The sequence below is a fragment of the Streptomyces sp. NPDC043896 genome, assembly GCF_056435605.1.
Genome location: NZ_JBWKEE010000018.1, coordinates 1 through 56992, shown reverse-complemented (window position 1 = coordinate 56992; position 56992 = coordinate 1). Strand labels below are relative to the sequence as shown.

At 72.6% G+C, this 56992-nt stretch carries 48 protein-coding genes and 3 tRNA genes (1 of these 51 cut by a window edge); 24 read left to right on the top strand and 27 right to left on the bottom strand.

Features of this window, described 5'->3' with window-relative positions; all coding sequences use genetic code 11:
- From leuA to AC069X_RS24770, 6 genes are all read left to right on the top strand, one after another.
- A protein-coding gene (leuA, locus tag AC069X_RS24795; RefSeq protein ID WP_478731522.1) for a 2-isopropylmalate synthase crosses the window boundary here: on the top strand, positions 1-189 show its 3' portion. Its footprint begins 1575 nt before the window's first position; only the last 189 of its 1764 coding nucleotides appear in the window; its start codon lies beyond the left edge, outside the window; its stop codon occupies positions 187-189.
- Between the two features lie 242 nt (positions 190-431).
- On the top strand, positions 432-1127 hold the full coding sequence (locus AC069X_RS24790; RefSeq protein ID WP_478731521.1) for a TerB family tellurite resistance protein: 696 nt from the start codon (positions 432-434) through the stop codon (positions 1125-1127).
- Between the two features lie 561 nt (positions 1128-1688).
- Positions 1689-3299, top strand: a complete 1611-nt coding sequence (locus AC069X_RS24785; RefSeq protein ID WP_478731519.1) for a nucleobase:cation symporter-2 family protein — start codon at positions 1689-1691, stop codon at positions 3297-3299.
- Between the two features lie 83 nt (positions 3300-3382).
- Positions 3383-4129, top strand: coding sequence for a DNA repair protein RecO (gene recO, locus AC069X_RS24780; protein ID WP_470972259.1), 747 nt, complete (start codon positions 3383-3385; stop codon positions 4127-4129).
- Positions 4130-4140: 11 nt separating this feature from the next.
- Positions 4141-4962, top strand: a complete 822-nt coding sequence (locus tag AC069X_RS24775) for an isoprenyl transferase (protein WP_478731516.1) — start codon at positions 4141-4143, stop codon at positions 4960-4962.
- A gap of 23 nt (positions 4963-4985) precedes the next feature.
- On the top strand, positions 4986-5525 hold the full coding sequence (locus AC069X_RS24770) for a YcxB family protein (RefSeq protein WP_478731514.1): 540 nt from the start codon (positions 4986-4988) through the stop codon (positions 5523-5525).
- Here the strand turns inward: AC069X_RS24770 and AC069X_RS24765 are convergent.
- Genes AC069X_RS24765 through AC069X_RS24750 form a run of 4 tightly spaced genes read right to left on the bottom strand, consistent with a single transcriptional unit; the run spans position 5522 to position 8705 of the window.
- Positions 5522-5950, bottom strand: coding sequence for a Fur family transcriptional regulator (locus AC069X_RS24765; RefSeq protein WP_478731513.1), 429 nt, complete (start codon positions 5948-5950; stop codon positions 5522-5524). The two genes, AC069X_RS24770 and AC069X_RS24765, sit on opposite strands and share 4 nt — an antisense overlap.
- 51 nt (positions 5951-6001) lie before the next feature.
- Positions 6002-6865 (bottom strand): metal ABC transporter permease, encoded by an 864-nt coding sequence (locus tag AC069X_RS24760; protein WP_478731512.1) that lies wholly within the window; start codon positions 6863-6865, stop codon positions 6002-6004.
- Positions 6865-7656: a metal ABC transporter ATP-binding protein gene (locus tag AC069X_RS24755; protein WP_478731696.1), complete on the bottom strand. Its 792-nt coding sequence runs from the start codon at positions 7654-7656 to the stop codon at positions 6865-6867. The genes AC069X_RS24760 and AC069X_RS24755 overlap by 1 nt, the downstream gene beginning before the upstream one ends.
- A gap of 26 nt (positions 7657-7682) precedes the next feature.
- Complete coding sequence (locus AC069X_RS24750) at positions 7683-8705, bottom strand: metal ABC transporter substrate-binding protein (RefSeq protein WP_478731511.1); 1023 nt, start codon at positions 8703-8705, stop codon at positions 7683-7685.
- A gap of 154 nt (positions 8706-8859) precedes the next feature.
- On the opposite strand from AC069X_RS24750, the gene AC069X_RS24745 reads away from it, so the two are divergent.
- Positions 8860-10242 carry a glycine--tRNA ligase gene (locus AC069X_RS24745; RefSeq protein ID WP_478731510.1) on the top strand — a complete coding sequence of 461 codons (1383 nt, stop codon included), beginning with the start codon at positions 8860-8862 and terminating at the stop codon, positions 10240-10242.
- Positions 10243-10353: 111 nt separating this feature from the next.
- On the opposite strand, the gene AC069X_RS24740 is transcribed toward AC069X_RS24745, so the two are convergent.
- From AC069X_RS24740 to AC069X_RS24730, 3 genes are all read right to left on the bottom strand, one after another.
- Positions 10354-10947 carry a TetR/AcrR family transcriptional regulator gene (locus AC069X_RS24740; protein WP_478731508.1) on the bottom strand — a complete coding sequence of 198 codons (594 nt, stop codon included), beginning with the start codon at positions 10945-10947 and terminating at the stop codon, positions 10354-10356.
- A 21-nt stretch (positions 10948-10968) separates the two neighbouring features.
- Positions 10969-12045 (bottom strand): aldo/keto reductase, encoded by a 1077-nt coding sequence (locus AC069X_RS24735; RefSeq protein ID WP_478731506.1) that lies wholly within the window; start codon positions 12043-12045, stop codon positions 10969-10971.
- 155 nt (positions 12046-12200) lie between these two features.
- Positions 12201-13733 (bottom strand): MFS transporter, encoded by a 1533-nt coding sequence (locus AC069X_RS24730; RefSeq protein WP_478731694.1) that lies wholly within the window; start codon positions 13731-13733, stop codon positions 12201-12203.
- A gap of 61 nt (positions 13734-13794) precedes the next feature.
- Between AC069X_RS24730 and dusB the strand changes: the two genes are divergently transcribed.
- From dusB to AC069X_RS24715, 3 genes are all read left to right on the top strand, one after another.
- Positions 13795-14937: a tRNA dihydrouridine synthase DusB gene (gene dusB / locus AC069X_RS24725; protein ID WP_478731504.1), complete on the top strand. Its 1143-nt coding sequence runs from the start codon at positions 13795-13797 to the stop codon at positions 14935-14937.
- A 366-nt stretch (positions 14938-15303) separates the two neighbouring features.
- The gene (gene ppdK / locus AC069X_RS24720; protein WP_478731502.1) at positions 15304-18012 is read left to right on the top strand and encodes a pyruvate, phosphate dikinase; all 2709 of its coding nucleotides are present in this window, start codon (positions 15304-15306) and stop codon (positions 18010-18012) included.
- A 472-nt stretch (positions 18013-18484) separates the two neighbouring features.
- Complete coding sequence (locus AC069X_RS24715) at positions 18485-19513, top strand: ArsR/SmtB family transcription factor (RefSeq protein ID WP_478731500.1); 1029 nt, start codon at positions 18485-18487, stop codon at positions 19511-19513.
- An 81-nt stretch (positions 19514-19594) separates the two neighbouring features.
- Here AC069X_RS24715 and AC069X_RS24710 read toward each other — a convergent pair whose 3' ends face one another.
- Complete coding sequence (locus tag AC069X_RS24710) at positions 19595-20755, bottom strand: alkaline phosphatase PhoX (protein WP_478731498.1); 1161 nt, start codon at positions 20753-20755, stop codon at positions 19595-19597.
- A 336-nt stretch (positions 20756-21091) separates the two neighbouring features.
- On the opposite strand from AC069X_RS24710, the gene AC069X_RS24705 reads away from it, so the two are divergent.
- Complete coding sequence (locus AC069X_RS24705) at positions 21092-21496, top strand: VOC family protein (protein ID WP_478731496.1); 405 nt, start codon at positions 21092-21094, stop codon at positions 21494-21496.
- 4 nt (positions 21497-21500) lie between these two features.
- Here AC069X_RS24705 and nirD read toward each other — a convergent pair whose 3' ends face one another.
- The 3 genes from nirD to AC069X_RS24690 are packed head-to-tail and all read right to left on the bottom strand — an operon-like array spanning position 21501 to position 25632.
- Entirely contained in the window at positions 21501-21833 is a 333-nt protein-coding gene (gene nirD / locus AC069X_RS24700; RefSeq protein ID WP_478731494.1) for a nitrite reductase small subunit NirD, read from the bottom strand.
- Entirely contained in the window at positions 21830-24361 is a 2532-nt protein-coding gene (gene nirB / locus AC069X_RS24695) for a nitrite reductase large subunit NirB (protein ID WP_478731493.1), read from the bottom strand. Before nirB ends, nirD begins: the two co-directional genes overlap by 4 nt.
- Entirely contained in the window at positions 24361-25632 is a 1272-nt protein-coding gene (locus AC069X_RS24690; protein ID WP_478731491.1) for an NAD(P)/FAD-dependent oxidoreductase, read from the bottom strand. Before AC069X_RS24690 ends, nirB begins: the two co-directional genes overlap by 1 nt.
- A 348-nt stretch (positions 25633-25980) precedes the next feature.
- Here AC069X_RS24690 and AC069X_RS24685 point away from each other — a divergent pair, with 348 nt between their 5' ends.
- A complete protein-coding gene (locus tag AC069X_RS24685; protein WP_478731489.1) occupies positions 25981-26757 on the top strand; it encodes a sulfite exporter TauE/SafE family protein in 777 nt (258 codons plus the stop codon).
- 21 nt (positions 26758-26778) lie between these two features.
- On the opposite strand, the gene AC069X_RS24680 is transcribed toward AC069X_RS24685, so the two are convergent.
- The 4 genes from AC069X_RS24680 to AC069X_RS24665 form a co-directional block, all read right to left on the bottom strand.
- A complete protein-coding gene (locus tag AC069X_RS24680; protein WP_478731487.1) occupies positions 26779-27444 on the bottom strand; it encodes a class F sortase in 666 nt (221 codons plus the stop codon).
- 139 nt (positions 27445-27583) lie between these two features.
- On the bottom strand, positions 27584-28126 hold the full coding sequence (locus AC069X_RS24675) for a hypothetical protein (RefSeq protein WP_478731485.1): 543 nt from the start codon (positions 28124-28126) through the stop codon (positions 27584-27586).
- Between the two features lie 168 nt (positions 28127-28294).
- A complete protein-coding gene (locus AC069X_RS24670) occupies positions 28295-29602 on the bottom strand; it encodes an ATP-binding protein (RefSeq protein ID WP_478731483.1) in 1308 nt (435 codons plus the stop codon).
- Positions 29599-30252, bottom strand: a complete 654-nt coding sequence (locus AC069X_RS24665) for a hypothetical protein (RefSeq protein ID WP_478731481.1) — start codon at positions 30250-30252, stop codon at positions 29599-29601. The genes AC069X_RS24670 and AC069X_RS24665 overlap by 4 nt, the downstream gene beginning before the upstream one ends.
- 168 nt (positions 30253-30420) lie before the next feature.
- Here AC069X_RS24665 and AC069X_RS24660 point away from each other — a divergent pair, with 168 nt between their 5' ends.
- Positions 30421-30882: a gamma-glutamylcyclotransferase family protein gene (locus tag AC069X_RS24660; protein ID WP_478731479.1), complete on the top strand. Its 462-nt coding sequence runs from the start codon at positions 30421-30423 to the stop codon at positions 30880-30882.
- 25 nt (positions 30883-30907) lie between these two features.
- On the opposite strand, the gene dnaG is transcribed toward AC069X_RS24660, so the two are convergent.
- From dnaG to AC069X_RS24640, 4 genes are all read right to left on the bottom strand, one after another.
- Positions 30908-32806 (bottom strand): DNA primase, encoded by a 1899-nt coding sequence (dnaG, locus tag AC069X_RS24655; RefSeq protein WP_478731477.1) that lies wholly within the window; start codon positions 32804-32806, stop codon positions 30908-30910.
- Positions 32807-32840: 34 nt separating this feature from the next.
- Positions 32841-34115 (bottom strand): NAD(P)/FAD-dependent oxidoreductase, encoded by a 1275-nt coding sequence (locus AC069X_RS24650; RefSeq protein ID WP_478731475.1) that lies wholly within the window; start codon positions 34113-34115, stop codon positions 32841-32843.
- Positions 34116-34209: 94 nt separating this feature from the next.
- The gene (locus tag AC069X_RS24645; RefSeq protein ID WP_478731474.1) at positions 34210-35523 is read right to left on the bottom strand and encodes a deoxyguanosinetriphosphate triphosphohydrolase; all 1314 of its coding nucleotides are present in this window, start codon (positions 35521-35523) and stop codon (positions 34210-34212) included.
- A gap of 56 nt (positions 35524-35579) precedes the next feature.
- Entirely contained in the window at positions 35580-36293 is a 714-nt protein-coding gene (locus AC069X_RS24640; protein ID WP_478731472.1) for a sirohydrochlorin chelatase, read from the bottom strand.
- Between the two features lie 312 nt (positions 36294-36605).
- Here AC069X_RS24640 and AC069X_RS24635 point away from each other — a divergent pair, with 312 nt between their 5' ends.
- Both AC069X_RS24635 and AC069X_RS24630 read left to right on the top strand, forming a co-directional pair.
- Positions 36606-37406, top strand: coding sequence for a SanA/YdcF family protein (locus AC069X_RS24635; RefSeq protein ID WP_478731470.1), 801 nt, complete (start codon positions 36606-36608; stop codon positions 37404-37406).
- A 68-nt stretch (positions 37407-37474) separates the two neighbouring features.
- Positions 37475-38239, top strand: a complete 765-nt coding sequence (locus AC069X_RS24630; RefSeq protein ID WP_478731692.1) for a glucose 1-dehydrogenase — start codon at positions 37475-37477, stop codon at positions 38237-38239.
- Positions 38240-38245: 6 nt separating this feature from the next.
- Here AC069X_RS24630 and AC069X_RS24625 read toward each other — a convergent pair whose 3' ends face one another.
- Positions 38246-38818 (bottom strand): Uma2 family endonuclease, encoded by a 573-nt coding sequence (locus AC069X_RS24625; protein WP_478731468.1) that lies wholly within the window; start codon positions 38816-38818, stop codon positions 38246-38248.
- Between the two features lie 164 nt (positions 38819-38982).
- Between AC069X_RS24625 and AC069X_RS24620 the strand changes: the two genes are divergently transcribed.
- Both AC069X_RS24620 and AC069X_RS24615 read left to right on the top strand, forming a co-directional pair.
- Positions 38983-41061: a molybdopterin oxidoreductase family protein gene (locus tag AC069X_RS24620; RefSeq protein WP_478731466.1), complete on the top strand. Its 2079-nt coding sequence runs from the start codon at positions 38983-38985 to the stop codon at positions 41059-41061.
- A gap of 106 nt (positions 41062-41167) precedes the next feature.
- A complete protein-coding gene (locus tag AC069X_RS24615; RefSeq protein ID WP_478731464.1) occupies positions 41168-42319 on the top strand; it encodes an RNA polymerase sigma factor in 1152 nt (383 codons plus the stop codon).
- 67 nt (positions 42320-42386) lie between these two features.
- Here the strand turns inward: AC069X_RS24615 and AC069X_RS24610 are convergent, their stop codons facing one another.
- From AC069X_RS24610 to AC069X_RS24595, 4 genes are all read right to left on the bottom strand, one after another.
- Positions 42387-44309 carry an ABC transporter ATP-binding protein gene (locus AC069X_RS24610; protein WP_478731462.1) on the bottom strand — a complete coding sequence of 641 codons (1923 nt, stop codon included), beginning with the start codon at positions 44307-44309 and terminating at the stop codon, positions 42387-42389.
- Complete coding sequence (locus tag AC069X_RS24605; RefSeq protein WP_478731460.1) at positions 44306-46039, bottom strand: ABC transporter ATP-binding protein; 1734 nt, start codon at positions 46037-46039, stop codon at positions 44306-44308. Before AC069X_RS24605 ends, AC069X_RS24610 begins: the two co-directional genes overlap by 4 nt.
- A 150-nt stretch (positions 46040-46189) precedes the next feature.
- The gene (locus tag AC069X_RS24600) at positions 46190-47635 is read right to left on the bottom strand and encodes an FGGY family carbohydrate kinase (RefSeq protein ID WP_478731458.1); all 1446 of its coding nucleotides are present in this window, start codon (positions 47633-47635) and stop codon (positions 46190-46192) included.
- Positions 47636-47675: 40 nt separating this feature from the next.
- Positions 47676-47975, bottom strand: coding sequence for a YtxH domain-containing protein (locus tag AC069X_RS24595; RefSeq protein WP_478731456.1), 300 nt, complete (start codon positions 47973-47975; stop codon positions 47676-47678).
- Positions 47976-48120: 145 nt separating this feature from the next.
- Here AC069X_RS24595 and AC069X_RS24590 point away from each other — a divergent pair.
- From AC069X_RS24590 to AC069X_RS24575, 4 genes are all read left to right on the top strand, one after another.
- A tRNA-Asn gene (locus AC069X_RS24590) sits at positions 48121-48193 on the top strand.
- A gap of 5 nt (positions 48194-48198) precedes the next feature.
- Positions 48199-48271 (top strand) — tRNA-Asn (locus AC069X_RS24585).
- Positions 48272-48455: 184 nt separating this feature from the next.
- Positions 48456-48529: transfer RNA gene (locus tag AC069X_RS24580), tRNA-Ile, on the top strand.
- Positions 48530-49117: 588 nt separating this feature from the next.
- Entirely contained in the window at positions 49118-50104 is a 987-nt protein-coding gene (locus AC069X_RS24575) for a helix-turn-helix transcriptional regulator (protein WP_478731454.1), read from the top strand.
- A gap of 140 nt (positions 50105-50244) precedes the next feature.
- Here AC069X_RS24575 and AC069X_RS24570 read toward each other — a convergent pair whose 3' ends face one another.
- Entirely contained in the window at positions 50245-51354 is a 1110-nt protein-coding gene (locus AC069X_RS24570; RefSeq protein ID WP_478731452.1) for a carboxylate-amine ligase, read from the bottom strand.
- A 249-nt stretch (positions 51355-51603) separates the two neighbouring features.
- On the opposite strand from AC069X_RS24570, the gene AC069X_RS24565 reads away from it, so the two are divergent.
- Positions 51604-52860 carry an MFS transporter gene (locus AC069X_RS24565; RefSeq protein ID WP_478731450.1) on the top strand — a complete coding sequence of 419 codons (1257 nt, stop codon included), beginning with the start codon at positions 51604-51606 and terminating at the stop codon, positions 52858-52860.
- 137 nt (positions 52861-52997) lie between these two features.
- On the opposite strand, the gene AC069X_RS24560 is transcribed toward AC069X_RS24565, so the two are convergent.
- Positions 52998-53384: a cupin domain-containing protein gene (locus AC069X_RS24560; protein ID WP_478731448.1), complete on the bottom strand. Its 387-nt coding sequence runs from the start codon at positions 53382-53384 to the stop codon at positions 52998-53000.
- A gap of 49 nt (positions 53385-53433) precedes the next feature.
- Between AC069X_RS24560 and AC069X_RS24555 the strand changes: the two genes are divergently transcribed.
- Both AC069X_RS24555 and AC069X_RS24550 read left to right on the top strand, forming a co-directional pair.
- Positions 53434-54258: a helix-turn-helix domain-containing protein gene (locus AC069X_RS24555; RefSeq protein WP_478731446.1), complete on the top strand. Its 825-nt coding sequence runs from the start codon at positions 53434-53436 to the stop codon at positions 54256-54258.
- A 165-nt stretch (positions 54259-54423) separates the two neighbouring features.
- On the top strand, positions 54424-55515 hold the full coding sequence (locus AC069X_RS24550) for an esterase-like activity of phytase family protein (protein WP_478731444.1): 1092 nt from the start codon (positions 54424-54426) through the stop codon (positions 55513-55515).
- Positions 55516-55546: 31 nt separating this feature from the next.
- On the opposite strand, the gene AC069X_RS24545 is transcribed toward AC069X_RS24550, so the two are convergent.
- The gene (locus tag AC069X_RS24545; protein WP_478731442.1) at positions 55547-56890 is read right to left on the bottom strand and encodes a carboxyl transferase domain-containing protein; all 1344 of its coding nucleotides are present in this window, start codon (positions 56888-56890) and stop codon (positions 55547-55549) included.
- Between the last annotated feature and the right edge of the window lie 102 nt (positions 56891-56992).

The following is a 56992-nucleotide window of genomic DNA, read 5'->3' as shown; positions in this document are numbered from 1 at the left end:
ATCGGCGTCGACGCCCGCCTGCTGGACTACACCGAGCACACCATGAGCGAGGGCGCCTCCGCGGTCGCCGCCTCGTACATCGAGTGCGCGATCGACGGCCGGGTCCTGTGGGGCATCGGCATCGACGCCAACACCACCCGCGCCTCCCTGAAGGCGGTCATCTCCGCCGTCAACCGCGCGGGCCGCTAGTCACCCGGACGGAGCCCCCGTCCCTCCGTACGGGAGGACGGGGGCTCCGTCGCACCCAGGGCCGCCCGGCGGGCCGGGCGGCCGCCGTCCAGCGGCAGGACCGCCCCGGTGACCGGGGGCGCACTTCGGCCAACTCCCGCCCCCGCCCGATGTTGTCTTGTCGCACGACTGACGCATCCTCACCGATGTGGCTAACATCACGCCAACCCGGCGGTGCCGCCGGAAGGTTATGGAGGTGCGACGTGCTGCCAGTTCGGGGTGGGGACGGCCGGAAGCTGACCGTCTGGGGCATCCGCACCACCTGGAGCACCGTGGGAGACGGGGAGTTCTTCTGCCCCGGCTGCGGCGGTGACCGCAACTACCGCCGGCGCACCGGGCGCAGGCGCTTCACCGTGCTCGGCGTGCCGCTGCTGCCGCGCGGCCAGGCCGGACCCGTCGTCGAGTGCCAGGGCTGCCGGCACCGCTTCGACACCGACGTGCTGGACCACCTGACCACCACCCGCTTCTCGGCACTGCTGCGCGACGCGGTGCACACCGTGGCGCTGGCCGTGCTCGCGGCGGGCGGGACGGCCTCGCGCAGCGCGCTGGAGGCCGCCGTGTCGGCCGTACGGGCGGCCGGGTTCCAGGACTGCACCGCGGAGCAGCTGGAGTCCCTCGTGGACGCGCTGGCCACCGACGAGGGCCGGCTGGGCCTGTACGACGGGCCGGAGTGCTGCGGGGCCGCGCTGTCGATAGAGCTGCACGAGGCGCTGGAGCCGCTCGCCCCGCACCTGGCGGGGCCGGGGCGGGAGTCGATCCTGCTCCAGGGCGCCCGGATCGCCCTCGCGGACGGGCCCTACATCCCGGCCGAGCGGGAGGTGCTGGCCACCGTCGGCGCGGCGCTGCGGATGGGCACGGACGAGGTGTCCGGACTGCTGTCGGCGGTGCGCGCGCCCTGAGCGGTACGCGTACGAAGGCCCGGGCCCGGCGGATTTCCGCCGGGCCCGGCCGCGTTCCGGGCCGGAATTCCACCATGCGGATGCCCGGGAGGTAACGATCCGGCCTCACGGACATGAACCGGACGGTAGTTTGGTGCGCACATGGGATGGAGTCCCTACTTCCGTACAGGAATTCCGCATTTCGGACGGCCGGAATTGGCCCCTCTGATTTGCGTGGCCGAATACTTGCGAACCCGGTATCGGCCTGTCAGGGCAGGGAACTTCGCAGGTGCGCAGCGGGAACGACGCCTTCGGCGCCGGGTCTCCCATACTCCTGTGCGGGGCCGCCCGCCACTGGAGAAACCTCTCAATCGAACGTCCCGGAACGTCAACACTTTGTCGAAGTCGACGATATCTGTGAGCACTTCCACAGGCGTTCAATTCCGGTCATCGCGACGAGTTCCGTGTGTTCCCACTGACAACCCCGGCGGACCAACGGGTTAACGACCCACTCCGGCCAGGGATAACCAGATTCCTCCCAGATTCCTCTCAGTTACCTACCTTCTGAAGGGCAAGGCAGAGATGGCACGTGTCGCCGCCCGGCTTTCCGCCAACGGAGAGCAGAGCACGCACCCGGTCGACGAGGTGCTCCCCCTCCCCAAGCTCGCGCTGTACGGCTTCCAGCACGTACTCGCCTTCTACGCCGGCGCGGTGATCGTCCCGATCATCGTGGGCAGCGCACTCAAGCTGAGCCCTGAACAGCTCGTCTACCTGATCAACGCGGACCTCTTCACCTGCGGTATCGCCTCGATCATCCAGGCCTGGGGCATCGGCCGGATCGGCGCCAGGCTGCCGCTGATCCAGGGTGTGACCTTCACCGCGGTGTCCCCGATGATCGCCATCGGCCTGGGCGCCGGCGGCGGTACCGCCGCGCTGCTGGTCATCTACGGCGCGGTGATCACCGCCGGTATCGCCACCTTCGCCTTCGCCTGGCTGCCCGCCAAGGCGTTCCGGGCGGTCATGCGGCTCTTCCCGCCGGTGGTCACCGGCACGGTCATCACGGTGCTGGGCGTCGTCCTGATCCCGGTCGGCCTCAACGACGCGGCCGGCGGACTCGGCAGCCCCGACTTCGGCGACCCGAAGAACTTCGCCTACGCCGGCGGCACGATGCTCTTCATCCTGATCCTGATGAAGCTCGGCAAGCCGTTCCTCTCCAGCATCGCGATCCTCCTCGGCCTGGTCGTCGGCACCGGCGTCGCGTTCGCCCTCGGGGACGCCAAGTTCGGTGACGTCGGCAACGCGGACTGGATCGGTGTCACCACGCCCTTCCACTTCGGCGTCCCGAAGTTCGAGTGGTTCCCGATCGTCCTGATGCTGATCGTCATGCTGATCACCATGGTCGAGACGACCGGCGACACCTACGCGGTCGGCGACATCGTCGGCAAGGAGGTCGACAGCGAGACCGTCGCCCGCGCCCTGCGCGCCGACGGCGCCGCGACCGCCCTCGGCGGCGCCCTCAACTCCTTCCCGTACGTCGCGTTCGCCGAGAACGTCGGCCTGGTGCGGATGACCAAGGTCAAGAGCCGCTTCGTGGTCGTCGCCGCCGGTGTCTTCATGATCATCCTGGGTCTGCTGCCCAAGGCCGCCGCGATCGTGGCCGCCGTCCCGCACGGGGTCCTCGGCGGCGCCGCCACCGTCATGTTCGCCATGGTCGCCCTGGCCGGCATCCAGACCCTGGCCAAGGTGGACCTCAAGGAGGAGAAGAACGCGCTGATCGTCGGCGTCTCCCTCGCCTTCGCCCTGCTCCCGGCCACGGTCCCGGTCCTCTTCTCCAAGTACATGGACCCGGACCTGTCCTCGCTCCTCAACAGCGGTGTGACCCTCGGTGCCACCGCCGCCATCGTCCTCAACCTGATCTTCAACGGCCTGGCCAAGGACGACGCCCGGACCGCCGCCGCCAAGGCCGAGGCCCCGGTCGAGGCCCTGGCCGAGGCCCTGGTGCCCGCCCAGCCGGTGGCCGCCCCGGCCGGCGCCGAGAAGGCCGCCTCCGTGACGTCCGCCCCGGAGGAGACGGCTCCCGAGAAGACGGCTCCCGAGAAGGCGGCCTCGGACAAGGCGGCCGTGGAGAAGGCGGCCTCGGAGAAGGCGGCCTCGGACAAGGCCGCCGACGACGCGGGTGCGCCCGCCTCCTGATCCTCCCAAGGGGTGCCGACCCCCGTCCGGACTCCGGTCCGGACGGGGGTCGGCGCTGTCCGCGCCCGGGGGACAATGGGGCCATGAGTCTCTTCCGCGACGACGGCATCGTGCTGCGCACCCAGAAGCTGGGGGAGGCGGACCGCATCATCACGCTCCTCACCCGCGGCCACGGCCGCGTACGCGCCGTCGCGCGCGGGGTGCGGCGCACCAAGTCCAAGTTCGGCGCCCGGCTGGAACCTTTCTCCCACGCCGACGTGCAGTTCTTCGCGCGCGGCAGCGAGCTCGTCGGCCGCAGCCTGCCGCTGTGCACCCAGACCGAGATCATCGCCCCCTACGGCAACGGCATCGCCACCGACTACGCCCGCTACACCGCCGGCACCGCCATGCTGGAGACCGCCGAGCGCTTCACCGAGAACGAGGGCGAGCCCGCCGTACAGCAGTACCTGCTGCTGGTCGGCGCCCTGCGCACGCTCTCCCGCGGCGAGCACGAGCCGCACCTGATCCTCGACGCCTTCCTGCTGCGCTCCCTCGCCGTCAACGGCTACGCCCCCAGCTTCGAGGACTGCGCGAAGTGCGGGATCCACGGACCCAACCGGCACTTCTCCGTCGCCGCGGGCGGGGTCATATGCGGTGACTGCCGGGTGCCGGGCTCCGTCGTACCCTCGTCGGAGGCCATCGCCCTGCTCAGTGCCCTGCTGACGGGCGACTGGAAGCACGCGGACGCCTGCGAGGCGCGCCACGCGCGGGAGGGCAGCGGGCTGGTCTCGGCCTATTTGCACTGGCATCTGGAGCGCGGGCTACGCTCCCTCCGATACGTCGAGAAATAGGAGCTGGGCACATGGCACGACGCGGGATTCTGGGACGCTCTCGCCGCGAGTACAAGGTTCCCGAGCCGCACCCGTCCGGTGCGCGCCCGCCGAAGATCCCCGGTGAGCTGGTCCCGAACCACGTCGCCGTCGTCATGGACGGCAACGGCCGCTGGGCCAAGGAGCGCGGCCTGCCGCGCACCGAGGGGCACAAGGTCGGCGAGGGCGTCGTCCTCGACGTGCTCAAGGGCTGTCTGGAGATGGGCGTCAAGAACCTCTCCCTCTACGCCTTCTCGACGGAGAACTGGAAGCGCACGCCCGACGAGGTCCGCTTCCTCATGAACTTCAACCGCGACGTCATCCGCCGCCGCCGCGACGAGATGAACGAGCTGGGCATCCGGATCCGCTGGGTCGGGCGCATGCCGAAGATGTGGAAGTCGGTCGTCCAGGAGCTCCAGATCGCCCAGGAGCAGACCGTCGACAACGACGCCATGACCCTCTACTTCTGCGTCAACTACGGCGGGCGCGCGGAGATCGCGGACGCGGCGCAGGCCATCGCCCGCGACGTGGCGGCCGGCAAGCTGGACCCGTCGAAGGTCAACGAGAAGACCTTCGCCAAGTACATCTACTACCCCGACATGCCGGACGTGGACCTGTTCCTGCGCCCCAGCGGCGAGCAGCGCACCTCCAACTACCTGATCTGGCAGAGCGCGTACGCCGAGATGGTCTTCCAGGACGTGCTGTGGCCGGACTTCGACCGCCGCAACCTCTGGGACGCCTGCCTGGAGTACGCGCAGCGCGACCGCCGCTTCGGCGGCGCCGTCCCGAACCAGCCCGAGGGCTCCGGCAGCTGAGGCCTCCGCTAGGCTCCGCCGTCATGGACACGACTGACCAGGCGGTGGAGCTGCGCTACGGCGCGGCCCGCCGTGACGCGTGGGAGGTACTGCGGTGGCGCGCCCTGCGGACGGCCGCGGGCCGCCGGGAGCTGCTGCTGTGGCTGGTCGCCCTCCCCGCGGTGCCGGTCGCGCTGATCGCGGCCCAGCACGGCCGTGCCGTGGACCCGGCCGGCCTGGCCCTGGCGGGCGGGGCGGGACTCGTCCCGGCCGCCGTCTGGCTCTGGCTGGACCTGACGCGGCGGGCGCGCCGGATGCACCGCTGGGCCGCGGAACACCCCGAGTACAGGTTCGTCGTCACCGAGCGGGGTACGCAGAACCACCGTCCCGACGGGACGGCGGTGGCCTACAAGTGGGACAAGTACGAGGGCTGGGCCGAGACCCGGGGCCTCTTCGTCCTCGTGTTCTTCAACGGGGACCTGGGCTGGCTGCCGAAGCGCGCGGCCGCGGCCCCCGGGGATGTCGACCGGATCCGATCGTTCTTCGACCGGAACCTGACCCGGCTCGGCCAGGCCGTGGACTAGCCGGCGGCCGCGCAGTCCGCGCAGGTGCCGAAGATCTCCACGGTGTGCGCCACGTTCACGTAGCCGTGCTCGGCCGCGATCGACTCCGCCCACTTCTCCACGGCCGGACCCTCCACCTCGACCGCCTTGCCGCACTTGCGGCAGACCAGGTGGTGGTGGTGCTCCCCGGTGGAGCAGCGCCGGTACACGGACTCGCCGTCGCTGGTGCGCAGCACGTCCACCTCACCGGCGTCCGCGAGGGACTGGAGGGTGCGGTACACGGTGGTCAGGCCCACGGAGTCACCGCGGTGCCTGAGCATGTCGTGCAGCTCCTGGGCACTGCGGAACTCGTCCACCTCGTCCAGCGCCGCCGCCACGGCAGCCCGCTGCCGGGTGGATCGCCCTCGTACTGGCGCGGTACCCGTCTCGCCAGGCGCAGTCGCCACCGGTTCCTCCTCGTTTCGGCCTGCCGCCATTGTGCCAGGCGGCTGCCGGCCCTAGACCTTCACGTCGTCCCGGAGGCAGACCTCCGCCGAGTCCCGGGAGGCCTTGGCGCGGCGCCTGGCCAGCGGAGCGGACAGACCCGTCAGCGCCATGAAGACGCCGATCGCGAGCAGCACGATCGTGGCGCCGGACGGCGCGTCGATGTAGTACGTGGCCGCCGTGCCGGTCAGGGAGACGGTGAGGCTGATCGCGACGGCCAGGCCCAGGGTCGCGGCGAAGCCGCGGGTGAGCCGCTGGGCGGCGGCCACCGGGATCACCATCATGGCGCTGACCAGCAGCAGGCCGACGATCCGCATCGCGACGGTGACGGTGACGGCGGCGGTGACGGCGAGCAGCAGGTTCAGCGCGCGCACCGGCAGTCCGGTGACGCGGGCGAACTCCTCGTCCTGGCACACGGCGAAGAGCTGGCGGCGCATGCCGACGGTGACGGCGAGGACGAACGCGGCGAGGACCGCCATCGCGGTGACGTCCTCGGGCGCGACGGTGGTGATCGAGCCGAACATGGCACTGATCAGGCTCGTCGTGGAGCCGCCCCCGACGTTGATGATCATCACGCCGCCGGCCAGGCCGCCGTAGAAGAGCATCGACAGGGCCACGTCCCCGCTGGTCTTTCCGCGCGAGCGGATCAGCTCCATGCCGACGGCGCCGACGACCGCGACCAGGGTGGCCATCCACACGGGGCTGGTCTGGAGGACGAAGCCGAGCGCGACGCCGGTCATGGCGACGTGGCCGAGTCCGTCGCCCATGACGGCCTGGCGGCGCTGGACGAGGTACGTGCCGATCGCGGGCGCGGTGATGCCGACCAGCGCGGCGGCGATCAGCGCGCGCTGCATGAAGGCGTAGTTCAGGAGGTCCATCAGCTCAGCAGTCCCGTCCGCAGGGGCTCGGCGTCGTGCGCCGCGTGGGGGTGTACGTGGTCGTGGCCGGGCAGGGCGTGCTGGCCCACGGCCTCCGGGGGCGGGCCGTCGTGGGTGACGCAGCCGTCGCGCAGGACGACGGCCCGGTCGATCAGCGGCTCCAGCGGGCCCAGCTCGTGCAGGACGAGCAGCACGGTGGTGCCGGCGGCCACCTGCTGCCGTACGGCGGTCGCCAGGACCTCCTGGTTGCCCAGGTCCACGCCCGCCATGGGCTCGTCCATGATCAGCAGCTCGGGTTCGACGGCGAGCGCCCGGGCGATCAGCACGCGCTGGTGCTGGCCGCCCGAGAGGGCGTTGACCGAGACGTCGGCGTGGCCCTCCATGTCGACGAGGGCCAGGGCGGCCTCCACGGCGGCCTTGTCGGCCTTGCGCAGGACGCCGAAGCGGGTGCGGGCCAGGCGTCCGGAGGAGACGACCTCGCGGACGGTGGCCGGGACGCCGCTGGCGGCGGTGGTGCGCTGGGGGACGTACCCGATGCGCGACCACGCGCGGAAGCGCTTGAACTCGGTGCCGAAGAGCGAGAGCTCCCCGCCGGTGAGCGGGACCTGGCCGACGACGGCGCGGACGGCGGTGGACTTGCCGGAGCCGTTGGCGCCGAGCAGGGCGACGACCTCACCGCGGTGGACGGTGAGGTCGATGCCGCGCAGCACGGGGCGCGAGCCGAGCGAGGCCGTGGCCCCGCGCAGGGATATGACGGGCTGGTCCTCGGCCCCTCGTGGAGTGGACTGCATGGCGCGCGCCTCCGTTGCTGCTGTCATCACTTGGCTCCGAGTGCCTTCTGGAGGTTCTTCAGGTTGGACCGCATGACCTCGAAGTAGTCGGCGCCCTGCGACTTGTCGCTGATCCCCTCGAGGGGGTCGAGGACGTCGGTGGTCAGGCCCGTGTCGCGGGCGAGGCTCTTGGCGGTCTTGTCACTGGCGAGGGTCTCGAAGAAGACGGTGGTGACATTGTCCTTCTTCGCGACGGCCTGGAGCTCCTTCATGCGGGCCGGGCTGGGCTCGGCCTCGGGGTCGACGCCGGAGATGCCCTCCTGGTCGAGGCCGTAGCGCTCCGCGAGGTAGCCGAAGGCGGAGTGGGTGGTGATGAAGGTCTTGGAGGCCGTGTTCTTCAGGCCGTCCTTGAACTCCGTGTCCAGCGAGCCCAGTTTGGCGACCAGCTCGTCGGTGTTCTTCTTGTAGTCCGCCGCGTGGCCGGGGTCGGCCTTCTCCAGGGCGGCGCCGAAGCCCTTGGCGATCTCGGCGTACTTGGTGGGGTCGAGCCAGACGTGCGGGTCCTCGCCGGCCTCGCCGTGCGCGTGGTCGTGCTCGTCGGCTCCGCCCTCGGCCGCGTGGTCGTGACCCTCGTGGTCCCCGTGGCCCTCGGCCTCCTGGTGACCCTCGGCCTCCTTGTGGCCCTCGGCGCTGTGGACCTCCATCTTGGTGAGGGTGGCGGCGTCGACGACGTTCTTCACGCCGGACTGGGCGACGGCCTTGTCGACGGCGGGCTGGAGGTTCTTGAGGTAGAGGACCACGTCCGACTCGGAGAGCTGCCCGGTCTGCTTCGGGGTGATCTCCAGGTCGTGCGGCTCGACGCCCGGCTTGGTGAGGGTGTCGACCGTGACGTGGTCCCCGCCTATCTGCTCGGCGAGGAACTGGAGGGGGTAGAACGACGCCGTCACGTGCAGCTTTCCGCCCTTCGCACCCGCGGCGCCGGCGGTGGCGGAGCAGGCGGTGAGGGCCGTCGCGCCGAGGGCGACGGCGGCGGCGAGGGCGGTCGTGGGTATGAGGCGTCGTACGTTCATGACATCCATTTTCATCAAAGATGGAAACCGTTGTCAAAAACCCTGGTGGGAGGGGTACCGGAGGCCGCGGAAGGGCATACCCGATTTGAAAGGGGGGGTGCGGGCGCCGGTAACCTGAGGCATTCGCGTTCGTCCTCGTAATGAAGAGAGCACCGTGGCCGCCGACAAGATCGAAACCATCGTCAGCCTGAGCAAGCGCCGTGGCTTCGTTTACCCGTGCAGTGACATCTACGGCGGCTCCAGGGCTGCCTGGGACTACGGCCCGCTCGGTGTCGAGCTCAAGGAGAACATCAAGCGCCAGTGGTGGAAGGCCATGGTCACCGGGCGTGAGGACGTCGTCGGTCTCGACTCCTCCGTGATCCTGGCCCCCGAGGTCTGGGTGGCCTCGGGCCACGTCGCGACGTTCTCCGACCCGCTGACCGAGTGCACCTCCTGTCACAAGCGCCAGCGCGCCGACCACCTGGAAGAGGCGTACGAGGCCAAGCACGGCCGCCTCCCCGAGAACGGCCTGGCCGACATCAACTGCCCGCACTGCGGTGTGAAGGGCCAGTTCACCGAGCCGAAGCAGTTCTCCGGCATGCTGGAGACCCACCTCGGCCCGACCCAGGACACCGGCTCCAAGGCGTACCTGCGCCCCGAGACCGCCCAGGGCATCTTCACCAACTTCGCCATGGTGCAGACCTCCTCGCGCAAGAAGCCCCCGTTCGGCATCGCGCAGATGGGCAAGTCCTTCCGCAACGAGATCACGCCCGGCAACTTCATCTTCCGCACCCGCGAGTTCGAGCAGATGGAGATGGAGTTCTTCGTCAAGCCGGGCGAGGACGAGCAGTGGCAGGAGTACTGGATGCAGGAGCGGTGGAACTGGTACCGCGGCCTCGGCATGCGCGAGGAGAACATGCGCTGGTACGAGCACCCCGCCGAGAAGCTGTCCCACTACTCGAAGCGGACCGCCGACATCGAGTACCGCTTCAACTTCGGCGGCAGCGAGTTCTCCGAGCTGGAGGGCGTGGCCAACCGCACCGACTACGACCTGAAGGCGCACTCCGCCGCCTCCGGCACGGACCTGGTCTACTACGACCAGGAAGCCCAGGAGAAGTACACCCCGTACGTCATCGAGCCGGCGGCCGGCGTCAACCGCGCCATGCTCGCCTTCATGCTCGACGCGTACGTCGAGGACGAGGCCCCCAACGCCAAGGGCGCCATGGAGAAGCGCACGGTCATGCGCTTCGACCCGCGCCTCGCGCCGGTCAAGGTCGCCGTCCTCCCGCTGTCGCGCAACGCGAACCTGTCGCCGAAGGCCAAGGGTCTCGCCGCCGACCTGCGCAAGAACTGGAACATCGAGTTCGACGACGCGGGCGCCATCGGCCGCCGCTACCGCCGCCAGGACGAGATCGGCACGCCGTTCTGCGTCACCGTCGACTTCGACACCCTGGACGACAACGCGGTGACCGTGCGCGAGCGCGACACCATGAAGCAGGAGCGCGTCTCCCTGGACCAGATCCAGAGCTACCTCGGCAGCCGTCTGCTCGGCTGCTAGTTCCCGCTCGACGGCCGGTGGCCCGGTGCGCGATCCGCGCACCGGGCCACCGGTCTTTTCACGGGTGCCGCCGGGCGGCCGCCCGGTCCGCGATCCGGACCGCCGGGGTGTTCAGGGCCGCAGGCCCCGGACGAGGAGCGCGGTCACGGCCTCGAACTCCGTGAGGATGGTGGGGGAGAACCAGTCCGCCACGTACTGCGGATCGTGGAACCGGCCGGTGGCGTCGAAGACGGCGCGGGCGGCCGCGGGGACGTCGGGCGCGGCCAGGGTGCCGGCCTCGACGCCCTCGGCGATGATCCGGGTCAGCTGGTCGATCAGCTCGCCGAGGTGCGCGTCGACCACCCCGCTGTTCTCGCCGAGCAGCACCGTGTACGTCGCGAACAGCTCGGGATCGTCGCCCGCCTTGTGGCGCTTGGCCGCGAAGAGGGCCTCCAGCCAGGTCTCCAGCTTGGAGGGGGCGGGCTCCCCGGGAGCCGAGGCGATCTCCTCCAGCATGACCACGCTCTTCGCGAGCCAGCGGTCCGTGACCGCCTCGCGCAGCGCCGACTTCGAGGGGAAGTGCCGGTACACGCTGCCGTGGCTGACGCCCAGGGCGCGCGCGACGTCCACCACGGTCGCCTTGGTGGGGCCGAAGCGGCGCAGCACCTCCTCGGTGGTTTCGAGGATGCGCTCGGGGGTCAGGGGTTCGGCGGCAGCGGAGGGCATGGGTACGACCGTACCGCCAGCTCAGTGCTCACTGTCGAGGTGGGCCATCTGCGCCGCCGGGTAACGGTCGCCGGCCGCGGCCCCCGCGGGGACGGCCTCCTCGATGGCGGCCAGGTCCGCCGCGGTCAGCTCGACCCGCATGGCACCCAGTGCCTCGGCCAGCCGGTCCCGGCGCCGGGCGCCGACCAGCGGCACGACGTCCTCGCCCCGGGAGAGCACCCAGGCGATCGCGGTCTGGGCCACGGTGACCCCCTTGTCCCCGGCGACCTTGCGCAGGGCCTCGACCAGGTCGAGGTTGCGGTGCAGGTTGTCGCCCTGGAAGCGGGGGCTCATGCCGCGGAAGTCGCCCGGGGCCAGCGCCCGGTCCCGGGTGAAGTGCCCGCTGATCAGGCCGCGGGAGAGCACCCCGTACGCCGTGATGCCGATGCCGAGCTCGCGGGCGGTCGGCAGGATCTCCTCCTCGATGCCGCGCGAGATCAGCGAGTACTCGATCTGGAGGTCCGAGATCGGGGCGACGGCGGCGGCCCTGCGCAGGGTGTCCGCGCCGACCTCGGAGAGTCCGATGTGCCGTACGTGTCCGGCCTGGACGGCCTCGGCGATCGCGCCGACCGTCTCCTCGATCGGGACGTCGGGGTCCACGCGGGCGATCCGGTAGACGTCGATGTGGTCCCGGCCGAGCCGCTGGAGCGAGTAGGCCAGGAAGTTCTTCACGGCCTCGGGGCGGCCGTCGTACCCGGTGAAGCCGCCCTCGACCGTACGCAGGGCGCCGAACTTGACGCTGGTCAGCGCCCGCTCGCGGGCCGCCGCCGGGGCGGTGCGCAGGGCCTCGTTGATCAGCAGTTCGTTGTGGCCCATGCCGTAGAAGTCGCCGGTGTCGAGCAGCGTGTGCATGCCCTCCGGGGCGGCCTCCAGGTAGGCGTGAACGGTCGCGAGGGACTCCGCCCGGTCCGCCTCTCCGTAGAGCGCGGACATGCCCATGCAGCCCAGCCCCAGCGGGAAGACGGCGGGCCCGGTGGTGCCGAGCCGGCGGGCGGCGGCAGGGGTGGCGGCGGTGGTGATGGCGGTGGCGGTGGCGGTGGCGTTTTCGTTCTTCGTCATGGAACGAGAATGGCATGACGGCTGACAGATTTCAATATCTGTCAGCCGTTCGTGTCGGGTGGGGCTGAGCGAAGGGGGGCGCGGGTGCGGGAACGCGTGTGCGGCCGGGCCCGTCGGGGCCCGGCCGCACAGGGAGCGGTCGTCGGTGGTGGCGCTCAGCCCGCCGGGGCGGGGCCCGGCGCCGGCGGGAGTCCGCCGTCCATGCGGGGGCCCGGGCCGGAGGCCGGCCCCGGCGGGGGAGCGGAGGGCGGGCCGGACGGAGCCGACGCGGACGGCTGGAGGGACTGCGCCGTGCGCAGCGCCGTGGCGTGGGCCCACGGCCCGGTGGTCACGGCCCCCACCACGAGGACCAGCAGCGCACAGCCGGTGATGATCCACCAGGCGGGCCGGGTCGCCGTCGCGAAGTCCGCGCCGCCCGCCGTCCCCGCCGCGAGCACCGCTCCTATGACGGCCACGCCCAGCGCCCCGCCGGTCTGCCGGCTGGTCGAGGCCACCGCGGCCGCCACCCCCGCCTGGGCGCGCGGCATCCCGGACACCGCCGTATTGGTGATCGGGGCGTTCACCAGCCCGAAGCCGATGCCGAAGAGCACGTACCCGGTGAACATCAGCGGGGTGGAGGTCTCCGCCGAGAACGCCGCGAACAGCAGCCCGCTCGCTCCCATGGCCGCCCCCGAGATCAGCAGCGACGGCCGCGGCCCGTGGCTGGCGACCAGCCGCCCCGACACCGGCGCGCACAGGAAGGCGAAGACGGCCATCGGCAGCATGTGCAGCCCGGCGTCCAGGGCGTCCAGCCCCCGTACCTCCTGGAGGTAGAGGGTGGTGAGGAAGAGGAAGCCGGACAGCGAGGCGAAGGTGCTCACCGCGATCACGGTCGCCCCGCTGAAAGGGGCGCTGCGGAAGAACCGGGGGTCGATCAGCGGGTCCGCCCGCCGGGACTCGTAGAACACCAGCCCGGCCAGCGCGGCCGCGGCGCCCAGCGCGCACGCGAGGATCGGCGGGGAGTCCCAGCCCTGGGCCGGGGCCTCGATGATCGCGTACGTCACGCCGCCCAGCAGCGCCATCACCAGCAGCTGCCCCACCGGGTCCGGCCGGCGCGGGCGCTCGGACCGGGACTCCGGGACGTGCCGCAGGGTCAGGACGAGGGCCAGCAGTCCGACGGGCAGGTTGACCCAGAAGATGGACCGCCAGCCCACCGAGTCCACCAGCAGCCCGCCGACCAGGGGGCCGGCGGCCATGGAGATGCCGACGACCGCGCCCCAGACGCCGATGGCGCGGGCGCGCTCCTTCGGGTCGGTGAAGGTGTTGGTGATGATCGACATGGCGACGGGGTTGAGCATCGCCCCGCCGACGGCCTGGAGCATCCGGAAGACGATCAGCCATTCGAGGCTCGGCGCCAGCGAGCACAGCACCGATCCCGCCGTGAAGAGGACCAGACCCCAGACGAACACCCTGCGGCGGCCGATCCGGTCCGCCGTGGACCCGGCCAGTATCAGCAGCGAGGCGATGACCAGGGTGTAGGCGTCGATGGTCCACTGCATCCCCGAGACCGAGGCGTGGAACTCGCGGCGCATCGCCGGGAGGGCCACGTTCAGCACGGTGTTGTCCAGGCTGACGATCAGCAGGCTCATGCAGCAGATCCCCAGGATGAGCAAGCGACGCCTGCGGCTCATGTGATCCACGTCACTCATGTGATGCATACCGCCGATAGTACGGCTAACTAACGAACGCCGCGTGCGCGAGAATGGGGGGATGACCACGCTCCCTCCGCCCCTCGCGATCGGCCCGCACACCGTGCAGCCCCCGGTGGTGCTCGCGCCCATGGCCGGCATCACGAATGCCCCGTTCCGCACGCTCTGCCGCGAGTTCTCAGGCGGCAAGGGGCTGTTCGTGAGCGAGATGATCACGACCCGCGCCCTGGTCGAGCGCAACGACAAGACCATGCAGCTGATCCACTTCGACGCGACCGAGAAGCCGCGCTCGATTCAGCTGTACGGGGTGGACCCCGTGACCGTCGGCAAGGCCGTCCGCATGATCGTCGAAGAGGACCGCGCCGACCACATCGACCTCAACTTCGGCTGCCCGGTCCCCAAGGTCACCCGCAAGGGCGGCGGCTCGGCCCTCCCGTACAAGCGCAACCTGCTGCGCGCCATCCTGCGCGAGGCCGTCGCGGGCGCCGGCGACCTGCCGGTGACGATGAAGATGCGCAAGGGCATCGACGACGACCACCTCACCTACCTCGACGCCGGCCGGATCGCCGTCGAGGAGGGCGTCACCGCCATCGCCCTGCACGGCCGCACCACCGCCCAGCACTACGGCGGCACCGCCGACTGGGAGGCCATCGCCCGGCTCAAGGAGCACGTGCCGGAGATCCCCGTGCTCGGCAACGGCGACATCTGGTGCGCCGAGGACGCGCTGCGCATGGTCCGCGAGACCGGCTGCGACGGCGTGGTGGTCGGGCGCGGCTGCCTGGGCCGGCCGTGGCTGTTCAACGACCTCGTGGCCGCCTTCGAGGGGCGCCCGGAGGACTTCCACAAGCCGGCGCTGCGGGAGGTCGCGGCCACGATGCTGCGGCACGCGCAGCTGCTGGGTGAGTGGATCGGGGACGAGGCGCGCGGTGTGATCGATTTCCGTAAGCACGTCGCCTGGTACCTCAAGGGCTTCGCCGTCGGTTCCGAGATGCGGGGCAAGCTCGCGGTGACCTCCTCCCTGGCCGAACTGGACGCTCATCTGAGCGAGCTCGACCTGGACCAGCCCTGGCCCGACGGAGCGGACGGCCCGCGCGGCAGGACGTCCGGAAACAACCGGGTTGTCCTGCCGGATGGCTGGTTGAAGGATCCCTACGACTGCGCCGGTGTGAGCGAGGACGCCGAGCTGGACACGTCCGGAGGCTGAGAAATCGCCCTCCGTGCCGCGTGATATACGCCACGCATGGGAGGGGTTTCGCTCAGATGAGCGCGTAAGTCACGGGTAAGACTTTCAAAGGGTGGCACTGGGTGCCACCCTTTGTTCGTTCAAGAATTGAACGCAAATGTATCGATGATCGCTCATCCGAGCGCGATCAAGCCTCAGGAGGCCTCTCACGCTTCGGCTTCTGAATGCTCTTCGTACGTTCGCATTACTCATCGGTTACTTTCGATCCCCTGGCGCACGGGTGGTTACGCCCTCATGACGGCCAAGTGGACATACCCAGAAGCCTTCGATCTGGGTATGTTCCTGGCCGTCAGGGCAGCCACCCGAGTCCTCGAGGAGTCGAGACCCGTGTCGGAAAACAAAGATCAGAAGTTCGTCTACGACTTCACCGAGGGCAACCGGGACCTCAAGGACCTTCTCGGCGGCAAGGGGGCCAACCTCGCCGAGATGACCAACCTGGGTCTCCCCGTCCCTCCCGGCTTCACCATCACCACCGAGGCCTGCAAGGTCTACCTCGAGAGCGGCACGGCCCCGGCCGCGCTCCGCGACGAGGTCAGCGCGCACCTCACCGCCCTTGAGGCGAAGATGGGCAAGAAGCTCGGCCAGTCGGACGACCCGCTGCTGGTCTCCGTCCGCTCCGGCGCCAAGTTCTCCATGCCGGGCATGATGGACACGGTCCTCAACATCGGCCTTTCCGACGAGTCCGTCGTCGGCCTCGCCGCCCAGGCCGACAACGAGCGCTTCGCCTGGGACTCGTACCGCCGCCTCATCCAGATGTTCGGCAAGACCGTCCTCGGTGTGGAGGGCGAGCTCTTCGAGGACGCCCTCGACGACGCCAAGGCCGCCAAGAAGGTCGCCGTCGACACCGACCTCGACGCCGCCGACCTCAAGAAGCTGGTCAAGGTCTTCAAGAAGATCGTCGCCAAGGAGGCCGGCCGGGAGTTCCCGCAGGACGCCCGCGAGCAGCTCGACCTCGCCGTCGAGGCCGTCTTCAACTCCTGGAACACCGACCGCGCCAAGCTCTACCGCCGCCAGGAGCGCATCCCGAGCGACCTGGGCACCGCGGTCAACATCTGCTCCATGGTCTTCGGCAACCTCGGCCCCGACTCGGGCACCGGTGTCGCCTTCACCCGCGACCCCGCCAGCGGCCACGCCGGCGTCTACGGCGACTACCTGCAGAACGCGCAGGGCGAGGACGTCGTCGCGGGCATCCGCAACACGGTCCCGCTCGCGGACCTGGAGGCCATCGACAAGGCCTCGTACGACCAGCTCATGACGATCATGACGACGCTGGAGACCCACTACAAGGATCTCTGCGACATCGAGTTCACCATCGAGCGCGGCCAGCTGTGGATGCTCCAGACCCGCGTCGGCAAGCGCACCGCCGGTGCCGCCTTCCGCATCGCCACGCAGCTCGTCGACCAGGGCCTGATCTCCGAGGCCGAGGCCCTCCAGCGCGTCACGGGCCACCAGCTGGCGCAGCTGATGTTCCCGCGCTTCGACGAGGACGCGAAGACCACGCTGCTCGGCCGCGGTATCGCCGCCTCCCCGGGCGCGGCGGTCGGCAAGGCCGTCTTCGACTCGTACACGGCCGTCAAGTGGTCCCGCTCCGGCGAGAAGGTCATCCTGATCCGCCGCGAGACCAACCCGGACGACCTCGACGGCATGATCGCCTCCGAGGGCATCCTGACCTCGCGCGGCGGCAAGACCTCGCACGCCGCCGTCGTCGCCCGCGGCATGGGCAAGACCTGCGTCTGCGGCGCCGAGGAGCTCGACGTCGACACCAAGCGCCGCCGGATGACGGTCGGCGAGACGGTCATCGAAGAGGGCGACGTCGTCTCCATCGACGGCTCCACCGGCAAGGTCTACCTCGGTGAGGTACCCGTCGTACCGTCCCCGGTCGTCGAGTACTTCGAGGGCCGCATGCACGCCGGCGCCGACGACGCCGACGAACTCGTCGGCGCCGTGCACCGGATCATGGCGTACGCGGACCGGGTCCGCCGCCTGCGGGTGCGCGCCAACGCCGACAACGCCGAGGACGCGCTGCGCGCCCGCCGCTTCGGCGCCCAGGGCATCGGCCTGTGCCGCACCGAGCACATGTTCCTCGGCGAGCGCCGCGAGATGGTCGAGCGCCTGATCCTCGCGGACACCGACGGCGAGCGCGAGGAGGCACTCAGTGCCCTCCTGCCGCTCCAGAAGAAGGACTTCGTCGAGCTGTTCGAGGCGATGGACGGCCTGCCCGTCACCGTCCGCCTCCTGGACCCGCCGCTGCACGAGTTCCTGCCCGACATCACCGAGCTGTCGGTGCGCGTCGCCCTCGCCGAGTCCCGCAAGGACGCCAACGAGAACGACCTGCGCCTGCTCCAGGCCGTGCACAAGCTGCACGAGCAGAACCCGATGCTGGGTCTGCGCGGCGTCCGTCTCGGCCTGGTCATCCCCGGCCTGTTCGCCATGCAGGTCCGGGCGATCGCCGAGGCCGCCGCCGAGCGCAAGAACGCCAAGGGCGACCCGCGCGCCGAGATCATGGTCCCGCTCGTGGGCACCGTCCAGGAGCTGGAGATCGTCCGCGAGGAGGCCGACGCGATCATCGCCGAGGTCGAGGCCGCCACCGGCACCAGCCTCAAGCTGTCGGTCGGCACGATGATCGAGCTGCCTCGCGCCGCGCTGACCGCCGCCCAGATCGCCGAGGCCGCGCAGTTCTTCTCCTTCGGCACGAACGACCTGACCCAGACGGTGTGGGGCTTCTCCCGCGACGACGTCGAGGCCAGCTTCTTCACCGCGTACCTGGAGAAGGGCATCTTCGGGGTCTCGCCCTTCGAGACCATCGACAAGGACGGCGTCGGCTCCCTCGTGCGCCACGCGGTCGAGCAGGGCCGGGCCACCCGCCCCGACCTCAAGCTCGGCGTCTGCGGTGAGCACGGCGGCGACCCGGAGTCGGTGCACTTCTTCCACGAGGTCGGCCTCGACTACGTCTCCTGCTCGCCGTTCCGGATCCCGGTGGCGCGCCTGGAGGCCGGCCGCGCCGCCGCCGAGGCGAAGGGCTCCGACAGCCGCTGAGCCCCCTGCGGGGTCCTCCGGGGCCCCCAGAGCCCGCCGGGCCCCCACGGGCCCGGTGAGCCCCCTGACTGCGCCCTCCCCCCGGTTCCCTGACTGCCGGGGGGCGGGCGCAACCCATTTCGGGGTCCGGACAGGACGCCGCTCCGCGAGACGGGTCGTGTCGCGAAATATTCAACAATGTCATTACGGCGCCAGGCGGTGGACGGATCCCCACCCGTCCACCGCCTGACGCCTATCCGCCAGGCACGTCGGCGCTTCCCGGTGCGACCGACCGCCAGGCCCCGCAAAGCCCCCCACGGCCTTCACGGAGCGTTTCGGTCGCGCCGGAGTGTGCCTGGCGGAGTACAGGATTTCGCTTGTCACGCCCCTGCCGAAAGGGGTTTCAACTGTGGCCGAAAGGGCGTGGTGACCACGTGTGACGGCATGCATACTCGTGGGGCGGGGGGATTGCGGTTGCACAGCTGGGGGTTCGGTGCTTCGTATCCATTTCACTGGAGTGGACCTGGCACGCGTACGGATGGCAGGGCGTCCCGATGCGTTGTGGGAAACGATTCTTAGTTTTCATCGCTTAAGAGACCGGCGTGACGCCCGGTTCTTCGGTGAATGGCGGACGGAAACCCGGAGCCGGTTGAATGGTGAAACAAGGCTGCTGGGTGCGCTCATACCGGCTCGCGGCTATTTCCCCGATTTCCTGACCCCGGCCGAGGGCCAGTACGGGTGGGACCTCGGGCTCGACGCGCTGCGCGGGCTGCGTCCCGAGCGGCTGCGCCGGGAGCTGTCCCTCGTGGGCTCCGGCGCCGGCACGGGCTTCGGCGCGGCCTTCGGGACCCCGCCGCCCACCCGGCTGCGGGAGCTCATGGACGGCGGGACCAAACACCTGCCCCGGCTGCTGGGCGAGCTGCGCGCGTACCACCGGGCGGCCGTGGAGCCGTACTGGAGCCACATCCAGGCCCAGATCGAGGCCGAGCGGGCGGCACGCGGCCGCGCCCTCCTCGACGGGGGCGCGGACGAGCTGCTGGCCTCGCTCCCGCCGATGCTGCGCTGGCGGGCCCCGGTGCTGGAGTGCGAGTACCCGGTCGACCGGGACGTACGGCTGCGCGGGCGCGGGCTGCTGCTCCAGCCGTCCTTCTTCTGCCGCCGGACCGCGGTGACCCTGCACGACCCGGAGCTGCCGCCGGTGCTGGTCTACCCGGCCGCCGCCCAGCTGGCCTCCGCCGCGGCGAGCGGGGAGGCGGCCCGGCCGGCCGAGGAGCAGCGCCAGCGCACCCTGGGCAAGCTGGTGGGGCACACCCGCTCGGTGGTGCTGCGGGCCATCGGCGACGGGGCCACCACCAGCGAGCTGGCCCGCCGGGCCGGGGTCTCCCTGGCCTCCGCGAGCCAGCACGCCTGCGTGATGCGCGAGGCGGGCCTGGTGACCACCCTGCGCCACGGCAACGCGGTCCTGCACACGGTGACGCCGCTGGGCGCGGCCCTGCTCAAGGGCGGCGCGGTGGTCTCCTGAAGGATCGGTTCAGCGGACGTGCCGGGGCCCGGCGGGGGAGGCGTGGACCGTCTCCCCGCCGGGCCCCGGCGGCCTCGGGCGTCAGACGCGGAACGGCCCGGTCACCTCGTACGTGATGCCGCCGGTCGAGGAACCGCTCGTCCCGCGCTGGCTGCTGAAGTACAGCCGGCTGCCGTTCGGGGAGAACGCGGGGCCGGTGATCTCCGACGAGGACTGGCCCGTGATCCGCAGGAAGGGCGCCACCACGTCGTCCGGGGTGATCACGCAGATCTCCATGTTGCCGCCGTCCTCGGCGACGTACAGGTCGCCGTACGTCGACCCGGTGACGTTGTCGACGCCGGTCAGCGGCGCCGCGCCGCCGGGCACCAGGGAGTCGTCGTAGGCCAGCTCGTACGTGCTGTTGGCGAGGTTGAGCTGCCAGACCCGGTTGTCACCCTTGGTCGTGAACCAGACCGTGTCGTTCGCGTAGTGGCAGCCCTCGCCGCCGTTGAACACCTTCGCGCCCGACACCTGGCTGCGGGTGGCGGTCGGGGAGCCGTCCGGATCGGGCACGTTGGCCCAGGTGAAGGAGCCGGAGGTGCCACTGCCGGCCTTCAGGACCTGGAGCGTGCCGGAGGAAAGGTTGCCCCAGGTGGTGGGCACGAAGCGGTAGAAGCAGCCGTTCGACTCGTCCTCGGTCAGGTAGACCACCTGGCGCACCGGGTCGGCCGCCGCCGCCTCGTGTTTGAAGCGTCCCATCGCGGACCGCCGCACGGCGGCGTTGACCCCGTACGGGTCGCTCTCGTAGACGTAGCCGAGGCTGACCTCCTCGCACGACAGCCAGGTGTTCCACGGGGTCTTGCCGCCCGCGCAGTTCTGCCGGGTGTTCGAGAGGATCCGGTACGCCCCGGTGACCGTGCCCGAGGAGTTGAACTTCACCGCGCTCGCGCCGCCGCTCGGGTTGATCTCCGAGTTCGACACGTAGATCCAGCCGCTGCCGTCCGCGAAGCACGCGCCGCCGTCCGGGGCGCTGTGCCAGGTGTACGAGGTGCCGCTCACCGTCTGGGACGAGCGGGCGATGACCCGGCTGGTGAAGCCGGACGGGAGCATGATCCCGTTGGCGTCCGCGGCGCCCAGGGCGCCGTAGGGCCCGGCACCGGGCTGGGCGGGGGCGGCGTACGCGGCCCCGTGGCTCAGGGTGCCGGCGAAGGCGGCGGCCGAGGTGCCGATCACGGCACCGCGCAGGAAGGTACGACGTTCCACGGTCACTCCTGTGGGAGGAGGGCCCCGCGCCCGGTCGGGCGCGTGGTCTCGCGCGTCGAGGAACCTAGGGGCGTCGCATGGACGCGACGCCAACTCCTCATGACGCGCGAGCGACCGGCTCGGGGTCAATCCCCCGGCGGCGGCCCCGGCCCCGGCAGACTGCCGGAAGCAGCCGTTCCCATGGCCCTGACCTGCTGGAACGAAATCACCGAAAAATCTTCTCGGGACAGCGATGAGTTCTGCCCGCGCCCCGGGTCTACCCCTTCGACAGCACACCGCGTACCGCACCCCGCGTACCACGCACCGCACCGCACGGCACCGAGAAGAGGAACCGACATGACCCAGATGATCTTCGTCAACCTGCCCGTGAAGGACCTGGACGCCTCGAAGGCCTTCTGGGAGAAGCTCGGCTACTCCTTCAACCCGCAGTTCACCGACGAGACGGCGGCCTGCCTGGTGTTCGGCGAGAGCATCTTCGCGATGCTCCTCACCGAGGAGAAGTTCAAGGAGTTCGCCACCAAGCCCGTCGCCGACGCCTCGAAGACCACCGAGGTCATGGTCGCGCTCAGCGCCGACAGCCGCGAGAAGGTCGACGAGGTCGTCGGCGCCGCCCTCGCGGCCGGCGCCGTCGAACCCCGCCCCGTCATGGACTACGGCTTCATGTACGGCCGCGCCTTCGAGGACCTGGACCACCACGTCTGGGAGTACGTCTGGATGGACCCGGCCGCGGTCGAGGGCTGACGGCCTACGGGGCGGAGGCGGTCCGCACCGGGTACGTCCGGACCGCCACCTCCTCGTCGTCCAGGCAGCGCCCCGACTCCAGGTCGAAGCGCTGCTTCAGCAGCGGCGAGGCCACGAACGCCCGGCCCCCCGCCCGTCCCACCAGCCCCCGCGACAGGACGTGCGCCCCGGTGAACGGGTCCTGGTTGCCGATGGCGTACGGCTGCCCGGCGCGGTCCAGGAACACCGCGGCCTGGCTCCCGTCCGGCAGCAGCGCCGCGACCCCGCGCCCCGGCGTGAGCGCCGACAGCTCGCACACCGCCACCCAGCCTCCGGACACCTGCAGTTCGACGGTCATCGGGCCGGCCCTCCAATGGTCAGGACGGCCAGGTCGGGCTTGACCTGGTCGCGCTCGGGAACGAACTTCACGGTCGGATCGGGGGCGCCCGGCGCGTTGACGAAGGACACGAAGCGGCGCATCCGGTCCGGGTCCGCCAGGGTCTGCGCCCACTCGTCGCGGTAGTGCGCCACGTGGTCGGCCATCAGCGCCTCCAGCTCCGCGCACAGCCCCAGCGAGTCGTGCACCACCACGTCCCGCAGGTGGTCCAGGCCGCCTTCCAGCCGGTCCAGCCAGGTGGAGGTCCGCTCCAGCCGGTCGGCGGTGCGGATGTAGAACATCAGGAACCGGTCGATGAGCCGCACCAGCTCGGCGTCGGACAGGTCCTGCGCCAGCAGGTCCGCGTGGCGCGGGGTCGCCCCGCCGTTGCCGCCGACGTACAGGTTCCAGCCGCTCGCCGTCGCGATGACCCCGAAGTCCTTGCTCTGCGCCTCCGCGCACTCGCGCGCGCAGCCGGACACCGCCGACTTCAGCTTGTGCGGGGCGCGCAGGCCCCGGTAGCGCAGCTCCAGGTCGATGGCCATCCGCACGCTGTCCTGCACCCCGTAGCGGCACCAGGTCTGCCCCACGCAGGACTTCACCGTCCGCAGGGCCTTCCCGTACGCGTGACCGGACTCGAAACCGGCGTCGACCAGGCGCGCCCAGATCTTCGGGAGCTGGTCCACGCTCGCGCCGAACAGGTCGATCCGCTGACCGCCCGTGATCTTCGTGTAGAGGCCGAAGTCGCGGGCCACCTCACCGATCACGATCAGCTTGTCCGGGGTGATCTCCCCGCCCGGGATGCGCGGCACGACCGAGTACGAACCGTTGCGCTGGAGGTTGGCGAGGAAGTGGTCGTTGGTGTCCTGGAGGGCCGCCTGCTCCCCGTCCAGTACGTAGCCGCTGGCGCCCAGGGTCGGGGCGAGGGAGGCGATGATCGAGCCGACGGCGGGCTTGCAGACCTCGCAGCCGTCGCCGCCGCGCGCCTCCTCCCGCCCGTGGCCGTCCAGGAGCGCCTGGTACGAGACCAGGCGCCGGGTGCGGACGATCTCGTACAGCTCGGCCCGGGTGTACGGGAAGCAGCCGCACAGCCCCTTGTCGGCGACGTCCGGCAGCAGCTGCCCGATCACCTTCAGGCAGCTGCCGCAGCCGGTGCCCGCCTTGGTGCACTTCTTCACCTCGGGCAGGGTCGAGCAGGCGGTGATGGCGCCCTTGGTGACGTTGTGGCAGGAGCAGATCACCGCCGTGTCCGGCAGCGCCGACGGGCCGAGCGCGACGGGCGCCCCCACCCCGGCGGGCAGTACCAGCTGCTCGGGGGCGACCGGCAGGACGCTGCCGGTCAGCGGGCGCAGCGTCCCGTACGCGTCGGCGTCGCCGACCAGCACGCCGCCGAGGAGGACCCCGTCGGCGGAGACGACCAGCTTCTTGTAGACGCCGGAGCGGGAGTCGGACCAGACCACGTCCAGGCTGCCCTCGGCGGTGCCGTGCGCGTCGCCGAAGGAGGCCACGTCCACCCCGAGCAGCTTCAGCTTGGTCGAGAGGTCGGCCCCGGTGAACTCCTTCTCCCGGCCCAGCAGGTCCTCGGCGGCCGTCTCGGCCATCTCGTAGCCGGGCGCGACCAGCCCGTAGACCCGGCCGTCGACGGCCTGCGCGCACTCGCCGATGGCGTACACGCGCGGGTCGGAGGTGCGGCAGCGGGCGTCCACGGTGATGCCGCCCCGCTCGCCGACGGCCAGGCCGGCGGCGCGGGCCAGCTGGTCGCGGGGCCGCACGCCGGCTGAGAAGACCACGAGCTCGGTCTCCACGGTGGAGCCGTCCGAGAGGCTCATCCCGCGCACCGAGCCGTCCTCGCCGGTCAGCACCTCCTGCGTGCCGACCCCGGTGTGCACGGTCAGGCCCATGCCCTCGATGGTGCGCAGCAGGGCCGCGCCGCCGCCCTCGTCCACCTGGACGGGCATCAGGCGCGGCGCGAACTCCACGATGCGGGTGGCGAGCCCGAGCCCCTGGAGCGCGCCCGCCGCCTCCAGACCGAGGAGGCCGCCGCCGACGACCGCTCCGCTGGAGCGCGTCTTGGCGTACTCCTCGATCGCGAGGAGGTCCTCGATGGTCCGGTACACGAAGCAGCCCGGGGCGTCCTTGCCGGGGACGGGCGGCACGAAGGGGTAGCTGCCGGTCGCCAGCACGAGCACGTCGTACGGGATCACCCGCCCGGAGCGGGAGGTGACGGTACGGGCGGCCGTGTCGACGTGCTCGGCCGGGTCGTCGAGGTGCAGCTCGATCCCGTGCTCCGCCATGAAGCCGGCGGGGGTCAGCGAAAGGTCCTCGGGAGTGGACCCGGAGAAGTACGAGGTGAGGTGGACGCGGTCGTAGGCGGCCCGGGGCTCCTCGCAGAGCACGGTGATCCGGTGCGTCCCGGTGGCACCGCGCTCGGCGAGGGCCTCCAGGTAGCGCTGGCCGACCATGCCGTGTCCGATGAGCACGATCGCGGGCAGGGGCTCGGGCACGGTCATCAGTGGCCTCCGTCGTCGGTGAGCAGGTGGAACGGGTCGTGCGGGGCGGTCAGGAACTCGTCGTCCTCCCAGGTGCGGGCGAGGGCCCCCACCGTGGAGAGCTCCCCGAGGAGCACCCCGCCGACGAGCCGGTCGCCGCGCAGGACGACCTTGCGGTAGGTGCGGCGGGTGGCGTCGGCGAGGCGGAGCACGTCGTCGCCGGGCAGCGGGGTCGGGTCGCCGAAGGCGGCGAGGTCGAAGGGGCCGGGGCCGCCGGCGGTGGGGAGGGTGAGGCGGGTGAGGGCGCGGGTGCCGGTGTACTCGGCGTCCTCCCCGCGCAGCACCGCCGCGAGGGCGTCGGCCTGCTCCAGGGCGGGCCCCGCCAGGCCGTACACCCGGCCGTCGTGCTCGGCGCAGTCGCCGACGGCGTGGACGTCCGGGTCGCTCGTGCGCAGCCGGCCGTCGACCACGACGCCCTTGCGGACCCGGAGCCCGGCCGCCTGGGCGAGCCCGACGCGGGGACGGACCCCGCAGGCGAGGACGACGACGTCGGCGTCGAGCCGGTACCCGTCGGCGAGCTCGACCCCCGTCACCCTGCGCGGCCCGGCCGCCGCGCGGGGCGGGGAGGACGTTCCGCGCGGCGGCGCTCCGGCCGTGGTGAGGCCCCTGACCCGGCACTCGGTGTGGATCTCCACGCCGAGCGCCGTCAGGTGATCCCGCAGCAGCGCGGAGGCGTCGGCGTCCAGCTGGCGCTCCATCAGGCGCTCCGCCTGCTGGGCGAGCACCACCTGCGCACCCCGCGCGGCCAGCGCACGCGCCGCCGAGACGCCCAGCAGCCCGCCGCCGATCACCACCGCCCGCACGCCCGGGCGTACGGCCTCCCCGAGGGCCAGGCAGTCGTCCATCGTGCGGAACGCGTGCACCCCTTCCGGGAGTTCCCGCCCGTCGGGAGCGAACAGCCCGCGCAGCGGAGGCAGTACCGGGTTCGAGCCGGTGGCGAGCACCAGGGTGTCGTACCGCTCCACGGAGCCGTCGTCACAGTGGACGGCACGGTCCGCGCGGTCGATCCGCACGGCCCGGACACCCCGGCGCAGCGCCGGGCCGGGGGCCGGGAGCGAGGTGACCGCGGGCGCGTACCGGCCGGCCAGCACCTCGGCCAGCAGGACCCGGTTGTAGGGGGCGTGGGTCTCCTCCCCGAGGACGGTCACCGCCGCACCGGGGCCCAGCCGCGCAGCGAGCCGCAGGCCCGCCAGGCCGCCGCCGATCACCACCACACGCTGTTCCGAGGTCATGGCACGAGCCTGCGGGCCCGCTGTTTCCCCGTGGCATCGCTCCTGTTACCCGGACGGAACACCGGCCTCAGCGCCCGGATCAAGGGTCCGTGAGGCCCTCCTCAAGGCCGCCCTGGGGATCACCGCGAGGGCCGTCCGGGCAGCTCGGAGCCCCCTCGCGTGGACGTCATGCGAGATGCGGCGGGGCCGGGGCCGGCCGGGGTGCCGGCCCCAGCCCCGCTGACCGCGCTGGCGCCCCGGCCGCTCCGGCGGCCCCGGACCGGGTGCCGCCCCGGCGAAGCTCAACCTTTGCGCAAGTTTCCGGGGATTGATGGATCCTGCATCGAACCGGTCCCTAGGGTCGTGTCCGTGCCTGACTTGTCAACAACGATGATCATCGTGCTGTGCGTGGCCGCCGCGGCGGCAGGGTGGATCGACGCGGTGGTCGGCGGCGGGGGACTGCTGCTCCTGCCGGCCCTGCTGCTCGGCCTTCCGCACGCCCACCCCGCCGCCGTCCTCGGGACCAACAAGGCGGTGGCCATCGTCGGCACCGCCGGGGCGGCCGTCACGTACGCGCGCAAGACCCCGGTGGACGTGAAGCTCGCCGTCCGCATCGGCCTGGCCGCGGTCGCCGGATCGATGGGCGGGGCCGCGCTCGCCGGCGGGATCGGCAAGGACACCATGCGGCCGCTGATCATGGCCGTGCTGGTGGTCGTCGCCGCCGTGGTCATCTTCAAACCGGGCTTCGGGGCCGTCCCCGCCGCCTCGCCCGTCTCCCGCGGCCGCGTCCTGCTCGCGATCGCCCTCGCGGGAGTGGGCATCGGCTTCTACGACGGCCTCGTCGGGCCCGGCACCGGAACCTTCCTGGTGCTGGCCCTGACCGCCCTGCTCCACCTCGACCTGGTCACCGCCTCTGCCACCGCCAAGATCGTCAACTGCTGCACCAACGGCGGGGCGCTCGCGATGTTCGCGTACCAGGGCATGGTGTTCTGGCAGCTGGCCGCGCTGATGGCGGTCTTCAACCTGGCCGGCGGCATGGTCGGGGCCCGGATGGCGCTGAAGAAGGGAAGCGGCTTCGTCCGCGGCGTGCTGCTCACCGTGGTGGGCGCGCTGGTGGTCAAGCTCGGCCTCGAACAGTGGGGGTAGAGAACGTGGGGGAACGTCCCGTCAGTACGTCCCCGTGAGGTGGGCGAAGACGACCACGTTGCCCTGGTAGCCGGTGCGCGGCGAGAACGCGCCGCCGCAGGTGATCACCCGCAGCTCGGCGCGCGGCGAGGCCCCGTACACGCGCCGGTCGGGGAAGGCCCCGGCGTCGTGGACCTCCACCGCGTGGACGGTGAACACGGCCGTACGCCCGTCCGCGCGCGCGACCTCGACGGCGGCCCCCCGGCGCAGCGCGCCCAGGTGGTAGAAGACGGCCGGGCCGCTCGCGTGGTCGACGTGGCCCGCGATCACGGCGGTGCCCGTGGCCCCCGGGGTGGTCCCGTCCCGGTACCAGCCGGCCAGGTCGCGGCGGGCCGGCGGGGGCACTTCGAGGCTGCCGTCGCGGTCCAGGCCCAGCCCGGTCAGCGGGGCGTCCACCCGGAGCGACGGGATCCGGATCCGCACGGGCGGGGACCCGGGGAGCGGGTCGATGCTGCCGGGGTAGAGGGGCTGCGCGCTCAGCGCCTCGGCGGGGGAGGGCAGCGGGGGGCGTACGGTCACGGCGGATCCGCTGCCGATGAGCCAGACCCCGACGCAGGCGGCGATCGCGACCAGTCCGGCCCGCGCCCGCGGCGGCGCGCCCCCGCCGTCCGGCACGCCGCCCCGCCAGCCAGGGAACCCGCCACGCATGTGCCGTACCCCCTCGTCTCGCCGTTGCTGGGAGTGGAGTGGCCGTCGCCCGTCCCCGCGAACGGGGGGGACCTCGCGGGGCGGGCGACGGTGGAGGCGGTACCGGTCGGACCGCGGCCGCAGCCGCGGTGGGCGCCCGTCAGCTCCGCGTGCCGCTCGCCCGGCGACGCAGGAGCCAGGTACCGCCGACGGCGGCCGCGGCCAGCACTGCCGCTCCCGCCGTGATCTTGGCGGGGTCGGTGGCGGTGGTCGTGCCACCACCCACCCCGGTCCGTACGTGGCCCTGCGGGCCGCGTTCGGTGACGACCAGGTCGCCGGTGGCGAACTTGCCGTTCGCGCAGGTCGCGCCGATGCCGTAGGTGCCCGGCCGCAGGCCGTGGCCGACCCGGAACTGCCCCGTGACCACGTCCTCGCGGTTGCCCGGCACCAGCCGGAAGCGGCCGCCGTCGACCGTGGTGGCATCGCCCTCGGCCCGGCCGCCCCGGCCGCAGGCCTTGGTGTTCACGGTGACCGTGGCGCCCGGAGCCGCCGTCTTCGGCCAGACCTCCAGCACGGCGAAGTCCCCGGGCGCGAAGGCGGCCATGCCGAGCTCCGCGGCGGCCACCGCCCCGGCGACCGGACCGGCGAAGGCGACGGCGGTCAGCGCGGTGGCGGTGAGCACGTGGGCGGTGCTGCGGCGCATGGGTACTCCAGGGGACACGGGGTCGCTGTCTTGAGGTAAACCGGCGTGCCCGCACCGCGCCTGCCGAGCCTCCGTCAGATCGCGCCCGCCCCCACCCGTACGACACCCATCCGCCCAGGTCACAGCCATGAACGGGCATCCGTGTCCGCCCACGCCGTCCGGGTGACGTCAGGCCCTCGGGAGGGTCACCGTGGCCGCCGCACCCGCCGGGGCCGGGTTCGACAGGGTCACCCCGGCGCCCATCACCCGCGCCTGCCCGAAGGCGATCGTCAGCCCGAGCCCCGTGCCCTGGCCCCGCTCCGGAGTACCCGTCACGAACCGCCGCGGCCCCTCCCGCAGCAACTGCTCCGGATAGCCCGGACCGTCCTGGTCCCGGACGGTCACCGAGGCCCCCGACACCGTCACCGTGATCGGGCCGCTCCCGTGCTTGCGGGCATTGACCAGCAGGTTCGTCAGGATCCGCTCCAGACGCCGGGCATCGGTGCGCACCCGTGTCCCGCCCGGCCCCGCGGCGGTCCCGTCCGCTCCGGCCACCGCCGCCGCCACCCCCGACCGCTCCGTGATCGAGGCCACCAGCGGTCCCAGGACGTGCACCTCCAGCCGTGCCTCCTCCCGGTCCGCGTCCAGCCGGGCCACCTCCAGCAGGTCCTCCGTCAGCGTCCTCAGCGCCGCGACCCGGTCCCGGACCAGCTCCGTCGGCCGCCCGGCCGGCAGCAGCTCGGCCGCCGTGTGCAGGCCCGTCAGCGGGGTCCGCAGCTCGTGCGCCACGTCCGCCGTGAACCGCTGCTCAGCCTCCAGACGCTGCTGGAGGCTGGCCGCCATCGTGTCCACCGCCGAGGACAGCTCGGCCACCTCGTCACGGGTGCCGGGCGGCCCCGACTGCCCGATCCGGGCGTCCAGGTCGCCCGCGCTGATCCGCCGGGCCGTCTCCGCCGCCGTCCGCAGGTCCTTGCTGAGCCGGCTGGCCAGCAGCGCCCCGCCGACCGCCGCGAGCGCCACCACGCCCGTTCCGGAAGCGGCCAGCTGCGCGTCCAGTTCCTCCAGCTCGGCCTGCTCGGGGGCCAGCGACTGCCGCACCGTCAGCACGTGCCCGCCGCCCACCGGCCGGGCGGCCCACACGGCCGGGTCCGGTCCGGTCAGGTCGAGGTAGGTGGTGCGACGGCCGCCCAGGGCCGCCCCGCGCAGTTCCTCGGGGATGGCGGGGCAGTCGATCCGGGCATCGGCCTCCCCGACCTTGTCGGAGTCGAGCCGGCCGGTGATCTCGTAGATCTGCCGTACGCGGACCAGCTGGTCCACCGCGCTCTTGCGGGCCGCGTCGGACACCTGGCGCACCCGGGCCTCGTGGATCAGCACGCCGATCGTGACGGCGACCAGCGCACAGCCCACGGCCAGCAGGGCGGCGATCTTCCAGCGCAGCCCGAGGGCGCGCAGCCGGCGCCGGCAGCGGGTCGCGGGTGAGGTCCGCCGGGCCCTCACGGGGCGTCCTGGGGCTTGGTGTAGCGCCGTTCGTCGCTGACCACCGTCATCCGGGTGCCGTCCCAGCGGTAGCGGACGGCCTGTTCGGAGCCGTCGTCGGCGGCGGTGCGGACCAGCAGGTCCCGGCCGACGGACTCGGCGGCCATCCGCCGTCCGATGGTGAACAGGATGGGGACGATCCGCTTGTCCCGGGCCGCGTACACGCTGAGCGCGGTGCGGCCGCTCTCCGTGTCGGCGGCGACGACCAGCTCCTTCTGCCCGTCTCCGGTCAGGTCGACGTGGACCGGCGGGCGGACGCCGGCCTTGCCCGGTGTGCTGATCTGCCCCCTGCCGATCAGCACCTTCATCCGTTTGTCCGCCTTCACGACGGCCATCGCGTCCACCGCCGCCAGGCCCCCGGCGCCCACCTCCGGCGCGTCCGGCAGTGGCGAGGGCGGCGCCTGGCGGGTGCCGGTGGCCACCCCGGGCGCGCGCGGGGAGTCCTCGGCCCAGGCGGGCCACAGCGGCTCCGGCTGGGGCTGCGGGGAGACCGGGGCCGCGGGCTCGCCCGCGGCGAGCCCGCCGGGCGTGGCGCAGCCGGCCGCGGCGGCGGGCACGGCGGCGCAGAGCAGCACGGCGGCGGCAGCGGAGCGGAGGAGTGATCGCGTCATGGGGGAGCCGGGTGGGGTCGGGAAACGGGAGGAACCAGACGTTATGGGGTTCCCGTCACGGGAGCCGGGAGATTGTGTAACAGCGGTGCGTACGGTGGGGGTGCGCGGCGAGGAAGGGCCTAAGGGCCCGGACTCCCGCACGTCCAGTCGTAGTCAAGGGAGGGCCCTGTGGCATCGGCCGATCGGCCGGGAACCGGATCCGTCTCCGGATCCGCATCCGGTGTCCTGCCGTTCTTCGTGTACGGCACCCTGCGCCCCGGGCAGGTCAACCACGACCTCTTCCTGCGGGGCCGCACGGCCGCCGAGGAACCGGCCCGGCTGCCGGACGCGGCGCTGTACGACGGGCCCGGCTACCCGTACGCCGTCGACCGCCCGGGCTCCGGCATAGCCGGAGAGCTGATCACCGCCGCGCCGGGGGCGTACGCGGAACTGCTGGTCGCGCTGGACCTGCTGGAGGAGTACGCCGGCCCGGGGCACCCGGGGAACGTCTACGACCGGGTCGCCCGCGAGGCCGTCCGCCCCGACGGCAGCCGGGTCCGGGCCTGGGTCTACCTGGCCACGGCCCCCCTGGCCGGGCGGCTGGCCCGCTCGGGGACGGAGATCCCCTCGGGGGACTGGCTGCGCGGCTAGGCCGTGTCTTTCGGATCAGGCCGGGCTACAGGCCCTCGGCGCCGCGGTTGCGCAGGCGCTGGCCGTACTGCTGGAGCACCCACAGCTCCTGCTGGACCGCTGCGTGCTGCTCCGGCGGGGCGTGCGGGCCCAGCCGGGACAGGGAGCCCTGGATCTCGTGGACCCGGCGGTCCACCGCGCGCAGCCGCACCTGCACCAGCTGGACGCCCGCGTAGACCTCGTCCACCGTCTTCGCGTGGATGGCCTCCACCGCCAGCTCCGTCACCAGTGCCCGGACGGTGTCGTTCGGGGCGGCCTCGCGCACCCGCACCAGGTAGTCGTCGGTGCCCTGCGCCGCGCCGCCCGCGTCCTGGATGGCCTGACGGACAGCCGCGTACGGCGGGGCGGTGAACTCGTCCACCCCGTACGCGTCGAACGCGGGGGAGACCAGCGCCGGCCGCTGGAGCGCCAGCTTGAGCAGCTCGCGCTCGGTGCGGTGCGCCGGGCTGCGCAGGTTCAGGGCGGGACCGCCCGGCGCGGGGGCGGGCGCGGGGGTGTCCTCGTACGCCCGGCCGCGCTGCTGCTGCGGCGGGGACTGCTGGCCGCGCTCGCGCGCCCAGCGGGCGAGCTGCGCGACCCGCTTCACCACGAACTGCTCGTCCCGGATGCCCAGCATGCCCGCCAGCTGGACCGCCGACTCGTGCTGGATCGCGATGTTCTTGATCCCGGCGACCACCGGCGCGGCCTCGTCCAGCGCGGCCGCCCGGCCCGCCGGGTTCTCCAGGTTGTGCCGGGCCACGATGTGCCGCAGCGCGAACTCGAACAGCGGCGTGCGCGACTCCACCAGCCCCGCCACGGCACCGTCGCCCTGGGCCAGGCGCAGGTCGCAGGGGTCCATCCCGCCGGGGGTGATGGCGATCGAGGTCTCCGCCGCGAACTTCTGGTCGTCCTCGAAGGCCCGCAGCGCCGCCTTCTGCCCCGCCGCGTCACCGTCGAAGGTGAAGATCACCTCGGCGGTCGCGTTGTCCATCAGCAGCCGGCGCAGGATCTTGATGTGCTCCCCGCCGAAGGCCGTGCCACAGGTCGCGATCGCCGTGGTGACCCCGGCCAGGTGGCAGGCCATGACGTCGGTGTAGCCCTCGACGACCACCGCCCGCGAGGTCTTCGCGATCTCCTTCTTCGCCAGGTCGATGCCGTACAGCACCTGGGACTTCTTGTAGATCGCCGTCTCGGGGGTGTTCAGGTACTTCGGCCCGTTGTCGTCCTCGCGCAGCTTGCGCGCGCCGAAGCCGACGACCTCGCCGCTGATGTCGCGGATCGGCCACATGAGCCGGCCCCGGAAGCGGTCGATGGGCTTGCCGCTGCGGCTGTCCTGGGACAGCCCGGAGAGGACCAGCTCCTTGTCGGTGAAGCCCTTGCCGCGCAGGAACCGGGTCAGGTGGTCCCAGCCGGCCGGGCTGTAGCCCACGCCGAAGTGCTGGGCCGCCGCCTGGTCGAAGCCGCGCTCCGCCAGGAAGCGGCGGGCGATCTCAGCCTCGGCGCCGCCGAGCTGCTCCGCGTAGAAGACGGCGGCGGCCTTGTGCGCCTCGACCAGGCGGATCCGCTCGCCGCGGCCGCTGGTGCCGGCGGTGTAGCCGCCCTCCTCGTACCGCAGGGTGATGCCGGCCTGGCCGGCCAGGCGCTCGACCGCCTCCGAGAAGGACAGGTGGTCGATCTTCATGATGAAGTCGAGGGTGTCCCCGCCCGCCTGGCAGCCGAAGCAGTGGTAGAAGCCCTTGCTGGGGCTCACCTGGAAGGACGGGGACTTCTCGTCGTGGAAGGGGCACAGGCCCTTGAGGTTGCCGCCGCCGGCGTTGCGCAGCTGGAGGTACTCCGAGACCACGGCGTCGATCGGGACCGCGTCCCGTACCGCCTTCACGTCGTCGTCGTTGATCCGTCCAGCCACCCGTGAATTCTACGGCCGGGCGCCGGCGAACCCGTCAGGCACCCTCCTCCGGCACCAGCGTCGAGAGCGGAACGCTCGGGTCCGCCAGCTTTTCGCGGTCCACCGGCGCCTTCGACCTGATCAGGGCCTGGATGGGCTCGACGACGTCCCACACGTTCACGTTCATCCCGGCCAGCACCCGGCCGTCCGACAGCCAGAACGCGACGAACTCCCGCTTGCCCACGTCCCCGCGCACCAGCACCTGGTCGTAGCCGCCCGCCGGCGCGTACCCCGAGTACTCCAGGCCCACGTCGTACTGGTCCGAGAAGAAGTACGGCACCCGCTCGTACGAGACCTCCTGCCCCAGCATCGCCCGCGCGGCGGCCGGGCCGCCGTTGAGGGCGTTGGCCCAGTGCTCCACGCGCAGCCGGGTGCCCAGCGCCGGGTGGTGCGCGGCGGCCACGTCCCCGACGGCGAACACGTCCGGGTCGGAGGTCCGCAGCGAGGCGTCCACGGCGATGCCGCCGCCGTGCTCCCGGTCCACGAGGGCCAGCCCGGAGGTCTCGGCGAGCGCGGTGCGCGGAGCCGCCCCGATCGCGGCGAGCACCGCGTGCGCGGGGTGCTCCTCCCCGTCGTCGGTGCGGGCGGCCATCACCATGCCGTCCTGGCCGACGATCTCCGTCAGCCGCGCCCCGAAGTGGAAGCGCACCCCGTGCTCGGCGTGCAGGTCGGTGAAGAGCCGGCCGACCTCCGGCCCGAGCACCGCGTGCAGCGGCGTCGCCAGCGGCTCTACCACGGTGACCTCGGCCCCGTAGCCGCGGGCCGCCGCCGCCACCTCCAGGCCGATCCAGCCCGCGCCCGCGATCAGCAGGTGGCCGTTGTCCCGGCCCAGGGAGGTCAGCGCCTTGCGCAGCAGGTCGGCGTGGGCGAGCCGGCGCAGGTGGTGCACCCCGGCCAGGCCCGTGCCCGGGATGTCCAGGCGGCGCGGCTCGGCGCCGGTGGCCAGCAGCAGCTTGTCGTAGTGCATCAGGGTGCCGTCGCCCAGGCGCACGGTCTTCGCCGCCCGGTCCAGGTGCACCGCGGGCTGGCCCAGGTGCAGCTCGACGTCGGCGCTCGCGTACCAGGACGGCTTGTGGACGAAGACGCTGTCGCGCTCCTCCTTGCCCACCAGGTAGCCCTTGGACAGCGGGGGCCGCTCGTACGGATGGTCGCGCTCGTCGCCGATCAGGATCACCCGGCCGGTGAACCCCTCCGCCCTCAGCGTTTCGGCGGCCTTGGCCCCGGCCAGCCCCGCGCCGACGATGATGAACGTCTGGTTTGCGTCGACCACCTGATGCCTCCTCATAACCTGTCGGCCACTTGCGGCCACCTTGCGAGCGTCCCGCACCCAGCCTGCCGCGTGAAGGGGGAGTGGCCCGATCGGCTCACCCTTCGGCGCGCCGCCCGCGCCGGGTGAGGCGGGCGTGCAGCGAACGGGCCGCCGCGTCGGTGAGGCAGGCGATCTGGTCGATGACCGCGCGTTTGCGCGCCCTGTCGTCCGGCGCCGCGTCGAAGATCGCCCGGAACTGGGGGTCCAGGCCCTCCGGAGCACGGGCGCTGAGCGCCTCCGCGAGTTCGGCCAGGACGATGCGCTGGTCGGCCCGCAGCCGCTCCTGCTCGTCGCGCTGCATCACGTACAGGTCGGCGACCGCCTTGAGGACCGCGCACTCGTTGCGCGCCTCGCGCGGCACGACCAGCTCCGCCGCGTACCGGGTGAGCCGGCCGGAGCCGTACGCCTCACGGGTGGCGCCCTCGGCGGCCAGGCAGAAGCGGCCGATCAGCTGGCTGGTGGCGTCCTTCAGCCGGGCCTGCGCCACCGCCGAACCGTCGTAGCCGTGCGGCCACCACTCCTCCTCCATCAGCCGGTCCAGCGCCTCGCGCAGCTCCTCCGGATCGGTGTCGGCCGGGACGTAACGGCCGATCGCCACCTGCCAGATGACGGCCCGCTCGGGCTCGGCGAACAGGAGGTTGGGGTCGAGGTGCCCGGCGTGCAGCCCGTCCTCGAAGTCGTGCACCGAATACGCGACGTCGTCCGCCCAGTCCATGACCTGGGCCTCGAAGCACTTGCGGTCGGCGGGCGCCCCGCGCCGCAGCCACGCGAAGACCGGCAGGTCGTCCTCGTACGCCCCGAACTTCACCGAGGCGGGATCGGTGGGGTGGCCCCCGCGCGCCCAGGGGTACTTGGTGGCCGCGTCCAGGCAGGCGCGGGTCAGGTTGAGGCCCACGCTGACCTGCTCCCCGTCGGGGCCGGTGACGAACCGTTTGGGCTCAAGCCGGGTCAGCAGGCGCAGCGACTGGGCGTTGCCCTCGAAGCCGCCGCAGTCCTTGGCGAACTCGTTGAGCGCCTCCTCGCCGTTGTGCCCGAAGGGCGGGTGCCCCATGTCGTGGGAGAGGCAGGCCGCTTCGACCAGGTCCGGGTCGCAGCCGAGGGCCGCGCCGAGCTCCCGGCCCACCTGCGCGCACTCCAGGGAGTGGGTCAGCCGGGTGCGGGGGCTCGCGTCCCAGTCGAAGGACCTCGTGCCCGGGGTGACGACCTGGGTCTTCCCGGCGAGGCGGCGCAGCGCGGCCGAGTGCAGGACCCGGGCGCGGTCGCGCTGGAAGGCGGTGCGGCCGGGCCGTTTGTCGGGCTCGGCGGCCCACCGCTCGGTGGCGGCGGGATCGTAGGACTCGTAGGCGGGGGCGTGCGCGGTGCCTTCCATGTTCAGACGTTAACCGGAGTCACCGACAATCCCAGCAATCCGATCCAACACGGCCTTTACACGGAGGCCAGTTCCGGCTTCCGCGCGCTGCGGGCCAGGGCCTCGTCGTAGCGGCGCAGCACCAGCCGGGCCAGTGCCGGGTGCGCGCCGAGGGGGGCCGCCGCCGGGCCGTCCGCGGCGGCGGCGCTCGCGGAGGCGAACCGGCCCGGGGCGGCGAAGTACGAGGCCACCGCCGCCCGGCGGTGCCCCCGGGCGGCCAGCGCCCGGACGGCGTCCGGCACGCTCGGTGCGGCCGCGGAGGCGTACGCCGGGACCACGGGAACCCCGCCGAGCCGCTCGGAGAGCAGGCCGGCGCCGCGGCGGGCGTCGGCGGCGGAGTCCGGGTCGAGGGATCCGGCGGAGGCCAGTACGACGGCCGTGCCCGGTGTCCAGCCGGCCTCCAGGAGCCGCTCGAACAGGGCCTCGACGAGCAGCGGGTGCGGGCCCAGCGGGTCGGCGATGCGGATCCGCAGGTGCGGGGCCCGGGCCGCGGCGGCGGGGAGGTCCCGCTTGACGTGGGTCCCGCGCCCGAGCAGCAGCGGTACGAGCACGGCCTGCCCGGTGGTGTCCCGGAGCGTGTCGGCGAGCAGCGGCCGGTTCAGCTCGATGTGGCCGAGGCGGACGTCGAGGGTGGGGCGGAGCTCGCGGACGCGGTCGAGCAGGGCGAGGACGGTGTGCGCGGCGCGCGGGTCGCGGCTGCCGTGGGCCACGGCGACGAGGGTGGGGTGCATGTGGGGACTCCGTGGTGACGGGCGCGTGGCGGGCGCAGACCGCTGAGCTGGGTGCCGAGCTGGTCGGTGATCCGGGTCAGCAGCTCGGCGGCGCTGCCGAAGGGGAAGGACTGGGTGGCGGGAGGGTGCACCGGCTCCGTCATGGACCGATCCTGCGGGGCGCAGATTGCGTGGGCGTTGCGCGGGGGTGACGGGTGTTTTCCTGCTGCTCACTCGGTCATTCGTACGAGTGAAAGGGGGTGCGGGGGGAACTGGGGGGCCGGGCCGGTTCGTCAATCCGTGCGAAAGGCGTGCGGGACGAGGGGGACGGTCATGGGGGAGCAGCGGGAGCGGGAGCGGGAGCGGGATCGGAATCGGGATCGGGATCGGCGGGAGCGGGATCGGGCGGGGGCGCCGGCATTCGGGCGGTCGGGCCGGCGGGGGCGGTTCGAGGCCGGCGGCCGGTGGAGGGGGCGGCTGCGCACGGTGCGGGCGCGCCGGCGGGCGGTGCAGGCGGTGATGGCGCTCTGCGTGCTGGCCCTCCTGCCCTCGACGTGGACGCACGCCGTGGCCGCCGACCGGCTGCGGACCACGGCGGCGGCGCCCGACGCCGGGGTGGCGGTGGTCTTCGGGGCGGGCCTGTGGAACGGCAGGCCGACGCCGTACCTGGCGTACCGGCTCGACGCGGCCGTGGAGCTGTACCGCGCGGGCAAGGTGAAGGTGGTCCTGGTCACCGGTGACAACAGCCGCACCGAGTACGACGAGCCGGGCGCGATGCGGGCGTACCTCAGGGGACACGGCATACCGGACGAAAGAATCGTCAGCGACTACGCCGGTTTCGACACCTGGGACTCGTGCGTGCGGGTCCGGGAGATATTCGGGGTGCGTCGCGCGGTACTGGTCAGCCAGCACTTCCACATCCACCGCGCCGTGGCCCTGTGCCAGGCGGCGGGCGTGGAGTCCTACGGCGTCGGCGTCGACGACGAGCACGACGCCACCTGGTACTACGGCGGCGCCCGCGAGGTCCTCGCGGCGGGCAAGGCGGCCCTCGACGCGGCCTTCCGGCCGGAGCCGAGGTTCCTCGGGCCCAAGGAAGAGGGGGTGTCCAAGGTCCTGGCCGCTCTGGCAGACTGACGCCGCGATCGGCGTATACCGATTAGTCATATAGCGATGTGTCTGCGTCAGGGGTGTGCAACGTGGCTGTGGTGGATCTGAGCGGCAAGGTCGTCGTCATCACCGGTGGTGCCCGGGGCCTGGGCGCGGCGGTGGCCCAGGCCGTCGTCGACGGCGGCGGCCGGGTGCTGATCACCGACGTGCTGGAGGCCGAGGGCGCGGAGACCGCCGCCAAGCTCGGCGACGCGGCTCGCTTCCTGCGGCACGACGTGACGAGCGAGGCCGACTGGCAGGCGGTGCTGGACCACGCGGTCGCCGAGTTCGGCCGGATCGACGGGCTCGTCAACAACGCCGGCATCTCCACCGGCCAGTTCCTGGAGCACGAGAGCGTCGAGCACTTCCGCCAGGTCGTCGAGGTCAACCTGGTCGGCGTGTTCATCGGCATCAAGGCCGCGATACCCCTGCTGCGGGCGACCGGCGGCGGATCCATCGTCAACATCTCCTCCGCCGCAGGCCTCACCGGGCTCGCCCTCACCGCGGGGTACGGGGCCTCCAAGTGGGGGGTGCGCGGGCTGTCGAAGATCGGCGCCCTGGAGCTCGCCGAGGCGAAGATCCGCGTGAACTCCGTCCACCCCGGCATGACGCTGACCCCGATGACCGCCCCGATCGGCATCCAGACCGGCGAGGGCAACTACCCCGGCGCCCCGCTGGGCCGCGTAGGAGTCCCCGAGGAGATCGCGGCCGCCGTCGCCTTCCTGCTCTCCGACGCCGCCGGCTACATGACCGGCGCCGAACTCGCCGTGGACGGCGGCTGGACGGCCGGCCTGACGGTGAAGTACCTCACCGGCCAGTAGGCCGGCTCACCGCGTGAGGCGTGCCAGATCGATCTCGATGTCGAAGGGCACGCTCGTCTTGAGCCGCTCCCGGTGGATACCGGTGGGGACGTAGGTGCGGGTCGTGTCGTCGAGCTCGTACGCGTGGACCACCGGGAGGCCGTGCTCCTCCTCGACGCGCCAGAAGTGCCGGATCCCGGCCCTGGCGTACTTGAAGGGCTTCGTCTCCCGGTCCCGCTCCTGCGACTCCTCGGAGACCACCTCGACGACCAGCGCCACGTCCCCGGGCAGGAAGCAGGTCCGGTCCGGGTCGTAGGCGACGGACGCGGCGATGACATCGGGCTCGGGCCGGCTCTTCACGCTCAGGCGCACGGTCATCTGCGCCTCGACCGTGTTCTCCTCCGGGGCCTGGTCCTCCAGCGCCGCGGTCAGGCGGCGGATGACACGATCGTGCCAGGACCGCTGGGGCGACATCATGAAGATCAGCGATCCGTCGATGAGCTCGGTGTGGCGGGGCAGGTTCGGGATGTGGTCGAGGTCGTCGGCCTCCCAGCCGCTGGCGCGCGGCGGGTAGAGCCACTCGGGCAGCGTGGCGGTCATGGTCTCCTCCAGTCCTGACCCCGCCAGCCTAGCCACGCCGGGCCGCGGGCGGGGGTCCATCCGCTCCCGCTCACCGCGTCGGGGCGGGACCCGGGAGGGCGGCGTACCCCGCGCGTAACGCGAGGTGGGCCCCCGCGTAACACCCCGGCCGCACCCTGGACCGCATGCCCAGCTCCCCGGAAGCCACCGCCACCCACTGTCCCTACTGCGCCCTGCAGTGCGGCATGAACCTGCGCCCCGCCCCCGGAGGCGACGCGGTGACCGTCGAGGAGCGCGCCGACTTCCCCGTCAACCGGGGCGCGCTGTGCGGCAAGGGCCGCACCGCCCCCGACGTGCTCTCCTCCCGGGTGCGCCTCACCGAGCCGCTCGTCCGCACCCACGCCGGCGGCCCGCTGGTGCCGGCCACCTGGGAGGAGGCCCTCGACGCCGTCGCCGAGGGTCTCGGCCGCACGCGCCGCGCCCACGGCGCCGACGCCGTCGGCGTCTTCGGCGGCGGCGGCCTGACCAACGAGAAGGCGTACGCCCTCGGCAAGTTCGCCCGCGTCGCCCTCGGCACCTCCCAGATCGACTACAACGGCCGCTTCTGCATGTCCTCGGCCGCCGCCGCGCACCAGAAGGCCTTCGGCCTTGACCGCGGACTGCCCTTCCCCCTGGAGGACGTCCCGCGCACCGGCTGCGTGATCCTCGTCGGCTCCAACCTCGCCGAGACCATGCCGCCCGCCCTGCGCTACCTCACCGAACTCAAGGCCAACGGCGGCACCCTGATCGTCGTCGACCCCCGCCGCACCCGCACCGCCGAGCAGGCCGACCTGCACCTCGCGCCGCGCCCCGGCACCGACCTCGCCCTGGCCCTCGGCCTGCTGCACCTGGTCGTCGCCGAGGGCCGCACCGACGAGGAGTTCATCGCCGGACGCACCACCGGCTGGGAGGACGCCAGGGCCGCCGCGATGGCCCACTGGCCCGAACTCGTCGAGCGGATCACCGGGATCCCCGTGCCCGAACTGCGCCGCGCCGTCGAGCTGTTCTGCGGTCCCTCCTCCGCCATGGTCCTCACCGCGCGCGGGCCAGAGCAGCAGTCCAAGGGCACCGACACCGTCGGCGCCTGGATCAACCTGTGCCTCGCCACCGGCCGGGCCGGCCGCCCCTACTCCGGCTACGGCTGCCTCACCGGCCAGGGCAACGGCCAGGGCGGCCGCGAGCACGGCCAGAAGGCCGACCAGCTCCCCGGCTACCGCAAGCTCACCGACCCCGCCGCCCGCGAACACGTCGCCCGCGTCTGGGGCGTCGACCCGCACAGCCTGCCAGGCCCCGGCCGCAGCGCGTACGAACTCCTCGACGCCCTCGGCCGCGACGTCAAGGCCCTCCTCCTGATGGGCTCCAACCCGGTGGTCTCCGCCCCCCGCGCCGCCCACGTCGAGGACCGCATCCGCTCGCTGGACTTCCTCGCCGTCGCCGACGTGGTCCTCTCCGAGACCGCCGAACTCGCCGACGTCGTCCTGCCCGTCACCCAGTGGGCGGAGGAGACCGGCACCACCACCAACCTGGAGGGCCGCGTCCTGCTGCGCCGCCGCGCCCTCACCCCGCCCCCCGGCGTCCGCACCGACCTGGAGGTCCTGCACGGCCTCGCCGCCCGCCTCGGCGTGGAGAAGGGCTTCCCCACCGACCCCGAGGAGGTCTTCGGGGAGCTGCGCCGCGCCTCGGAAGGGGGCCCCGCCGACTACTCCGGCATCACCTACGCCCGCATCGAAGCCGAACAGGGCGTCTTCTGGCCCTGCCCCGAAGGCTCCCCGGGACAGCCCCGCCTCTTCCTCGACGGCTTCGCCACCGACGACGGCCGGGCCCGCTTCGCACCCGTCTCCCACCGCGACGCCGCCGAGGTCCCCGACGCCGAATACCCCCTGCTGCTCACCACCGGCCGGGTCGTCGCCCAGTACCAGTCCGGGGCACAGACCCGCCGCGTGCCCGAACTCAACGCCGCCGCCCCCGGCCCCTTCGTGGAGCTCCACCCGCGCCTCGCGGCCCGCCTCGGCGTGACCGACGGCACCCCGCTCGCGGTGACCTCCCGCCGCGGGAGGGCCGTCGCCCCGGCCCGCGTCACGGACGCCGTCCGCGCCGACACCGTGTTCATGCCGTTCCACTGGCCCGGAGAAGGCCGCGCCAACACCCTCACCAACCCGGCCCTGGACCCCGTCTCGCGGATGCCGGAATTCAAGGTCTGCGCGGTCCGCGTGGAACCCGCGTAACTCCGGTCGGACATGAGTCCGATCCGCATCGGGATTCCCGCCAGGGGGTAACCATCCGTCACGCAGCGGGCTCAGAAAGTGCTCGCACGCCCCTCGTGGCAGCGATGTGTCGTACCCCACACTGAGGTGCGGTGCCACCGTCCTCGGAGCCCTGGAGGTCGCCCCCGTGCAGACCCAGACCCTGACCGTGAACGCGAGCCGCCCCGCCGACGACGCCTCCGATCCGGATCCCGAGGCCGAGGCCGACACGGTGGAAGACCCCGAGGACGAAGAGCCCGAGGTCCTCGAACTCATCGAACCGGTCCCCCCGCAGCGCACCCGCGGCCGCGACAACGGCGCCGGAAGCGGCCCCTCCGCCGACCTGTTCCGCCAGTACCTCCGCGAAATAGGCAGGATCCCGCTGCTCACCGCCGCCGAGGAGGTCGACCTCGCGCGCCGCGTGGAAGCGGGACTCTTCGCCGAGGAGAAACTCGGCACCGCCACCGACCTCGACTCCCAGCTCGCCGTCGACCTCGACAGGCTCGTCGTCATGGGCCGCATGGCCAAGCGCCGGCTCATCGAGTCGAACCTCCGGCTCGTCGTCTCCGTCGCCAAACGCTACGTGGGCCGCGGACTGACCATGCTCGACCTGGTCCAGGAGGGCAACCTCGGACTCATCCGGGCCGTCGAGAAGTTCGACTACGCCCGCGGCTACAAGTTCTCCACCTACGCCACCTGGTGGATCCGGCAGGCGATGTCACGGGCCCTCGCCGACCAGGCCCGCACCATCCGCGTCCCCGTCCACGTCGTCGAGCTGATCAACCGCGTCGTCCGCGTCCAGCGCCGCATGCTCCAGGAACGCGGGTACGAACCCACCGCCGAAGAGGTCGCCGTCCACCTGGAACTGACGCCCGAACGGGTCCTGGAGGTCCTGCGCCTCGCCCAGGAACCCGTCTCCCTCCACGCGCCCGTCGGCGAGGAGGACGACGTCGCCCTCGGCGACCTCATCGAGGACGGGGACGCCGCCTCCCCCATGGAGTCCGCCGCGTTCTTCCTGCTGCGCGAACACCTCGAAGCCGTGCTCTCCACCCTCGGCGAACGCGAACGCAAGGTCGTCCAGCTCCGGTACGGGCTCGCCGACGGCCGGCCCCGCACCCTGGAGGAGATCGGCCGCATCTTCGGCGTGACCCGCGAACGGATCCGCCAGATCGAGTCCAAGACCCTCAACAAGCTGCGCGACCACGCCTTCGCCGACCAGCTGCGCGGCTACCTCGACTGACGGGCGCTCCGCCGGGACAACGGAAAGGGGGCGCCCCGCGGGACGCCCCCATCCGCTCACGGCCCGGTCAGTCGACCTCGGCCACCGCCTGCGCGAACTGCGCCGCGTACAGCCGCGCGTACGCGCCCTCCGACGCCAGCAGCTCCTCGTGCGTGCCCTGCTCCACGATCGAACCGCCCTCCATCACCAGGATCACGTCGGCATCGCGGATCGTGGACAGCCGGTGCGCGATCACGAAGGACGTACGGCCGTGGGCCAGGCGCGCCATCGCCTTCTGGATCAGCACCTCGGTACGGGTGTCCACCGAACTCGTCGCCTCGTCGAGCACCAGGATCACCGGGTCCGACAGGAACGCCCGCGCGATGGTGATCAGCTGCTTCTCGCCCGCGCTGACGCCCGCGCCCTCGTCGTCCAGCACCGTGTCGTAGCCGTCCGGCAGGGTGCGGACGAAACGGTCCGCGTGCGCCGCCCGCGCGGCCTCCTCGATCTCCGCGCGCGTCACCTCGCGCGAGGCGCCGTACGCGATGTTCTCCGCGATCGTCCCGCCGAACAACCAGGTGTCCTGGAGCACCATGCCGATCCCGGCACGCAGCTCCTCGCGGGTCATCTTCGCGATGTCCACCCCGTCCAGGGCGATCTCCCCGCCCGTGACCTCGTAGAACCGCATCAGCAGGTTGACCAGGGTGGTCTTGCCGGCGCCCGTCGGCCCGACGATCGCGACCGTCTGGCCCGGCTCCACCGTCAGCGACAGGTTCTCGATGAGGGGCTTGTCCGGCTCGTACCGGAAGGCCACCTTGTCGAGGGTGACCTGCCCGCGCAGCTCCTCCGGACGCTCCGGGACCTCCGCGTCCGGCTCCTGCTCCGGCGCGTCCAGCAGCTCGTACACCCGCTCGGCCGAGGCCACGCCCGACTGCACGAGGGTCGCCATCGACGCCACCTGCGAGAGCGGCATCGAGAACTGGCGCGAGTACTGGATGAACGCCTGCACGTCACCGATCGACAGGGTGCCCGAGGCCACCCGCAGACCGCCGACGACCGCCACCAGCACGTAGTTGATGTTCGATATGAAGAACATCACCGGCTGCATGATGCCGCTGACCAGCTGTGCCTTGAACGAAGCCCGGTACAGCTCCTCGTTCTGCTCGGCGAAGACCTCCGCCGACTCCTTCTGCCGCCCGAACACCTTCACCAGCGAGTGGCCGGAGTACATCTCCTCGATGTGGGCGTTGAGCGTGCCCGTGGTCTTCCACTGCGCCACGAACTGCGGCTGCGACTTCTTGCCGATCTTCGCCGCGACCACCACCGACACCGGTACGGTCACCAGCGCGACCAGCGCCAGCAGCGGCGAGATCCAGAACATCATCACCAGTACGCCGACGATCGTCAGCAGCGAGTTCATCAGCTGCCCCATCGTCTGCTGGAGCGTCTGCCCGATGTTGTCGATGTCGTTCGTCGCCCGGCTCAGCACCTCGCCGCGCTTCTGCTGGTCGAAGTACGACAGCGGCAGCCGCGACAGCTTCCCCTGGAGCTCCTCGCGCATCCGGTACACGGTGCCGTTCATCACGTGGTTCGACAGCCGCGTGGCGACCAGCATCAGCAGGCCCGCCAGGGTGAACACCACCAGCGCCCAGACCGCCGTGACCCCGACGGCACCGAAGTCGATGCCCTGACCGGGGGTGAAGTCGGTGCCGGACAGCATGTCCGCCATGCCGTCCTGGCCCTCGGCCCGCAGCCCGTCCAGTGCCTGCTGCTTGGTCAGGCCGTCCGGCATCTCCCGGCCGACGATCCCCGCGAACACCAGGTCGGTGGCCTCGCCGAGGATCTTCGGCCCGACCACCGCGCAGCCGACGCTGCCGACCACGGCCGCGACCATGCCCCACAGCTTGGCCCGGTCCTGCGCGAGCTGCCCCAGCAGGCGCTTGCCGGAACCCTTGAAGTCCAGGGACCGCTGGCCCGGCCCCGTCATCATCCGTCCTCCGGGCCCGCTCATGCGGCCTCCGCCTCCGTCAGCTGGGAGAGCACGATCTCCCGGTAGGTCTCATTGCCGGCCATCAGCTCGTGGTGGCGGCCCTCGCCCACCACCTGGCCCTCGTCGAGGACGATGATCCGGTCGGCGTCACGGATCGTGGAGACCCGCTGGGCGACGATGACCACCGTCGCCTGCTCCGTCTCCCGGGCGAGCGCCGCGCGCAGCGCCGCGTCCGTCGCGTAGTCCAGGGCCGAGAAGGAGTCGTCGAACAGGTAGATCTCCGGACGCTGCACGAGCGTGCGGGCGATCGCCAGACGCTGGCGCTGACCGCCGGAGACGTTCGTCCCGCCCTGGGTGATCGGCGCTTCCAGCCCGCCCTCCAGCTCGGACACGAAGTCCTTGGCCTGCGCCACCTCTAGGGCCCGCCACAGCTCCGCGTCGGTCGCGTCCGGGCGCCCGTAGCGCAGGTTCGAGGCGATGGTCCCCGAGAAGAGGTACGGCTTCTGCGGGACCATGCCGACCGTCCGGGCCAGCAGCTCCGGGTCGATCCGGCGCACGTCCTCCCCGTCGACCAGCACCTCGCCGCCGGTCGCGTCGAACAGCCGCGGCACCAGCCCCAGCAGCGTGGACTTGCCGCTGCCGGTCGAGCCGATCACCGCCGTGGTCTCGCCGGGACGGGCCACCAGGTCCACCCCGCGCAGCACCGGGGCCTCGGCCCCCGGGTAGCGGAAGTCGGCGCCGCGCAGCTCCAGCTGCCCGCTCCGGGCGAGCGTGCGCACCGGGTCGGTGGGCGGGACCACGCTGGAGTCGGTGTCCAGGACCTCCTGGATGCGCTCGGCGCAGACCTCGGCGCGCGGCACCATCATGAACATGAAGGTGGCCATCATCACGGCCATGACGATCTGCATCAGGTAGGCGAGGAAGGCGGTCAGCTGGCCGACCTCCATGTCGCCGCCGTCCACGCGCATCGCGCCGAACCAGATGACGGCCACGCTGGAGATGTTCACGACCAGGATGACGACCGGGAACATCAGGGCGAGCAGCTTGCCGGAGGCCAGCGAGACCTCGGTCAGTTCGGAGTTCGCCCTGCGGAAGCGCTCCTCCTCGTAGCCGTCGCGGACGAAGGCGCGGATCACCCGGTTGCCGGTGATCTGCTCGCGCAGCACCCGGTTGACGACGTCGAGGCGGTCCTGCATCTGGCGGAACAGCGGCCGCGTCTTCCAGACGATCGCGCCGACGGAGACGCCCAGTACGGGCACCACCGCGAGCAGGACGCCCGACAGCTTCACGTCGAGGGAGAGCGCCATGACGATGCCGCCGACGCACATGATGGGCGCCGACACCATCAGGGTGAAGGTCATCAGGACCAGCATCTGGACCTGCTGGACGTCGTTCGTCGTACGGGTGATCAGCGACGGGGCGCCGAATTGGCCCATCTCCCGCGCGGAGAAGCTCTGCACCCGGTCGAAGACGGAGGCCCGGACGTCGCGGCCGAGAGCGGCCGCGGTACGGGCCCCGTAGTAGACGGCCCCGACGTTGCAGACGAGCTGGACGAGGGAGACCCCCAGCATCAGGCCGCCGAAGCGCAGGATGTATCCGGTGTCCCCGTTGACGACACCCTGGTCGATGATGTCCGCGTTGAGAGTGGGCAGGTAGAGGCTCGCACTGGTCTGCAGGAGTTGCAGCAGCACCAGTGCGGCGATGGGTTTCTTGTACGGACCCAGGTGGGTCCGCAGCAGTCGTATGAGCACGCGCAGGCTCCGGTAGGCAAGATCGAGGGGGGTTCACTCCATCTTGTGCCAACCGGCGGCCCGAACCCCACCGGATTTTGCAAAGCCCGGACAAAAGGACTGGTCCCCTCGGACTCCCGGACCAGGACCACGAGCCCCGAGCCCCGCGTCCTAGAACCCGAACGCCCCCGGGTGCAGCTGCTCTCGCGTCGTGACGTACTGCTGACGCACCGCCTGCCAGGCCGGGTAGTCCTCGCCCGGCTCGAACACCTGGGCCGGCGGGGCCGGCCACAGCGGCGGGACGTGCGGGGCCAGCGTGCCCTGCTGCACCCCGAGCGCCCAGGCCGCCTGACGGGCCGCGCCCAGCGCCGCGTAGTCCGCCGGAGCCGGGACGACCACCTGCGTCCCGAACAGCCCCGGCGCGGCGGCCTGTACGGCGGGCAGTTCGGCGGCGGCCCCGAGGAGGAACACCCGGCGGATCTGGGCGCCCCGGTGCCGCAGCACGTCGAGGGCGTCCACCAGCCCGCACAGCATGCCCTCGAAGGCGGCCCGCGCCAGGTGTTCGGGCTTCATCGAGTCCCGGCGCAGCCCCGACAGGGTCCCGGCGGCGTGCGGCAGGTTCGGCGTCCGCTCGCCCTCCAGGTACGGCAGGAGCACGAGCCCGTGTGCACCCGGCGTCGACTTCAGCGCGAGCGCGCTCAGCCCCTCCAGGTCCGTGCCCAGCATGTCGGCGGTGCCGCGCAGGGCCCGTACGGCGTTCGAGGTGTTCACCACCGGCAGGTGCATGCCGCCCGCGTCGGCCAGGGAGGTGATCAGGCCGCCCGGGTCGGACAGGGCCTCGTGGTGCACCGCCATCACGGAACCGGAGGCCCCCAGCGACACCACCGCGTCGCCCGGACCGATGCCGAGCCCGAGCGCGGCGGCCGTGGTCTCGCCGGTCCCGGCGGAGATCAGCAGCCCCTCGGGCGTCATCCCGGCGAAGTCGGACGGGCCGAGCACCTCCGGCAAGAGCGCCTGGTGCCCGAGCGCCAGCTCGACGAGGTCGGGCCGGTACGACCCGGTGGCCGCCGACCAGTACCCGGTGCCCGAGGCCGCGGCCCGGTCGGTGGTGCGGCGCGCGGGCCGGCCGAGCAGCTGCCAGACGAGCCAGTCGTGCGGGGACATCACCACCGCCACCCGGCGCGCCGCCTCCGGCTCCGTACGGGCCAGCCAGGCGAGCTTCGTGATCGGCTGCGCGGAGTGCGGGACGGAGCCCACGGCCGCCACCCAGGCGGCCTTCCCGCCGAGGGCCCCGATCAGGTCGGCGGCGGCGACCTGGCAGCGCTTGTCGTTGCCGACCAGGGCGGGCCGCACCAGCGCGCCCTGCGCGTCCAGCGGCAGCAGGCCGTGCTGCTGCGCGGAGACCCCGATCGCCTGGACGCCCTCCAGCAGCCCGCCCCCGGCGGCTTCGCCGAGGGAGAGCAGCCAGGCCTGCGGGTCGGTCTCGTGGGGGACGCTGTCGCCGGCGGGCTGCGGATGGGGCGCGTAGCCCTGGCGCAGCACGGCCCCCGTGTCCGTGTCACAGACGACGATGCGAGTGAAGGCGGAAGAGCTGTCCAGCCCGGCGACTATCCCCATGGGGAGAATTCTGCCGCACGCCGGGCCGGAACCAGCCGCCTCAGGTGTTGCTCGTGCCCCACTCGTCGTCGGCGCCCTGCCCCCGCTCGCGCAGCGACCGCACGTGCTTCGCCACGGAGGCCGGGACGGCGTCGCCGACCTTGTCGCCCACCACCGCGAACGCCTTGCCCGCGAACTGCCGCCCGGTGTGGCCGGCGGTCTCGGCGGCGTTGCGCACGGCGGGGTTCTGCGCGATGCGCCGGGCGGACTTCTTCATCTCCTCGTACCGCTCGCGCCCCGCGGCCGTGCCCACCACGTATCCCAGGGCTACTCCGGCGAGGAACGTGACCTTGTAGCGCATGCCTGCCACCCTTCGTTGTCTCGGTGCCCGGCCTGCTGCGATACCGATTGGCGGAGCACCCCCCTGCTTGCGCTAATCTATGACTCGCAACGGGCGCTCGCCCCCCGGCAAGGCCGGAGGTGGGCTGTTCGGTGCACCGCAGCAATCCCCTGTAGCTCAATTGGCAGAGCAGCCGGCTGTTAACCGGCAGGTTACTGGTTCGAGTCCAGTCGGGGGAGCGCGGTCCCCTGTAGCTCAATTGGCAGAGCAGCCGGCTGTTAACCGGCAGGTTACTGGTTCGAGTCCAGTCGGGGGAGCAGGAAGAGGAGAGGACCCGGGAGGGTCCTCTTTCTTTTTGCCCTGATCCGGGAACCGGGCAGCCTTCAGCGCGGTCTCTCTGAACAAGCGCAGCCGATCATGCGGGGCATCCGAGGCAGGAGATCGTATGAGCGGCTATGCTGCGGCAGACGGCGCGCACACGTGTACGCGCCACGCCGATAAGGGGCGGTAGCTCAGCCGGTTAGAGCAGCGGACTCATAATCCGTCGGCCGTGGGTTCGAGTCCCACCCGCCCCACCGCAAGCCGCAGGTGCAGAAACGATTGCACCTGCGGCTTCGGCGTTTCCGGAGGCAGGGCGCGCCGACAGATGTGGCCTAGGTCACGCGAAGGGCGGCACCTGTCGGCGGATCAGTCCCAGCCGATGGTGCGCTCGTCCGCGGCGGCCGTGCGGGGGCGCGGGGCGGTGTGGCCGGCGGCGGCGACCGGACGAGCGGTGCGAGACATGGAACCCCCTGGAACTGGACCTGGACCTGGACCTGGACCTGGACCTGGACCTGGACCTGGACCTGGAACTGGGCCTGGGGCGCGGACGGCCGCGGCGCGGGCCGGCCCGGTCGTGCCGCACCGGTCCGGCCTTCCGGCGCCGGCCCGGGGCTCCGTGCGCCGCCGTCCCGGTGGACACCATCCTGCTGGCCCTCGTATAGGCGCAGAAGAGGATTCCGATGGCACCAAGGTGTCAGGCACCAAGGTGTCGCCGCCCGGACACCCCGGTCCGCCCGGCAAGTTCTCGAAGAGACCGCCTATGGCCCGGCCTGCGCACCCTGTGAGATCAATCCACCGGCGGGACGCCGTCCGCCGGGACCGACAGGCCGGGGGCACGAAGCATGCTGGAAGCGCTGGGACTCGACAGCCTGGCGGAGGCCGTCTACCGGGAGATGCTCGCCGACCCGACCGGCGGAGTGGCCGAACTGGGCGCACGGCTGGGCATGACGCAGGAGCAGGTCCGCGAGGGGCTCGACCGGCTCGTCGACCTCGACCTCCTCACCCCGTCCCGCGACGACGCGGGCCGGCTGCGGGCCGTCAGCCCCGAGGCGGGCCTGGAGCAGATCCTGCGCCGCCAGGAGGAAGACCTGCTCCGCCGTCAGCAGGAACTGGCGGCGGGCAAGGCGGCCGCGGCGCGCGCCGTCGCCGAGTTCGCGGGCCTGCGGCCCGACACGGCGTCCGACGGCGCCGAACGGCTCGTGGGCCTCGACGCCATCCAGTCCCGGCTGGAGGTCCTCGCCCGGGGCCTCACCGTCGAATGCCTGGCGATCATGCCCGGCGGCGCCCAGTCCCAGGCCGGCCTGGACGCCTCGCGGCCCCTCGACGAGGACGCCCTGGCGCGCGGGATCCGGCTGCGGTCGATCTACCAGGACAGCGTCCGCAACGACCCGGCCACCCTCGCCTACGTCCAGTGGGAGACCGGCCTCGGGGCCCGGGTCCGCACCAGCCCGGTGCTGCCGCCGCGCCTGGTGATCTTCGACCGGAAGACCGCCGTGGTCCCCATCGACCCGGCGAACTCCCGGCTCGGCGCCCTGTGCACCACCTCCCCCGGCATCGTGGCCTCCCTCGTCAGCCTCTTCGAGCAGACCTGGGAGCAGGCCGTCCCCCTCGGCGCCGCCCGCGAACAGGCCACCGGGGACGGGATCACCGCCGGCGAACGCGAACTGCTCAAGCTGCTGGCCTCCGGCCTCACCGACGAGGCCGCCGGCAAGCGGCTCGGGGTCTCCCTGCGCACCGTCCGCCGCCAGATGGCCGTGCTGATGGAACGCCTGGGCGCCAGCAGCCGCTTCGAGGCGGGCCTGCGCGCCGCCCGGCGCGGCTGGCTCTAGGAGCTCCAGGAGCTCCAGGAGCTCCAGGAGCTCAAGGGGACCGGGCGGAGGGGCCGGCGCCGGACCCCCGGGACGCGACGCGCCGAGGCCGCGGACGCCCGCCTCGGGCACCCGCGGCCACGGCCGCCGGGGAGGACCGGCTAGAAGTTCTCCGTCTCCTCCGCCAGATGACGCAGCACGTCCGTGAGGTCCCCGCGGCGCGCGAAGGCCGTACGCTGCCGGGCGGCCCCCGATCCGTCGCGCAGCAGCCCGCCCAGGGTCTTCGCCGCGTGGTCCAGGTCGCCCGCAGCGGCCAGGTCCGGGGCGACCAGGTCGAGCAGCGCCTCCGCCAGGTCGGCCGCCGGCAGCTCGGCGCCCGTGTACGGGTCCAGGCCGAAGCCCTCCAGGCCGTCGTGCGCCGCCCGCCAGCGCGCCAGACGCAGTACGTCGTCCCGTACGGGCGGATCCGGCCGCTGCTCGGCGATCGCCCGCAGCGCCGACGACACCAGGGCCCGCCCCAGCTCCGCCTGGAGCACGGCCGTGTCGATGTCCGGGGACATGTCGGGCGCCCGGATCTCGAGCGTCGGCCAGTTCCCGGACGGACGGAGGTCCCAGTAGACCATCTTGGTGTCCAGCGCCGCCCCCGATCCGAGCAGGGTCTGCACCGAGCGCCGGAAGTGGGCCGTGGACGTGAAGTGCGGGGGCGGCCCCGCCGAGGGCCACCCCGACCAGGCCATCGCCCGCCAGCTGGAGTGCCCGGTGTCCCGGCCGCCCCAGAAGGGGGAATTGGCCGCCAGCGCGATCAGCGTGGGCAGCCATGGTCTGACCCGGTTGGAGACGGCCACCGCCGTGTCCACGTCGAGGGTGCCGATGTGGATGTGGCGGCCGCAGCTCACCAGCGTGTCCGTCAGCGCGCCGAACCGCCGGTGCTGCTCCCGCTGCCGCGGCTCGTCGTCGGTCAGGTGCAGGGGACCCTCCACCGCCACGACCGGCGAAGGGGCGGCCAGCAGCCGGCAGCCGTGCTCGCGGGCCGCCGCGGACAGGGTGCGCCGCAGGACGGCGAGCTCCTCGCGGAGGGTCACCGCCGAATCCGCCACCGGGGTGGAGATCTCCACCTGGTACCGGGTCCCCTCCGCGTGCAGCTGCTGCGGCAGCCCGGCGGCGGTGGCGAGGACGAGCGGTGCGGCCGGGACCACCCGCAAGGTGGTGGCGTCGACGAGCAGGAACTCCTCCTCGACGCCGACCGTGAGGGGGGTGGGGACGCCGCTCACGGTGGTGCTCGTTGTGCTGTTGCCAGGTTCGATCACTACGCCTCCCTGGACATACGAGTCGTTTCATCATGAGCTGACAGGGGTCGTGGAGGGTAGGTCGATCCGGTCAAATGTCAGGCGACTGTGGCGGGTTAGCGGCAAGCCCGGCACAGCCCTGGGGCCCCGGATCCGCGTGGTGTGGGCGTTGCGGGTGTGCGAACGCCCCCCGCGCTCCAGAGCCGCCCCAGTCAGGGCTGCTTACCATCCCGTGTGACTGGTACCGCCTCCCCTCCCCGGCCGAAGCGGCGCATACTCGCCGACCTGACCCCGCTGCGCACCTCCGCCCACTACCGGCGGCTGTGGGTGGGCGGCACCATCTCCTGGATGGGCCAGGCGATGACCGCCCTCGCCATCTCGCTCCAGGTCTACGAGATCACCGGCTCCAGCTTCTCGGTCGGCCTGGTCGGGCTCTTCTCGCTCGTCCCGCTCGTCGCCTTCGGCCTGTACGGCGGCGCCATCGCCGACACCGTGGACCGGCGCAAACTCGGCCTCTACAGCCAGATCGGCCTCACCGTGCTGTCCGCCGGCCTGGCCGCCGCGGCGCTCCTCGACTACCACCGGGTCTGGCTGCTCTACACCGTCGTCGCGCTCCAGGCCGTCTGCGGGGCGCTGAACGGCCCCGCCCGCTCGGCCATGATCCCCAAGCTGCTGCCGCCCGAGCAGCTGCCCGCGGCCAACGCGCTGGGCTCCGTCACCATGACCTCCGGGACGATGCTGGGCCCGGTGCTGGGCGGCGTCATCGTCGGCTGGTGGGGCTACCAGGCGGCGTACCTGATCGACGCGGTCACCTTCGTCGCCGCCCTCTACGCCATGTGGCGGCTGCCGTCGATGCTGCCGGAGGGCGCCAAGGGCGGGCGGGCCTCGGTCCTCGACGGCCTGCGCTTCCTCGCCACCCGGCCCAACATCCGGATGACCTTCTTCGCCGACATGGCCGCCATGGTGCTGGCGCACCCCAGGGCGCTGTTCCCGGCCGTCGCCGTGCTCTGGTACGGCGGCGACGCCAAGACGGTCGGCCTGCTGGTGGCCGCCCCCGCCGTGGGCGCGCTCCTGGGCGGCCTCTTCTCCGGCTGGCAGGGCCGCATCCGGCGCCACGGGCTGGCGATCCTGCTCTCCGTCGGGGCGTGGGGGCTGGCCATCGCCGTCTTCGGCCTGACCCGGAACCTGTGGCTGGGGCTGCTGTTCCTGGCGGTGGCCGGCTGCGCCGACACCATCTCGATGGTGTTCCGCAGCACGATGCTCCAGGCGGCGACGCCGGACGCGATGCGGGGGCGGCTCCAGGGGGTCTTCATCGTAGTCGTCGCCGGCGGGCCCCGGCTGGGGGACTTCCTCGCCGGGTCCGTCGCCGACCTGGCCTCGCCGGCGGTCGCCGTCACCGGGGGCGGCGTGGCCTGCGTGCTGGTGCTGTGCCTGCTCGCCGCCCGCTGGCGTTCCTTCGCCCGCTACGACGCCCGCTCCCCCCGGGCGTAACCCCTGCCGGGGCCCGGGGCGGGCCGCGTGCGGGACCGGCGCCCCCGCTGGGGGCTACCGCCGGGGAGCCCGCGGCGCCCCGCCGTCCCCCGGGCGGCGGGGCGCCGCGGCGGGCGCGGCCGGGGCGCGCAGGAGGGTTACGCCTCCACCGGCGTGTGGGTGCGCGGGCCGGGGCGGGTGCCCGTGTTCTGGGTGCCGGTGGGCTCGAAGAGGAGGATCGCCGCCTCCTCCGCCGCCTCCGGGCAGTGCTCGATCCCGCGCGGGACCACGTACAGCTCGCCCGGCCCGAGCACCACGTCCCCGTCCCGCAGGTGGATCGTCAGCGTGCCGCTCACCACCAGGAACAGCTCGTCGGTGTCCTCGTGCGCGTGCCAGACGAACTCGCCCTGGACCTTGGCGACCTTCACCTCGTAGTCGTTCACCCGGGCGATCGTCCGCTGGGCCCACTGCTCGGTGAAACCGGCCAGCTTCTCCGCCACGTCGACCTTGCCGTTGAGCCCCATCGAGCTCGATGTCTGCGTCATGGGAACAGCGTCACCGGGGCCCCGGCGACCGGTCTTGTACGTTTCTGACATGCCCGCAGATCCCCGCCCGCGCAGCACTGTCTCCGCATGGCGGCCGCCGGTCGCCGGCATCACCGAGGTGTTCCACGCCCGCTTCACCGAGCACGCCTACCCCGCCCATGTCCACGACACCTGGGCGCTGATGATCCTCGACGGCGGACGCGTCGAATTCGCCCTCGACCGCGCCCGCGAACGCCACGGCGTCGGGGTCTCGGAGTCCGTCATCCTGCTCCCGCCCGGCGTCGCCCACGACGGCCGGACCGTGACCGAGGCGGGCTTCAGCAAGCGGGTGCTGTACCTCGACTCCTCGGTGCTGCCCGAGCGCCTCACCGGAGCCGCCGTCGACGCCCCGCTGCTGGCCGACCCGGCGCTCCGCGAGCGCGTGCACGGCCTGCACCGGTCCCTGCGGGACCCCGACCCCCTGGAGGCGCAGTCGAGGCTCGCGTTCGTGGGGGAGCGGCTGCGCTGGTGGCTCGCCGGAAGGAAGCCGCTCGCACCGTACGGGGCCCCGGGCGCGCGGACCGCCGTACGACTGCGCGAGCTGCTGGACGCGCGGGCCGTCGAGGGGATCACCCTGGACGAGGCGGCGGCGGCACTGGGCGGCGTCCACCCCACCCACCTGATCCGCAGCTTCCGCCAGACCTACGGGCTGCCCCCGCACGCCTACCTGACGGGCCGCCGGGTGGCACGCGCGCGGGAGCTGCTGCTGGCGGGGATGCCCGCCGCCCGGGCGGCGACGGCGGCCGGCTTCTACGACCAGGCACACCTGACCCGGCACTTCGGGCGGTACGTCGGAACCACCCCGGCGCGGTTCGCACGGTCGGCCGGGAGATAGGCGGTAGGTGCCGGCTGTGAACGGGAGTTGGCGGGTTCGTTGCCGCACCGCCGCCCGCCCTTCCCTTTTGTTTCGATCAGTCATATGACAGTTCGGCAGGGTCCCCGTCCGGTCCCGTCCCCGTCCCCGTCCCGACCCCCAGCTCCCGCCAGGAGGAAGGCAGTCATGCGCCTTCGTACGCTCTTCACCACCGCGGTGGCCACCGCGGCACTCGCCGGCCCCCTCGCCCCCACCACTACCGCCAACGCCGCCGGGGCTCCCGCCTGCTCCCCGTACCTGTCCGTCGCCGGCTTCTCCGACGCCCTCGACAAGAGCCTGCTCGACGGCAAACCCGTCGGCGGCATCTCCGGCCTCGCGCTCGACCGCGACGGCAGCGTCGCCGCCGTCTCCGACAAGTCGGCGCTCTACCGGCTGGACGTGGCCCGCGGCCGCACCCCCGCGGCCACCGCCACCGCCCGGCTGCCGCTCACCGACGGCACCGGGAAGCCCGTCGACTCCGAGGGCGTGGTCGTCGACCGGGACGGGACCTACCTCGTCACCGACGAGACCGCGCCGGCGATCCGCCGTCACAGCCGGACCGGCCAGGTCCTGGCCACCCTGCCCGTACCGCCCGCCTTCGCGCTCGCGCCGCAGGGCCGGGCCACCCCGAACCAGACCTTCGAGTCCCTCACCCTCCTCCCCGGCGGGCACACCCTGGTGGCGGGCGTGGAAGGACCGCTCGCGGGCGACGGCACGGACGCGCGGGGCCGCACCCTCCAGCGGATCCAGACCTGGGAACGGCGCGGGAACGGGGAGTTCGCCCTCGGCCGGCAGTACGCCTACCCCGTCGACCCGGGCCACGGCCTCGTCGAGCTCGCACCCACCCGCGACGGCCGGCTGATCGTCCTGGAACGCGGCTTCACCAGGGAGTTCGCCATCACGGTCCGGCTGTACCTCGCCGACCCGCTCGGCGCGAGCGACACCTCGAAGACCGACACCCTGGCCGAGGGCCCGGGGCTGCGGCCCGCCCGCAAGACCCCCCTCGGCGACTTCGACGACTGCCCGACGCTCGGCGCGCCCTCGAAGCTGCCGCAGAACCATCCGCTGGTGGACAACATCGAAGGCATGGTCGCGCTGGACGGCCGTGAAGGCGACGGCCACGGACGCGGACGCGGCCGGGTGCGGTTGCTGCTGGCCAGCGACGACAACGAGCTCCCGCAGCAGATCACCCGGCTGTACACCGTCGACGTCAGGCTCCCCGCCCGCCGCACCCGCTGACCGGCCGGGCCGGCCTCCGGACCCGGGGTCGTCAGCCCGCGGGCGCGACGATCCCCCGGGCCACCCCCAGGGCGACCAGGTCCTGGGGCCGGATGCGCAGCTGGTCCGCCGTGGCGGGGGCCTCGTCGGCGGGGCGCTTGAGGATGGCCGCCGCCAGTTCCGGGGCGATCACCGAGAAGTAGCTGTCCGGCGTCACCCAGGTGTTCCCGGGCGCGGCCAGCGCCAGCGCCCCGCCCGAACCGCCCTCGCCGATCAACAGGGTCGTCACCGGTACGGAGGCCTCCGCGAGCGCCGCGAAGGTGTCCGCGATGGCCGGGCCGGCGCCGGCGTGCTCGGCGGCGGCGTCGTTGGCCGCGCCCGGGGTGTCCACCAGGGTGAGCACCGGGATCCCGAGCCGGTCCGCGAGCCGGACCACCCGGGCCGCCGTACGGTAGCCCGCCGGACGGGTGGCGGTGCCGCACTGGGCCGCGTACGCCACCGCCAGACCCTCCCGCAGCCCGAACCCGCACAGCATCCCGGGATCGGCGGCCCCGGCCCGGTCCCCGCGCAGCGGCAGGCGCAGCTCGAAGTACGCCTCCAGGTACGCCTCCGCGCGCGGCCGGTCCGGGTGCCGGGCCTGCCGGACGGCGTCCCAGCCGGTCTCCGGGGGCGTGACGGCGGCCAGCGCGGCCGGCGGTTCGACGGGCCCGGCGGCGCGCGGCGCGGCCAGCACCCGCAGCCAGTCCGCGACGGCCCCCGGGAGCTCCCCCGCGGGCACGACGGCATCCACGTGCCCGGCGGCGTACTGCCCCTCGGCGGTGTACGCCGCCGGATCGGCGTCCGCCGGCCGCACCCGGGACCCGGCGAAGCCGACCTGCGCCCCGGGCAGCGCCAGCACCACGTCGGCCCCCGCCCCCAGGGTGGCCCAGCCGCCGCCGGTGGTCGGGTCGCGCAGCACCGCGATCTGCGGCAGCCCGGCCGCCCGGGTGAGCACGCACTGCCGGGCCACGCGCTGGAGCTGCGTCAGGGCGAGCATCCCCTCCTGCATCCGGGACCCGCCGGTCGCGATCAGGGAGACCAACGGCAGGCGCTGCTCCCGGGCGTGCCGGTACGCGGCTTCGAGCCGGTCCCCGGTGCGCTGCCCGAGCGACCCGCCGAGGAACCCGAACTCGAAGGAGATCACGGTGGCCGGCCGGCCACCGATGAGGGCGGTCCCGGTGACGACGGACTCCCGCTCGCCGGTCCGCGCGGCGGCGCGGGCCCGGGAGTCCCCGTACCCGGCCCACCCGATGGGCCCGTCACCGGGCAACTCCGCTGCGGGGGCGGGGAGTTCCGCGAAGCTGTCGGGGTCGGTCAGGGTGGCGATGGCGGCACGGGCCGAGAGGCGGGTCGTCACGCGGCCACCCTAGATGAATGAGTCCGATGTTGGTGCTGGTCGCGACCATGGCGAAGGGCGCCCGTTGGTCAGTGTGTGAAGACAAACCTGGACGCCCTTCTG

Excerpts from the sequence above, each read along its gene's own strand:
- AC069X_RS24610 (WP_478731462.1), bottom strand. The coding sequence starts at position 44,309 with ATGAGCGGGCCCGGAGGACGGATGATGACGGGGCCGGGCCAGCGGTCC.
- AC069X_RS24640 (WP_478731472.1), bottom strand. The coding sequence starts at position 36,293 with ATGCACCCCACCCTCGTCGCCGTGGCCCACGGCAGCCGCGACCCGCGC.
- AC069X_RS24755 (WP_478731696.1), bottom strand. The coding sequence starts at position 7,656 with ATGCAGTCCACTCCACGAGGGGCCGAGGACCAGCCCGTCATATCCCTG.
- AC069X_RS24775 (WP_478731516.1), top strand. The coding sequence starts at position 4,141 with ATGGCACGACGCGGGATTCTGGGACGCTCTCGCCGCGAGTACAAGGTT.
- AC069X_RS24620 (WP_478731466.1), top strand. The coding sequence starts at position 38,983 with ATGCCCAGCTCCCCGGAAGCCACCGCCACCCACTGTCCCTACTGCGCC.
- nirD (WP_478731494.1), bottom strand. The coding sequence starts at position 21,833 with ATGACCGTCGAACTGCAGGTGTCCGGAGGCTGGGTGGCGGTGTGCGAG.
- AC069X_RS24595 (WP_478731456.1), bottom strand. The coding sequence starts at position 47,975 with ATGCGCTACAAGGTCACGTTCCTCGCCGGAGTAGCCCTGGGATACGTG.
- AC069X_RS24600 (WP_478731458.1), bottom strand. The coding sequence starts at position 47,635 with ATGGGGATAGTCGCCGGGCTGGACAGCTCTTCCGCCTTCACTCGCATC.
- AC069X_RS24560 (WP_478731448.1), bottom strand. The coding sequence starts at position 53,384 with ATGACGCAGACATCGAGCTCGATGGGGCTCAACGGCAAGGTCGACGTG.
- AC069X_RS24750 (WP_478731511.1), bottom strand. The coding sequence starts at position 8,705 with ATGAACGTACGACGCCTCATACCCACGACCGCCCTCGCCGCCGCCGTC.
- AC069X_RS24665 (WP_478731481.1), bottom strand. The coding sequence starts at position 30,252 with ATGACGCGATCACTCCTCCGCTCCGCTGCCGCCGCCGTGCTGCTCTGC.
- AC069X_RS24705 (WP_478731496.1), top strand. The coding sequence starts at position 21,092 with ATGACCCAGATGATCTTCGTCAACCTGCCCGTGAAGGACCTGGACGCC.
- AC069X_RS24625 (WP_478731468.1), bottom strand. The coding sequence starts at position 38,818 with ATGACCGCCACGCTGCCCGAGTGGCTCTACCCGCCGCGCGCCAGCGGC.
- AC069X_RS24675 (WP_478731485.1), bottom strand. The coding sequence starts at position 28,126 with ATGCGCCGCAGCACCGCCCACGTGCTCACCGCCACCGCGCTGACCGCC.
- AC069X_RS24575 (WP_478731454.1), top strand. The coding sequence starts at position 49,118 with ATGCTGGAAGCGCTGGGACTCGACAGCCTGGCGGAGGCCGTCTACCGG.
- AC069X_RS24680 (WP_478731487.1), bottom strand. The coding sequence starts at position 27,444 with ATGCGTGGCGGGTTCCCTGGCTGGCGGGGCGGCGTGCCGGACGGCGGG.
- nirB (WP_478731493.1), bottom strand. The coding sequence starts at position 24,361 with ATGACCGTGCCCGAGCCCCTGCCCGCGATCGTGCTCATCGGACACGGC.
- AC069X_RS24635 (WP_478731470.1), top strand. The coding sequence starts at position 36,606 with ATGGGGGAGCAGCGGGAGCGGGAGCGGGAGCGGGATCGGAATCGGGAT.
- AC069X_RS24550 (WP_478731444.1), top strand. The coding sequence starts at position 54,424 with ATGCGCCTTCGTACGCTCTTCACCACCGCGGTGGCCACCGCGGCACTC.
- AC069X_RS24690 (WP_478731491.1), bottom strand. The coding sequence starts at position 25,632 with ATGACCTCGGAACAGCGTGTGGTGGTGATCGGCGGCGGCCTGGCGGGC.
- AC069X_RS24760 (WP_478731512.1), bottom strand. The coding sequence starts at position 6,865 with ATGGACCTCCTGAACTACGCCTTCATGCAGCGCGCGCTGATCGCCGCC.
- AC069X_RS24740 (WP_478731508.1), bottom strand. The coding sequence starts at position 10,947 with ATGCCCTCCGCTGCCGCCGAACCCCTGACCCCCGAGCGCATCCTCGAA.
- AC069X_RS24730 (WP_478731694.1), bottom strand. The coding sequence starts at position 13,733 with ATGAGTGACGTGGATCACATGAGCCGCAGGCGTCGCTTGCTCATCCTG.
- dusB (WP_478731504.1), top strand. The coding sequence starts at position 13,795 with ATGACCACGCTCCCTCCGCCCCTCGCGATCGGCCCGCACACCGTGCAG.
- AC069X_RS24785 (WP_478731519.1), top strand. The coding sequence starts at position 1,689 with ATGGCACGTGTCGCCGCCCGGCTTTCCGCCAACGGAGAGCAGAGCACG.
- AC069X_RS24555 (WP_478731446.1), top strand. The coding sequence starts at position 53,434 with ATGCCCGCAGATCCCCGCCCGCGCAGCACTGTCTCCGCATGGCGGCCG.
- AC069X_RS24735 (WP_478731506.1), bottom strand. The coding sequence starts at position 12,045 with ATGACGAAGAACGAAAACGCCACCGCCACCGCCACCGCCATCACCACC.
- AC069X_RS24645 (WP_478731474.1), bottom strand. The coding sequence starts at position 35,523 with ATGGAAGGCACCGCGCACGCCCCCGCCTACGAGTCCTACGATCCCGCC.
- AC069X_RS24770 (WP_478731514.1), top strand. The coding sequence starts at position 4,986 with ATGGACACGACTGACCAGGCGGTGGAGCTGCGCTACGGCGCGGCCCGC.
- recO (WP_470972259.1), top strand. The coding sequence starts at position 3,383 with ATGAGTCTCTTCCGCGACGACGGCATCGTGCTGCGCACCCAGAAGCTG.